The organism is Streptomyces sp. NPDC023573 (assembly GCF_055559735.1).
Map to the genome: position 1 here is coordinate 56,783 of NZ_JBVHKB010000004.1, position 56,581 is coordinate 113,363.

At 71.3% G+C, this 56,581-nt stretch carries 49 protein-coding genes, 4 tRNA genes and 1 pseudogene (1 of these 54 only partly in view); 30 read left to right on the forward strand and 24 right to left on the reverse strand.

Annotated elements, in window-relative coordinates:
• From ACZ32T_RS14180 to ACZ32T_RS14200, 5 genes are all read left to right on the forward strand, one after another.
• A protein-coding gene (locus tag ACZ32T_RS14180) for an MDR family MFS transporter (protein WP_467367584.1) crosses the window boundary here: on the forward strand, window positions 1-1,405 show its 3' portion. Its footprint begins 209 nt before the window's first position; only the last 1,405 of its 1,614 coding nucleotides appear in the window; its start codon lies off the left edge, out of view; the stop codon is at window positions 1,403-1,405.
• A gap of 384 nt (window positions 1,406-1,789) precedes the next feature.
• Window positions 1,790-1,954 carry a hypothetical protein gene (locus ACZ32T_RS14185; protein ID WP_014155101.1) on the forward strand — a complete coding sequence of 55 codons (165 nt, stop codon included), beginning with the start codon at window positions 1,790-1,792 and terminating at the stop codon, window positions 1,952-1,954.
• A 10-nt stretch (window positions 1,955-1,964) separates the two neighbouring features.
• Window positions 1,965-2,258 (forward strand): Dabb family protein, encoded by a 294-nt coding sequence (locus ACZ32T_RS14190; protein ID WP_467273118.1) that lies wholly within the window; start codon window positions 1,965-1,967, stop codon window positions 2,256-2,258.
• 186 nt (window positions 2,259-2,444) lie between these two features.
• Entirely contained in the window at window positions 2,445-3,302 is an 858-nt protein-coding gene (locus ACZ32T_RS14195; protein WP_467273119.1) for an RNA polymerase sigma factor SigF, read from the forward strand.
• A gap of 234 nt (window positions 3,303-3,536) precedes the next feature.
• Complete coding sequence (locus tag ACZ32T_RS14200; protein ID WP_356708875.1) at window positions 3,537-4,403, forward strand: RNA polymerase sigma factor SigF; 867 nt, start codon at window positions 3,537-3,539, stop codon at window positions 4,401-4,403.
• A gap of 253 nt (window positions 4,404-4,656) precedes the next feature.
• Here ACZ32T_RS14200 and ACZ32T_RS14205 read toward each other — a convergent pair whose 3' ends face one another.
• Window positions 4,657-4,872 (reverse strand): hypothetical protein, encoded by a 216-nt coding sequence (locus ACZ32T_RS14205; protein ID WP_467273120.1) that lies wholly within the window; start codon window positions 4,870-4,872, stop codon window positions 4,657-4,659.
• A gap of 327 nt (window positions 4,873-5,199) precedes the next feature.
• On the opposite strand from ACZ32T_RS14205, the gene ACZ32T_RS14210 reads away from it, so the two are divergent.
• The 5 genes from ACZ32T_RS14210 (at window position 5,200) to ACZ32T_RS14230 (ending at window position 10,707) form a co-directional block, all read left to right on the forward strand.
• Window positions 5,200-5,712, forward strand: a complete 513-nt coding sequence (locus ACZ32T_RS14210; protein WP_467273121.1) for a MarR family winged helix-turn-helix transcriptional regulator — start codon at window positions 5,200-5,202, stop codon at window positions 5,710-5,712.
• 101 nt (window positions 5,713-5,813) lie between these two features.
• On the forward strand, window positions 5,814-8,231 hold the full coding sequence (locus ACZ32T_RS14215; RefSeq protein ID WP_467273133.1) for an MFS transporter: 2,418 nt from the start codon (window positions 5,814-5,816) through the stop codon (window positions 8,229-8,231).
• 210 nt (window positions 8,232-8,441) lie between these two features.
• Window positions 8,442-9,257: a YceI family protein gene (locus tag ACZ32T_RS14220; protein WP_467273122.1), complete on the forward strand. Its 816-nt coding sequence runs from the start codon at window positions 8,442-8,444 to the stop codon at window positions 9,255-9,257.
• Between the two features lie 29 nt (window positions 9,258-9,286).
• Complete coding sequence (locus ACZ32T_RS14225; protein WP_467367068.1) at window positions 9,287-9,754, forward strand: PPOX class F420-dependent oxidoreductase; 468 nt, start codon at window positions 9,287-9,289, stop codon at window positions 9,752-9,754.
• Window positions 9,755-9,756: 2 nt separating this feature from the next.
• The gene (locus ACZ32T_RS14230) at window positions 9,757-10,707 is read left to right on the forward strand and encodes an NAD(P)-dependent oxidoreductase (protein ID WP_467367070.1); all 951 of its coding nucleotides are present in this window, start codon (window positions 9,757-9,759) and stop codon (window positions 10,705-10,707) included.
• 6 nt (window positions 10,708-10,713) lie between these two features.
• Here ACZ32T_RS14230 and ACZ32T_RS14235 read toward each other — a convergent pair whose 3' ends face one another.
• The 7 genes from ACZ32T_RS14235 to ACZ32T_RS14265 form a co-directional block, all read right to left on the reverse strand.
• Complete coding sequence (locus tag ACZ32T_RS14235; protein WP_467367072.1) at window positions 10,714-11,487, reverse strand: TetR/AcrR family transcriptional regulator; 774 nt, start codon at window positions 11,485-11,487, stop codon at window positions 10,714-10,716.
• Window positions 11,488-11,747: 260 nt separating this feature from the next.
• The gene (locus ACZ32T_RS14240; protein WP_467367074.1) at window positions 11,748-13,925 is read right to left on the reverse strand and encodes an ArnT family glycosyltransferase; all 2,178 of its coding nucleotides are present in this window, start codon (window positions 13,923-13,925) and stop codon (window positions 11,748-11,750) included.
• The gene (locus ACZ32T_RS14245) at window positions 13,922-15,217 is read right to left on the reverse strand and encodes a bifunctional glycosyltransferase family 2/GtrA family protein (RefSeq protein WP_467367076.1); all 1,296 of its coding nucleotides are present in this window, start codon (window positions 15,215-15,217) and stop codon (window positions 13,922-13,924) included. Before ACZ32T_RS14245 ends, ACZ32T_RS14240 begins: the two co-directional genes overlap by 4 nt.
• 26 nt (window positions 15,218-15,243) lie before the next feature.
• Window positions 15,244-16,899, reverse strand: a complete 1,656-nt coding sequence (locus ACZ32T_RS14250; protein WP_467271518.1) for a HAMP domain-containing sensor histidine kinase — start codon at window positions 16,897-16,899, stop codon at window positions 15,244-15,246.
• A 4-nt stretch (window positions 16,900-16,903) separates the two neighbouring features.
• Window positions 16,904-17,641 carry a response regulator transcription factor gene (locus ACZ32T_RS14255; protein ID WP_401523531.1) on the reverse strand — a complete coding sequence of 246 codons (738 nt, stop codon included), beginning with the start codon at window positions 17,639-17,641 and terminating at the stop codon, window positions 16,904-16,906.
• A gap of 85 nt (window positions 17,642-17,726) precedes the next feature.
• Window positions 17,727-18,608, reverse strand: a complete 882-nt coding sequence (locus tag ACZ32T_RS14260; RefSeq protein WP_467271520.1) for an amidohydrolase family protein — start codon at window positions 18,606-18,608, stop codon at window positions 17,727-17,729.
• 50 nt (window positions 18,609-18,658) lie between these two features.
• Window positions 18,659-19,546 (reverse strand): DUF2797 domain-containing protein, encoded by an 888-nt coding sequence (locus ACZ32T_RS14265; RefSeq protein ID WP_467367078.1) that lies wholly within the window; start codon window positions 19,544-19,546, stop codon window positions 18,659-18,661.
• Between the two features lie 189 nt (window positions 19,547-19,735).
• On the opposite strand from ACZ32T_RS14265, the gene ACZ32T_RS14270 reads away from it, so the two are divergent.
• The gene (locus ACZ32T_RS14270; RefSeq protein ID WP_467271524.1) at window positions 19,736-20,680 is read left to right on the forward strand and encodes an RNA polymerase sigma-70 factor; all 945 of its coding nucleotides are present in this window, start codon (window positions 19,736-19,738) and stop codon (window positions 20,678-20,680) included.
• Window positions 20,681-20,773: 93 nt separating this feature from the next.
• On the forward strand, window positions 20,774-21,970 hold the full coding sequence (locus tag ACZ32T_RS14275) for an NAD(P)/FAD-dependent oxidoreductase (protein WP_467271526.1): 1,197 nt from the start codon (window positions 20,774-20,776) through the stop codon (window positions 21,968-21,970).
• A 141-nt stretch (window positions 21,971-22,111) separates the two neighbouring features.
• Here the strand turns inward: ACZ32T_RS14275 and ACZ32T_RS14280 are convergent, their stop codons facing one another.
• Both ACZ32T_RS14280 and ACZ32T_RS14285 read right to left on the reverse strand, forming a co-directional pair.
• Window positions 22,112-23,341, reverse strand: coding sequence for a cell wall protein (locus tag ACZ32T_RS14280; protein WP_467367081.1), 1,230 nt, complete (start codon window positions 23,339-23,341; stop codon window positions 22,112-22,114).
• Window positions 23,342-23,565: 224 nt separating this feature from the next.
• Window positions 23,566-23,886 carry a hypothetical protein gene (locus ACZ32T_RS14285; RefSeq protein ID WP_467367082.1) on the reverse strand — a complete coding sequence of 107 codons (321 nt, stop codon included), beginning with the start codon at window positions 23,884-23,886 and terminating at the stop codon, window positions 23,566-23,568.
• Between the two features lie 194 nt (window positions 23,887-24,080).
• Here ACZ32T_RS14285 and ACZ32T_RS14290 point away from each other — a divergent pair, with 194 nt between their 5' ends.
• Complete coding sequence (locus ACZ32T_RS14290) at window positions 24,081-24,317, forward strand: hypothetical protein (protein ID WP_467367085.1); 237 nt, start codon at window positions 24,081-24,083, stop codon at window positions 24,315-24,317.
• A gap of 31 nt (window positions 24,318-24,348) precedes the next feature.
• On the opposite strand, the gene ACZ32T_RS14295 is transcribed toward ACZ32T_RS14290, so the two are convergent.
• The 3 genes from ACZ32T_RS14295 to ACZ32T_RS14305 form a co-directional block, all read right to left on the reverse strand.
• A complete protein-coding gene (locus ACZ32T_RS14295; protein WP_467271531.1) occupies window positions 24,349-24,795 on the reverse strand; it encodes a hypothetical protein in 447 nt (148 codons plus the stop codon).
• Window positions 24,796-24,896: 101 nt separating this feature from the next.
• A tRNA-Arg gene (locus ACZ32T_RS14300) sits at window positions 24,897-24,969 on the reverse strand.
• A 206-nt stretch (window positions 24,970-25,175) separates the two neighbouring features.
• Window positions 25,176-25,266, reverse strand: a tRNA-Ser gene (locus ACZ32T_RS14305).
• 368 nt (window positions 25,267-25,634) lie between these two features.
• On the opposite strand from ACZ32T_RS14305, the gene ACZ32T_RS14310 reads away from it, so the two are divergent.
• Window positions 25,635-26,105, forward strand: a complete 471-nt coding sequence (locus ACZ32T_RS14310) for an SSI family serine proteinase inhibitor (protein WP_467271533.1) — start codon at window positions 25,635-25,637, stop codon at window positions 26,103-26,105.
• A 344-nt stretch (window positions 26,106-26,449) separates the two neighbouring features.
• Complete coding sequence (locus tag ACZ32T_RS14315) at window positions 26,450-30,544, forward strand: PAS domain-containing protein (protein WP_467367087.1); 4,095 nt, start codon at window positions 26,450-26,452, stop codon at window positions 30,542-30,544.
• Between the two features lie 108 nt (window positions 30,545-30,652).
• Here the strand turns inward: ACZ32T_RS14315 and ACZ32T_RS14320 are convergent, their stop codons facing one another.
• The 3 genes from ACZ32T_RS14320 to ACZ32T_RS14330 form a co-directional block, all read right to left on the reverse strand.
• A complete protein-coding gene (locus ACZ32T_RS14320; RefSeq protein ID WP_467271536.1) occupies window positions 30,653-32,299 on the reverse strand; it encodes a long-chain fatty acid--CoA ligase in 1,647 nt (548 codons plus the stop codon).
• Window positions 32,300-32,478: 179 nt separating this feature from the next.
• Complete coding sequence (locus ACZ32T_RS14325; protein WP_356708910.1) at window positions 32,479-33,033, reverse strand: SigE family RNA polymerase sigma factor; 555 nt, start codon at window positions 33,031-33,033, stop codon at window positions 32,479-32,481.
• Window positions 33,034-33,245: 212 nt separating this feature from the next.
• Window positions 33,246-33,563, reverse strand: coding sequence for a hypothetical protein (locus tag ACZ32T_RS14330; protein WP_467271538.1), 318 nt, complete (start codon window positions 33,561-33,563; stop codon window positions 33,246-33,248).
• A 254-nt stretch (window positions 33,564-33,817) separates the two neighbouring features.
• Between ACZ32T_RS14330 and ACZ32T_RS14335 the strand changes: the two genes are divergently transcribed.
• Window positions 33,818-34,705: a bifunctional DNA primase/polymerase gene (locus ACZ32T_RS14335; protein WP_467367089.1), complete on the forward strand. Its 888-nt coding sequence runs from the start codon at window positions 33,818-33,820 to the stop codon at window positions 34,703-34,705.
• Between the two features lie 210 nt (window positions 34,706-34,915).
• On the opposite strand, the gene ACZ32T_RS14340 is transcribed toward ACZ32T_RS14335, so the two are convergent.
• Together ACZ32T_RS14340 and ACZ32T_RS14345 are read right to left on the reverse strand one after the other, a co-directional pair.
• A tRNA-Trp gene (locus tag ACZ32T_RS14340) sits at window positions 34,916-34,990 on the reverse strand.
• Window positions 34,991-35,047: 57 nt separating this feature from the next.
• Window positions 35,048-35,371: a hypothetical protein gene (locus ACZ32T_RS14345; protein WP_467271542.1), complete on the reverse strand. Its 324-nt coding sequence runs from the start codon at window positions 35,369-35,371 to the stop codon at window positions 35,048-35,050.
• Window positions 35,372-35,536: 165 nt separating this feature from the next.
• On the opposite strand from ACZ32T_RS14345, the gene ACZ32T_RS14350 reads away from it, so the two are divergent.
• Window positions 35,537-35,842 (forward strand): DUF6578 domain-containing protein, encoded by a 306-nt coding sequence (locus ACZ32T_RS14350; protein WP_467367090.1) that lies wholly within the window; start codon window positions 35,537-35,539, stop codon window positions 35,840-35,842.
• Between the two features lie 563 nt (window positions 35,843-36,405).
• On the opposite strand, the gene ACZ32T_RS14355 is transcribed toward ACZ32T_RS14350, so the two are convergent.
• Window positions 36,406-36,873 (reverse strand): MarR family winged helix-turn-helix transcriptional regulator, encoded by a 468-nt coding sequence (locus ACZ32T_RS14355; RefSeq protein ID WP_467271544.1) that lies wholly within the window; start codon window positions 36,871-36,873, stop codon window positions 36,406-36,408.
• 102 nt (window positions 36,874-36,975) lie between these two features.
• Between ACZ32T_RS14355 and ACZ32T_RS14360 the strand changes: the two genes are divergently transcribed.
• Window positions 36,976-38,190, forward strand: coding sequence for an amidohydrolase family protein (locus tag ACZ32T_RS14360; protein WP_467271546.1), 1,215 nt, complete (start codon window positions 36,976-36,978; stop codon window positions 38,188-38,190).
• 36 nt (window positions 38,191-38,226) lie between these two features.
• Here the strand turns inward: ACZ32T_RS14360 and ACZ32T_RS14365 are convergent.
• The 3 genes and pseudogenes from ACZ32T_RS14365 to ACZ32T_RS14375 form a co-directional block, all read right to left on the reverse strand.
• Window positions 38,227-38,550 (reverse strand): annotated as a pseudogene (locus ACZ32T_RS14365) (tyrosine-type recombinase/integrase); the annotation flags it as partial.
• A 163-nt stretch (window positions 38,551-38,713) separates the two neighbouring features.
• Window positions 38,714-38,800, reverse strand: a tRNA-Ser gene (locus ACZ32T_RS14370).
• A gap of 61 nt (window positions 38,801-38,861) precedes the next feature.
• Window positions 38,862-40,355 carry a S1C family serine protease gene (locus ACZ32T_RS14375; RefSeq protein WP_467367092.1) on the reverse strand — a complete coding sequence of 498 codons (1,494 nt, stop codon included), beginning with the start codon at window positions 40,353-40,355 and terminating at the stop codon, window positions 38,862-38,864.
• A 197-nt stretch (window positions 40,356-40,552) separates the two neighbouring features.
• Here ACZ32T_RS14375 and ACZ32T_RS14380 point away from each other — a divergent pair, with 197 nt between their 5' ends.
• The 3 genes from ACZ32T_RS14380 to ACZ32T_RS14390 all read left to right on the forward strand — a co-directional run bounded on the left by ACZ32T_RS14380 (window position 40,553) and on the right by ACZ32T_RS14390 (window position 43,245).
• Window positions 40,553-41,380, forward strand: coding sequence for a glycerophosphodiester phosphodiesterase (locus ACZ32T_RS14380; protein ID WP_104787511.1), 828 nt, complete (start codon window positions 40,553-40,555; stop codon window positions 41,378-41,380).
• 140 nt (window positions 41,381-41,520) lie between these two features.
• Window positions 41,521-42,126 (forward strand): ATP-binding protein, encoded by a 606-nt coding sequence (locus tag ACZ32T_RS14385; protein ID WP_467367094.1) that lies wholly within the window; start codon window positions 41,521-41,523, stop codon window positions 42,124-42,126.
• A gap of 153 nt (window positions 42,127-42,279) precedes the next feature.
• A complete protein-coding gene (locus ACZ32T_RS14390) occupies window positions 42,280-43,245 on the forward strand; it encodes a DUF5926 family protein (RefSeq protein ID WP_467271567.1) in 966 nt (321 codons plus the stop codon).
• Between the two features lie 638 nt (window positions 43,246-43,883).
• On the opposite strand, the gene ACZ32T_RS14395 is transcribed toward ACZ32T_RS14390, so the two are convergent.
• Window positions 43,884-44,567: a bifunctional DNA primase/polymerase gene (locus tag ACZ32T_RS14395; protein ID WP_467271569.1), complete on the reverse strand. Its 684-nt coding sequence runs from the start codon at window positions 44,565-44,567 to the stop codon at window positions 43,884-43,886.
• Between the two features lie 601 nt (window positions 44,568-45,168).
• Between ACZ32T_RS14395 and ACZ32T_RS14400 the strand changes: the two genes are divergently transcribed.
• A complete protein-coding gene (locus ACZ32T_RS14400) occupies window positions 45,169-46,593 on the forward strand; it encodes a SpoIIE family protein phosphatase (RefSeq protein ID WP_467367096.1) in 1,425 nt (474 codons plus the stop codon).
• A gap of 131 nt (window positions 46,594-46,724) precedes the next feature.
• Window positions 46,725-48,188, forward strand: a complete 1,464-nt coding sequence (locus ACZ32T_RS14405; RefSeq protein WP_467367098.1) for an aminopeptidase P family protein — start codon at window positions 46,725-46,727, stop codon at window positions 48,186-48,188.
• Between the two features lie 48 nt (window positions 48,189-48,236).
• On the opposite strand, the gene ACZ32T_RS14410 is transcribed toward ACZ32T_RS14405, so the two are convergent.
• A complete protein-coding gene (locus ACZ32T_RS14410) occupies window positions 48,237-48,794 on the reverse strand; it encodes an ATP-binding protein (protein ID WP_467367100.1) in 558 nt (185 codons plus the stop codon).
• A 271-nt stretch (window positions 48,795-49,065) separates the two neighbouring features.
• Between ACZ32T_RS14410 and ACZ32T_RS14415 the strand changes: the two genes are divergently transcribed.
• From ACZ32T_RS14415 to pheA, 7 genes are all read left to right on the forward strand, one after another.
• Window positions 49,066-49,887 (forward strand): hypothetical protein, encoded by an 822-nt coding sequence (locus ACZ32T_RS14415; protein WP_467271573.1) that lies wholly within the window; start codon window positions 49,066-49,068, stop codon window positions 49,885-49,887.
• 104 nt (window positions 49,888-49,991) lie between these two features.
• A complete protein-coding gene (locus ACZ32T_RS14420; protein WP_467367102.1) occupies window positions 49,992-50,726 on the forward strand; it encodes a YcnI family copper-binding membrane protein in 735 nt (244 codons plus the stop codon).
• Between the two features lie 47 nt (window positions 50,727-50,773).
• On the forward strand, window positions 50,774-51,430 hold the full coding sequence (locus tag ACZ32T_RS14425) for an SCO family protein (RefSeq protein WP_467271576.1): 657 nt from the start codon (window positions 50,774-50,776) through the stop codon (window positions 51,428-51,430).
• Window positions 51,427-51,873 carry a copper chaperone PCu(A)C gene (locus ACZ32T_RS14430; RefSeq protein ID WP_467271578.1) on the forward strand — a complete coding sequence of 149 codons (447 nt, stop codon included), beginning with the start codon at window positions 51,427-51,429 and terminating at the stop codon, window positions 51,871-51,873. The genes ACZ32T_RS14425 and ACZ32T_RS14430 overlap by 4 nt, the downstream gene beginning before the upstream one ends.
• A 14-nt stretch (window positions 51,874-51,887) precedes the next feature.
• On the forward strand, window positions 51,888-53,885 hold the full coding sequence (locus tag ACZ32T_RS14435; RefSeq protein WP_467271580.1) for a copper resistance CopC/CopD family protein: 1,998 nt from the start codon (window positions 51,888-51,890) through the stop codon (window positions 53,883-53,885).
• A gap of 5 nt (window positions 53,886-53,890) precedes the next feature.
• Window positions 53,891-55,174 carry an iron uptake transporter deferrochelatase/peroxidase subunit gene (gene efeB, locus ACZ32T_RS14440; protein ID WP_467367105.1) on the forward strand — a complete coding sequence of 428 codons (1,284 nt, stop codon included), beginning with the start codon at window positions 53,891-53,893 and terminating at the stop codon, window positions 55,172-55,174.
• 103 nt (window positions 55,175-55,277) lie between these two features.
• Complete coding sequence (pheA, locus tag ACZ32T_RS14445; RefSeq protein WP_467271584.1) at window positions 55,278-56,213, forward strand: prephenate dehydratase; 936 nt, start codon at window positions 55,278-55,280, stop codon at window positions 56,211-56,213.
• Window positions 56,214-56,581: the final 368 nt, after the last annotated feature.

The window sequence follows — 56,581 nt, forward strand, 5'->3', positions numbered from 1 at the left end:
CAACCAGAAGCTGCTGCTCCAGCTCTCGCTGGGCCTCTTCGTGGTCGGTTCCCTCGTGGCCGGCTTCTCCCAGGACGTCGTCACTCTGATCGTCAGCCGTGTCATCCAGGGCATCGGCGCCGGTGGTCTGACGGCGCTGGCCCAGATCGTCATGGCCGCCGTCATCCCGCCGCGCCGGCTCGGCAAGTACGCGGGCATCTTCGGCGCGGTCTTCGCCGTGGGCACCGTCGCCGGTCCGCTGATCGGTGGCGTCCTGGTGGACACCTCCTGGCTCGGCTGGCGCTGGTGCTTCTTCATCGGTGTGCCGTTCGCACTGGCCGGGATCGTGCTGCTCCAGCGCACCCTCAAGCTGCCGACCGTACGACGCAAGGTCAGGATCGACTGGCTGGGCGCCTTCCTGATCGTGGCCGGTGTCTGCGCGCTGCTCATCTGGACCTCGCTCGCGGGCAACAGCTTCGACTGGGCGTCCTGGCAGACGGCCGCACTGGTGACCACCGGCGTGGTGCTCCTGGTGGCGGCGGTCTTCGTCGAGCGCAGGGCCGCCGAGCCCGTCATCCCGCTGGACATCTTCCGCAACCGCACGGTGTCGCTCACGACCCTGGCGAGCTTCTTCGTCGGTGTCGCGATGTTCGCCGGGACCGTCTTCCTGTCCCAGTACTTCCAGATCTCGCTGGGCAAGTCCCCGACCGTGGCGGGGCTCATGAGCCTCCCGATGATCGGTGGTCTGCTGGTGTCCTCGACCGTCGCCGGGCAGATCATCTCCGCGACCGGCAAGTGGAAGGTCTACCTCGTCTCGGGCGCCGTCGTCATGATGGCCGGCCTCGGACTGCTCTCGACCATCGACGCCGACACGCACTTCGGCCTGCTCAGCCTCTACATGGCGCTCATGGGCATCGGCGTCGGCATGCTGATGCAGAACCTGGTGCTCGCCGCGCAGAACGACGTGCCCGCGCACGAGCTGGGCGCCGCGACCTCCGTGCTGTCCTTCTTCCGCAGCCTCGGCGGCACCATCGGCACCAGTGTGCTCGGCGCGATCCTCGCCAACCGGGTGGCCAGCGAGATGACCAAGGGCCTCGCGGACAGCGGGCTCCCGACCGCCGGTGGCGGACACAGCAGCGCCGTGCCCGACATGACCACGCTGCCCGAGCCGCTCAAGCAGATCGTCGAGCACGCGTACGGCGTCGCGACCGGCGACCTCTTCCTCATCGCCACCCCGTTCGCCTTCCTCGCCCTGCTCTCGGTGATCTTCATCAAGGAGAAGCCCCTCAAGACGACGAGCGGCATGGAACGCCTCGCCGAGGAGGCCGCTGTGGTCACCGCGGCCTCCGTCCCGGCTCCCCGGGACGGTGCGGACTCCGGCGTCCAGGACGCCGCCTCCGGCCCGGTCGGTCTGAAGAAGGACTGACCCGTACGGACGACGACGCGAAGGGCCCGGCGCGGTGCGCCGGGCCCTTCGGGCGTCAGGTCGGGGGAAGCGGCATCGGGGGGACAAGCCGCTTCCCCCGGTGAGAACGGGGACCGTAGGCCCTCGCCGCGGTCGGGGGGAAGTCACGCGGTGGGGACCTCGTGGAGGTCCCGTTCCTCGGCCCGCGCATTCCTGCGGGGTGCTGCGGGCCCACCCCCCATCCTCCTCCCTGCCGTAAGCCGCGCCCGCCGACAAAGGGCCCGAATCGACGGGTCCTTCGACCCTAAAAGCCTCATCAGTGATCGGAAACGGCCAGCGGATTCGGCCGGACGTGCGGCTAGAATCACGCGACTGCACAGGTGATCGAAGGGGAGGGGCGGGGCTGTGGTGCAAGCGAGGAAGATCGCGCTCTACATGATTGTGGTCTTCGTGCTGTACACGATCATCACCTCTCCCGAGCGGAGCGCCGACCTCGTTCAAATAGGGTTCGAGGGTGTTTCGAGCGCCGCGCAGGGCGTCGGAGACTTCATGTCCGAGCTCGTGAAGTAGGAGATCCACCATGATCCGCCACCTGGTCCTGTTCAAGCTGAACGACGGCGTCGAGCGGGACGACCCGCGGGTCGTCGCGGGGGCGGAGGCCTTCCGGGAGCTGGGCGGAAAGATCCCCGAGCTGCAGTTCTGGGAGTGCGCCTGGAACATCACCGACCGGCCGATCGCGTACGACTTCGCCATCAATTCGGCGGTCGCCGACGAGGACGCGCTCCTGCGGTACGTCGAGCACCCCGAGCACCAGGCCGCGGCCGGCCAGTGGCGCGCTTTCGCCACTTGGGTGATCGCCGACTACCCCTTCTGACCCCTTCGGATCCGCGGTCCCGCCGGCCCCTCCCCTACAGGAGAGGGGCTTTTCGGCATGTTTAAACCAAAACACCCTCAACACGACTCTATGCGGTGCTTGCACACAGTGGACATGTCTTGTGATGCTATGACCGCTTTTGACGGATGAGTTGACCGTAGTTGACCGCAAAGGGGTGGCGACACCGTGCCGGCCAGTACAGCGCCTCAAGTCCCGCCCCAGAACGTCCAGACGGACGACATCCAGACCGAGACCCCGGACCCCACCGCGCCGGCGAGAAGCCGGGGCGCGGACACCAGGGCGCTGACCCAGGTGCTGTTCGGGCGCCTCAAGGACCTCGAACCCGGCACCCCGGAGCACCACAGGGTGCGCACCGCGCTGATCGAGGCGAACCTGCCTCTCGTGCGCTACGCGGCGGCCCGCTTCCGCAGCCGGAACGAGCCGATGGAGGACGTCGTCCAGGTCGGCACCATCGGCCTGATCAACGCCATCGACCGTTTCGACCCGGAACGCGGCGTCCAGTTCCCCACGTTCGCCATGCCCACCGTGGTCGGCGAGATCAAGCGCTACTTCAGGGACAACGTGCGGACCGTGCACGTGCCCCGGCGGCTGCACGAGCTCTGGGTCCAGGTCACCGGTGCGACGGAGGACCTGACGACCGCTCACGGCCGCTCACCGACCACCGCGGAGATCGCCGAGCGCCTGAAGATCTCCGAGGACGAGGTCCTCGCCTGCATCGAGGCGGGACGCTCCTACCACGCGACCTCGCTGGAGGCCGCCCAGGAAGGTGACGGGCTGCCCGGGCTCCTGGACCGCCTCGGCTACGAGGACCCGGCGCTGGCCGGGGTCGAACACCGGGACCTGGTCCGGCATCTGCTCGTCCAGCTGCCCGAGCGCGAACAGCGGATCCTGCTGCTGCGCTACTACAACAACCTGACGCAGTCACAGATCAGTGCCGAACTGGGCGTCTCCCAGATGCATGTGTCAAGGCTTCTGGCCAGAAGTTTCGCCCGACTGAGATCCGCAAACAGGATCGAAGCGTAACCGGAACGGGTAGACCCCTGAAGGGCCGTATCCGGGGGCGTAAAAGCCGCACACCCCCTGTTTCCTGCGCAGTTTCGGCGCTGACTTGTCGACAAGTCACTACAGCGCGTTGCCGACATGTGACATTCTGCTTGAACCGCGTTTGCCGCAGCCCTACCTCCGGTATTCAGGTGGAGGCTGCGTTCCTCCGATGGTCGTGGCCACCGCGACCGTCCGCGACCTCAAGGGGGTGGCATGTCCGCAGAACAGGGCAGCTCGAAGGTGCTCACGCTCACGAAGAGCGTGCCGGCACCAGCCGTGCTCACCAGCTCGCCGGAAGCCATCGACACCCGCACGCTGTCCCGCTCCCTGTTCCTGCGGCTCGCCGCGCTGGGGCCCCCTTCGGGCCCCGACGGAACGGACAGCCCCGAGCGGGCCTATGTGCGGGACACACTCATCGAGCTCAACCTCCCGCTCGTGCGGTACGCGGCGGCACGGTTCCGGAGCCGTAACGAACCCATGGAGGACATCGTCCAGGTCGGGACGATCGGCCTGATCAAGGCGATCGACCGGTTCGACTGCGAACGGGGCGTGGAGTTCCCCACGTTCGCGATGCCCACCGTCGTGGGGGAGATCAAGCGCTTCTTCCGCGACACCTCCTGGTCGGTGCGGGTGCCGCGCCGGCTCCAGGAGCTGCGGCTCGCCCTCACCAAGACCAGCGACGAGCTCGCCCAGAAGCTCGACCGCTCGCCGACGGTGCCGGAGCTGGCCAAGGCGCTCGGGGTCTCCGAGGAGGACGTGGTCGACGGCCTGGCCGTGGGCAACGCCTACACGGCCTCGTCCCTGGACTCACCGTCCCCCGAGGACGACGGCGGCGAGGGATCGCTGGCGGACCGCCTCGGCTACGAGGACGCGGCACTGGAGGGCGTCGAGTACCGCGAGTCCCTGAAGCCGCTGCTGGCCAAGCTCGCCCCTCGCGAGCGGCAGATCATCATGCTGCGCTTCTTCGCCAACATGACCCAGTCGCAGATCGGCGAGGAGGTCGGCATCTCGCAGATGCACGTCTCCCGGCTGCTGACCCGGACGCTCACCCAGCTCAGGGAAGGGCTCATCGCCGACTGACCCGTGACGGGTCCGTACGGAGCGGCTCACCGGCCGCCGGGGCACACGAGCACGCCGCCCCGGCGGCCTCGCCGTGTCCGGGCCTGCCGCGCGGCACAGAACCGCGTCCCGCCTCGAACGCCGGCCGCTCCCGCGCCGATGTGCGGTGCGGGAGCGGATGACAAGGCCGGCGTACACGCTCACGTGCGCGCCTGGCCGGTCTCCGGGCCCCCGGAGGGGGCGACGGGCCGGCCGTGAAGGGGACGGGCGGTGGTCAGCCGAGCGCGAGCCAGGCGACCGCGCCGAGGACGACGATGACCGCGACGACGGCCACGATCACCCCGGTCTTCGAGCCGGACGAGGCCGCGGCGGGCTGCTGCCTGCCCTGCGGCTCGCCGTCGTCGACGAAGGCGCGGAACATCTGCGTGCTGCCCGCCGGGTCGTGAGTGCCCTCGGGGCCCGGCTGCGGGGCGTGGGGGTTGTGTGCCATGGGCCAGGACACTAGCGAACACGAGCCCTCCGCCCAACCCCCGGGTCCACAGGGGCCGATGCCCTTCCTCCGCGTACACGGCTTCTTCACCCGCCCGCCGGAGCGCACCGCACCCTCTCCACGCGCCCCCTCGCACCGCCCTGACCTGTGGCGAGGAACACATCCGGCGGCGGCGCACCCCTGTGGTCTGCACGCTTGACCCGGCGCCTACGCAGGCTTTTGGGTTCCTTTACTTCTGCAAGCCTCATTTCGTTTGCCTGCGGCAACCAACCGCTTCTATCGTTGCCCTAAGCAACAAGATGACCTCGCGAGATGTCTGGAGGGTCAGTGGCAGCACGGAGCCAGTACGAAGAACTGGCCCGGCAGCTCAGCGCCGTCGGAGCCGTCAAGCGGGGACTCGCCCGCATCCTGCCCGCTGAGTGTCCCGGTGGCTCGGCCACCGTGCTGACGCTGCTGGCCAAGTACGGGGAGATGCGGATCTCCCGCCTCGCCGAGCTTTTGGCCGTGAACATGTCGGTGACCAGCCGTCATGTGACTCACGCGGTCGAGAGCGGCTGGATCGAACGGTCCCCGGACCCGGCGGACAAGCGGTCCCGCATCCTGCGGCTGACCCCCGCGGGTGACGAACTGATCGACGAGCTGAGCCGGCGGACGACGGAGATGTTCGCCGACCACCTCACCGACTGGTCCGACGAGGAAGTCGGTCAGCTCAACACGTTGTTGTCCCGGCTGCGCGACAGCTTCAACTGCCGCGGCTCCGGGGGGTGCGCCCCCGGAAGGCACAGCGGCGACTGCCGCACCGGGCACTCCGACGACTTTCACACCCGTACACCCGTGTAACAGAAGCAAAGAGAAGGAATTAAATGGCTACGACCACACCACCCGGTGTGCGGGGCGGCCACGCCAAGCACGGGGCTGCCGAAGCCCCCGCAGGCACGCCGATGACACACCGGCAGATCATGGAAGCGCTGACCGGGCTGCTGCTCGGCATGTTCGTCGCGATTCTGTCGTCGACGGTCGTCTCCAACGCCCTGCCCGAGATCATTTCCGACCTCGGCGGCGGCCAGAGCGCCTACACCTGGGTCGTGACGGCCTCGCTGCTGGCCATGACGGCCACCACCCCGCTGTGGGGCAAGCTCGCGGACCTGTTCAGCAAGAAGCTGCTGGTCCAGATCGCCCTGCTCATCTACGTGGGCGGCTCCATAGTCGCCGGTCTCTCGACCAGCAGCGGCATGCTCATCATCTGCCGCGTGGTGCAGGGCATCGGCGTCGGCGGTCTCTCCGCCCTCGCCCAGATCGTGATGGCCGCGATGATCTCCCCGCGCGAGCGCGGGCGCTACAGCGGCTACCTCGGCGCTGTCTTCGCCGTCGCCACCGTGGGCGGCCCGCTCCTCGGCGGTGTCATCACCGACACCAGCTGGATGGGCTGGCGCTGGTGCTTCTACGTGGGTGTGCCGTTCGCGGTCATCGCCCTGATCGTGCTCCAGAAGACCCTGAAGCTCCCCGTGATCAAGCGCGAGGGCGTCAAGATCGACTGGTCCGGCGCGTTCTTCATCAGCGCAGCGGTCTCCCTGCTGCTGCTCTGGGTGACCTTCGCGGGCGACAAGTACGACTGGATCTCCTGGCAGACCTGGACGATGCTGGGCGGCACCGTCGTCCTCGGCGCGCTGTTCCTGTTCATCGAGTCCAAGGCCCGCGAGCCGATCATCCCGCTGCGCCTCTTCCGTAACCGCACCATCACGCTGGCCTCCGCGGCCTCGCTGTTCGTCGGTATCGGGATGTTCGCGGGCACCGTCTTCTTCAGCCAGTACTTCCAGCTGGCGCGGGACAAGTCGCCGACGATGTCCGGCGTCATGACGATCCCGATGATCGCCGGGCTCTTCCTCTCCTCGACCCTGTCGGGCCAGATCATCACCAAGACCGGCCGCTGGAAGGCCTGGCTGGTCACCGGTGGCTTCCTGCTCACCGCGGGTCTCGGGATGCTCGGCACCATCCGCTACGACACCGACTACTGGCAGATCGCGATCTTCATGTTCGTGATGGGCCTCGGTATCGGCATGATGATGCAGAACCTGGTGCTCGCCACGCAGAACCAGGTGGCTCCCGCCGACCTGGGCGCGGCCAGCTCCGTGGTGACGTTCTTCCGTTCCCTCGGTGGTGCGATCGGCGTCTCGGCGCTGGGTGCCGTCCTGGGCAACCGCGTCACCAGCTACGTCAAGGACGGCCTCGCCGACCTCGGCCCCGAGGGCGCCGCGCTGGGCCACGGCGGTACGGGCGGCGGAGGCATCCCCGACCTGGACGCGCTCCCCGGCCCGCTGCGTACGGTCATGGAGGTCGCCTACGGCCACGGTGTCGCCGACGTCTTCCTGTTCGCCGCGCCGGCCGCGCTGCTCGCCTTCCTGCTGACGATCTTCATCAAGGAGGTCGCCCTGAAGACCCGTGCGGGCAACGACACCCCCGCCGAGGCGGCCGCCGCGACGGAGACCGCCGGGCCGGCCACCACCGACACCGCGCTGCTCGCCGAGGGAACGGCCGGGGCCACCTCGGTCGACGTCCTGGAGGAGACGGCTGCCACGAAGGAGCTGACCATTCAGGGAACACCCGTACGCGGTGTGGTGCGGGGCGCCGAGGGCGCACCCGTGGCCCGCGCCGCCGTCACACTGATCTCGCTGGGCGGCCGGCAGCTGGGGCGTTCCGTCGCCCAGGCCGACGGCGGTTACGTCCTGGACGCTCCGGGCTCCGGCAGTTACGTCCTGATCGCGTCCGCCGACGGCTTCCAGCCGCAGGCGTCCACCGTGGTCGTCGGCGACGAGCCGCTGGCCTTCGACATCCTGCTCGCCGGTACGAGCGGCCTCTCCGGGACCGTACGGACCGCCGAGGGCGGCAACCCGGTCGACGGAGCGATGGTCGTCGTGACCGACGTGCGCGGCGACGTGCTGGCCACGGGCGTCTCGGGCGACGCGGGTGACTTCACCTTCGGTGAGCTGATCCCCGGCTCGGTGACCGTCGCCGTCACAGCCGCGGGCTACCGTCCGCTGGCCCTGCCGGTGGAGGTCGGCGGCCAGGGTGTCACCCGGGTCGACGTGGCCCTTCGCTCCGGCGCGCTGGTGCGGGGTGTCGTCAAGGCCGGCTCCCGCCGGGCTCCTCTGAACGACGCCCGGGTCACGCTGGTCGACGCCGCCGGCAACGTGGTCGCCACCTCGACGACCGGGGAGGACGGCGTGTACGCCTTCACCGACCTGGACGCCGGTGAGTACTCCGTGATCGCGACCGGCTACCCGCCGGTGGCGGGCTCGCTGACCGTGAGCGGCAGCGGAGTCGACGGTCACGACATCGAGCTGGCCCACCCGGGCGAGTAAGAAGAAGGATCCACAAAGACCCCTGGCGGGACAGCACTTCGAGCGGAGAGGCTGTAGCCGCCGGTGGAAATGGGCCCCGTGGCGGGATCGGCAGGCAGGGGACGGCCTGCCGAACCCGCCCCGGGGCCCGACTCATGGAGACCGCACCCCATGTGCCGGTCGGTCCGAGTCGCCGCTTCACGAGTGATTTGAGCAAGGAGAGAACACGGGATGGGACTTCGCGCACAGGTACGCACGCGGGACGGCTGGGCTGTCCAGCACGCGGTCGTGACGGTGACCGACATGACGGGCACCCAGGTGCTCCGGGCCGCCGCCGACGAGAACGGGGCCGTCCGCACCGAGGACCTCCTGCCGGCCGGCGCGTACACGGTGATCGTCACGGCGGTGGGTTACGCCCCCGCCGCGTCCACCGCGCTCGTCACGGCCAGCGGCCGGGTGGAGGCCGGGACCGTGGTGCTGGCCCGGCAGGGCGGCGTGGAACTGCCCCCTCCGGGCATCTGGTCGCTGGACCCGGTGCACTCCTCGGTGGCCGCGGTCGCCCAGCACCTGGGTATCTCCAGCGTGCACGGCCGGTTCACCGAGTTCGGCGGCCGTATCGAGATCACCGAGGACGTCCAGAACAGCCGGGTGGAGGCCTCCATCGCCTCCAGCAGCATCGACACGGGCAACGCCATGCGGGACAAGCACCTGCGCTCGGCGGACTTCCTGGACGTGGAGGCGTTCCCGGAGCTCACCTACCGCTCCCGCGCACTGACCCCGGCCGGGCCGGACCGCTGGACGGTGCACGGCCTGCTCACGATGCACGGCATCGCACGGGACGTGGACCTCGACCTCAGCTACCTCGGCACCGGCCCCGACCCGTGGGGCGGGGTGCGGGCGGCCTTCCACGCCACGGCGGAGCTGCGCCGCGACGACTTCGCCATGAACTACAACCAGGTGCTGCAGGCGGGCATCTCCGCGATCGGCACGACTCTGCGCGTCGAGCTCGACATCCAGGCGGTCCAGGGCGACTCCGTCCCGGGATGAGCTGGGCCGAAGGGCCTAGGGTTGGCCGTATGGCACCCAACATCGCGACCAACACCGCCGTGGAGCTCGGGGAACTGCTGGACTTCGTGCGGCCCCGGCACCGGGCGATCCTGCTGACCACCCGGTCCGACGGCCGCCCCCAGGGGTCCCCGCTCACCTGCGGCGTGGACGACGCGGGGCGGATCGTCGTGTCGACCTACCCCGAACGGGCCAAGACCCGTAACGCCAAGCGGGACGAGCGGGTCAGCGTGATCGTCCTGTCGGACGAGTGGAACGGGCCCTGGGTCCAGGTCGACGGCTCGGCCGAGGTGATCGACTCACCGGACTCGGTCGAGCCCCTCGTCGAGTACTTCCGCACCATCTCCGGCGAGCACCCCGACTGGGACGAGTACCGGGCGGCGATGATCAAGCAGGGGAAGTCCATCATCCGGATCACTCCGGAGCGCTGGAGCCCGGTCGCCACCGGCGGCTTCCCCGCCCACCTGGCCGGCGGCTGATCATGGTGTCCCCGCCCCACCCCGACCCGCTCGCGCGGGCCCGCCTGCTGACCTCCCCGTCCGTCGGGCCGGCCGTGGTCGGCGAGCTGGAACGGATCACCGGCCGGCCCGCCGTGCCGGTGTACGCCACCGCGCCCGACGTCCCCTTCGTGTTCGTGGGGGACGTGCTGCCCGAAGCGCTGCGGGTCCCCGGCCTGTTGTGGTTCCACAGCGTCTACGCCGGGACGGACGCGCTGCTCGCCGCCGGGGCCTGGCCCGAAGGGGCCCTGCTGACGCGGACCGTGGGACGGATGGGCGAGCGGATCGCCCAGTACACGCTGGCCTGGGTCCTCGCCGAGTGCCAGTCCGTCCCGGAGCACACCGCGCAGCACTCCAGGTCCGAGTGGCGCCGCCTCCCGTCCGAGCTCGCCGCCGGACAGACCGCCGTGGTCCACGGCACCGGTCGCATCGGCTCCGCCGTCGCCGGCCTGCTGCGTGCCTGTTCCGTGCGCACGGTGGGCGTGAGCCGCACTCCCCGCGCCACATCCCCGGGCTTCGACCGGGTGGTCCTGGCCGGCTCGGAGGAGGAGACGGCGGCGCTGGCGGAGGCCAGATGGGTCGTCTCGGCCCTGCCCCTGACCGGTGCCACGGAGCGCTTCTTCGACGCCGCCAGATTCGCGGCGATGCGGGGCGCCACCTTCCTCAACGTGGGCCGGGGCGCGACCGTGGACATGGCGGCGCTGGAGGCCGCGCTGCACGGCGGGACGGTCCGCCGCGCCGTGCTCGACGTGCTGCCCGACGAGCCCGCCGCTCCCGGCGACCGCGTCTGGCGGCTGCCCCGCACGGTGATCACGTCGCACTCGGCCGGCATCACGGCCGACGAGGACGTCGTCGCCGACTTCGAGTCCTGCTGGCAGGCGGTCGCCGAGGGCCGCACACCGGCCCTGGCCGTGGACCTCCGCCGCGGTTACTGAGAGGCCCTAGGGGTGGCGCGCCGCCCGCTCGCACGTCGCCTCGATGCCCGCGATCAGCAGGTCCAGCGCGAACGTGAAGTCCCGCTCGCGCGTCTCCTCCACCGTCCCCCGGCCGCGCGCGTCCATGAGGTTCTCCGAGGACCGCATGGCCCGGTGGATCTCCGGGTCCGCGCGGATCGTTCCCATCGCCCGCTCGACATACTCGTCCTGGGTGAGCCCGGCTTCCGCCGTGCGCTGCACGAAGTGCCCCTCGGTGGTGCCGAATCCGTAGACGAACTGGAAGACGGCCGCCATCGCGCCCGTCTGCCGCTCCAGGGGCAGCCCGGTGGCGCGGACGACGTCCTGGACGGCGTACGAGAACAGCATGGAGCGCGGGCCGATGTTCAGGAATCTGCCGATGAGGGCCGAGACCCAGGGGTGCCGGACGAACATCTTCCGGTAGCTGGTGGCCAGTTCACGCATGCGGTCGCGCCAGTCGGCGTCCTCCGCCGTGGCCGGGATCTCGCCGAACACGGTGTCCAGGGCGAGTTCCAGCAGGTCGTCCTTGGTGTCGACGTACCAGTAGAGGGACATCGCCGTGACGTCGAGCTCGGCGGCGAGGCGCCGCATGGAGAACTTCGCGAGGCCGTCGGCGTCCAGCAGCCGGACGCTCGCCGCCGTGATCCTGTCCCGGTCGAGGCCGGCCGGCTGATCCGCCCTGCGGGTGCGCGCCGGTGTCCGCCGGTCCAGCCACACACTGACCCTGGAAGGGCTCTTCGCACGGTCTGCCGCGGACCCCATGGCGCACACTCCTCGTCTCGCGGTGGCTCTCCTGCGTACCGGCGCCCCCGTCCGATGCTATGCCCGTCACCTGGGGCTCCCAGTCGCCTCCGCACGCTCCGCCCGCAGCGGCGGGACCGCGGCCGGCGGACCACCGGCCAGGACCGCCGCCGCTGCGACCGGTTGACCGGTCTCCAGGCCCGGGGCGAAGGCGTCCGTGACGCGACAGGGCGGTGGCCCCGGAGCCTGTGCTCCGGGGCCACCGCCCTGTCACCGGGGTCTCAGCTCTTCGGCTGGGTGAGGTCGTAGAAGGTCGCGCTTCCCGCGGTGACCTCCTTGAAGTTCTCCTCCACCCACGTCGTGATCTGCGAGGAGGTGCCTTCGCCGCCGCCCGTGCCACCGCCGCCCGAGCCGCTGGAGATCAAGTAGTGGATCCTGCCGTCCTCCACGTACTTCTTGAACTGCGCGAGCGTCGGCGACGGGTCGCTCCCGTTGAAGCCGCCGATCGCCATCACCGGTTCGCCGGTGGCGAGTTGGTAGCTCGCGGCGTTCTGCGAGCCGACGGCCGCGGCGGTCCAGGTGTAGGCGTCGGCGTTCTGCTTCAGGAGCGTCTTGGCCTCGGAGTCGACGGAGGCGCCGTTGAGCAGACCGCCCATGCCTCCTCCGCCGCCCGCGCCGCCTTCGCCCATGCCGCCGCCGGGCATCCCGCCCTGCTGACCACCGGGAGCCTGACCCTGGCCCTGGCTCCGACCGGGGGTGCCGCCGCCGGGCATGCCGCCCGCCGGCGCGTTGCCGGGAGCCTGGCCGTCCTGCGCGTTGCCCTGTGCCCGGCCGCCCGGCTGGGTGCCCTGCCGGGGCGGCTGCATCCCGCCGCCCTCGCCGCCACCGGGACCGCCGCCCCGGCCGCCACCGGGGCCGCCCATGCTCGCGCCCGAGGGACCCGCCGTGACGATCGAGCCCTGGTGCCCCGTGTCGAGCGTGCTGATCGTGTACGCCGTCGGCCCGGCCAGCGACGCCGCCAGACCCAGACCCGCCACGCCCAGCACGAGCGTCCGGCCCAGCCGTGCGGCGCACAGCAGCCCCACGGCGGCCACGAGGCCACCGGTCAGGACGGCCCAGCGCAGCCACGGGAGGTAGTCCGGGGTCCGCCCCAGCAGGACGTACGCCCAGACGGCCGTCGCCGCGACGGTCACGCCGAGCGCTGCGCCCGCCCACCACTTGCTCCGCTCCTCCCAGAGGACCGTGGCGCCCATGCCGACGAGCGCCGCGATGTAGGGGGCCAGGGCGACCGTGTAGTACTGGTGGAAGATGCCGGCCATGAAGCTGAAGACGAGGGCCGTCATCAGCAGCGAGCCGCCCCAGGCGAGGAACGCCGCGCGGGCCGTGTCGGTCCGCTTCGCCCGCCAGGTCAGCCAGACACCGGCGGCCAGCAGGAGCAGCGCGGCGGGCAGCAGCCAGGAGATCTGGCCGCCGATCTCGGAGTTGAACATGCGGCCGATGCCGGTTTCGCCCCAGCCACCGCCCTGCCCGCCACCGCCGCCACCACCGACGCTGCCGGTCTCCTCGCCGTTGATGCGGCCGAGTCCGTTGTAGCCGAAGGTGAGTTCGAGGAAGGAGTTGTTCTGCGAGCCACCGATGTACGGGCGTGAGGAGGCCGGCCACAGCTCGACGATCGCCACCCACCAGCCGCCGGACACGATCGTCGCCAGCGCCGCCAGACCGAGCTGCCCGAACCGCTTCCGGACGGACACCGGCGCGAACACCGCGTACAGCACGGCGAGCGGCGGCAGGATCAGGAAGGCCTGCAGCGTCTTCGACAGGAACGCCACACCCACAGCGACGCCCGCCCAGACCAGCCACGTCGTCCGGCCGCCCTCCATCGCGCGCAGCACGCAGTAGACGGTGACGGTCATCAGGAGCGCGAGCAGCGCGTCCGGGTTGTTGAAGCGGAACATCAGCGCGGCGACCGGCGTCAGCGCGAAGACCACCATGGTGATCAGCCCGGCGGCGGCGCTGAAGCGGCGGCGCACGGCCCCGTGGAGGACACCGGCGGTGGCGACGGCCATCAGCACCTGGGGCGCGAGGACCGCCCAGGAGCTCAGCCCGAAGATCCGGACCGAGAGGGCCATCGGCCAGAGCGTGGCCGGGGGCTTGTCGACGGTGATCGCGTTAGCCGAGTCCAGCGAGCCGAAGAAGAAGGCCTTCCAGCTCTGGCTGCCGGCCTGCACGGCCGCGGAGTAGAAGGAGTTGGCGTAACCGGACGCGCTCAGGTTCCACAGGTACGCGAGCCCGACGGCCAGCAGCAGTCCGAGGAAGGCGGGCCTCGCCCAGCGCGGGTCCTCGGGCCTGCCCCGGAGGACGCGCCGCGACAGCGGATCCCGCCCGCCCGCGGCGTGCGCGGGCGCCCCTGGGGTGCCGGGCGGGGCCTGGAGGCGGTCGGAGTGGGTGGCGGCGGTCATCGGACGTTCCTCGGTTCGTGTGCGGCACCCTGGCGGGCGTCCTGGTGGTCGGTGCGCCGGTCGGGGAAGACCCAGGCGCGGAAGAGCAGAAACCGCAGCACCGTCGCCGCGAGGTTGGCCGCGATCAGCACCGCGAGCTCCGTGCCGTGCGAAGCCGATCCGGAGGCCGTGCCCAGGGCGGCGAGCGAACCGCTGGTGAGGGCGAGCCCGATCGCGAAGACGACGAGCCCCTGCGCCTGGTGGCGCACGGCGCCGCCCCGGCCGCGCACACCGAAGGTGAGCCTCCGGTTCGCCGCCGTGTTCGCGACGGCGGACACCAGGAGGGCCGCCGCGTTGGCGAACTGCGGGCCGACGCCCAGCCGGAAGAGGGAGTACAGGGCGAGGTAGACGAGGGTGGAGAGCGCGCCCACGACGCAGAACCCGACCAGCTGCCTGGCGAGTCCGCGCGGCACCCCCGGCACGGCCCGGTCGCGCGGGTCGTCCCCGAAGGGCCGCGCCAGACGGTCCAGCGGGAGCGCCCCGGTGGCCAGGGCCCGGCCCACCCGCCAGACCCCCTTGAGGTCGTCGGTCGCCGTCCTCACGATGTGCACGGTGGAGTCGGGGTCGTCGACCCAGTCGACCGGCACCTCGTGGATGCGCAGCCCGGCCCGCTCGGCGAGGACCAGCATCTCGGTGTCGAAGAACCATCCGGTGTCCTCGACCATCGGCAGCAGCCGCTGCGCGACCTCGCGCCGTATGGCCTTGAAGCCGCACTGGGCGTCGCTGAACCTGGCGGCCAGCGAGGAGCGCAGGATGAGGTTGTAGGCCCGCGAGATGAACTCACGCTTCGAGCCGCGCACCACCCGCGAGCTGCGGGCGAGGCGCGAGCCGATGGCCAGGTCCGAGTGGCCGGAGATCAGCGGGGCGACCAGCGGCAGCAGGGCGTTGAGGTCGGTCGAGAGGTCGACGTCCATGTAGGCGAGGACCGGGGAGTCCGAGTGGGACCAGACGGTCCGCAGCGCCCGGCCCCGCCCCTTCTCCTCCAGCCGGTACGACCGCACCTCGGGGATGAGGGCCGCGAGCCGGGCCGCCACCTCGGGCGTACGGTCGGTGCTCGCGTTGTCCGCCACGGTGATCCGGAATCCGTACGGGAACGTCCGCGCCAGATGGTCGTGGAGGCGCAGCACGCACGTTTCCAGGTCCTTCTCCTCGTTGTACACGGGGATCACTACGTCGAGTACGGGAGCGCCGACCGCTGCGGCCAGGAGATGTTCCCGGGCCGGCAGGGTGCTCCAAGGAGTGTCGGTTCGCATGAGACAGACACTCGCCAACCGCGCTGTCACATCCGTGTGCTGAGCCTGTGGTCCGTCTGTGAGTGCGCCACGGGAACACCGGCCGTGCTGTTGTCCCAGGCCGGAGCGGTGCCGCCGAAACCGTCCAGCCGGGCTGCGGAGGCGTGGACGGGGCTGTCCGTGCCGTCCCCGTACACCGCGTCGGCCGGCAGACGGACCGCGAACACCGTGTCGCCCGGCACCGACCGCACCTCTGCCAGCCCGCCGTGCGCGGTGACGACGGCCTGCACGATGGCGAGGCCGAGACCCGTCGACCCGGCGTGCCGGGAGCGCGAGGCGTCGCCGCGCGCGAACCGTTCGAAGACACGCGGCCGCAGCTCGGCGGGGATGCCCGGCCCGTTGTCCTGGACCTCCAGGGTCACCCAGGGCAGCTCCCTGCGCGCCGGCCGCAGACGGACCGTGACCGTGGTCCCGGGCGGGGTGTGCGTGCGCGCGTTCGCGAGCAGGTTGACCAGCACCTGCTGGATCCTGGTCGGGTCGGCCGACACCGTCGCCGGCACCTCGGGCAGGTCGAGCCGCCAGTGGTGGGTCGCGCCGGAGGAGCCGTCAGGTGCCCGGTCGGCGACGCGGGCGTCGCTCACCGCGTCGATGACGAGCGGCGAGAGATCGGTGCTCTCGTACGAGAGCGGCCGTCCGGCGTCGAGACGGGCCAGGAGCAGCAGGTCCTCGACCATGCCCGTCATCCGTTCCGCCTCGGACTCGATCCGTCCCAGGGCGTGCCGGGTGTCGGGTCCGGTGTTCTCCCGTCCCCGGCGCGTCAGTTCGGCGTACCCGCGGATCGAGGCGAGCGGTGTGCGCAGCTCGTGGCTGGCGTCCGCGACGAACTGGCGCACCCGCGTCTCGCTCTTCTGCCGGGCCTCCAGGGCCGAACCGACGTGCCCCAGCATCCTGTTGAGGGCGGCGCCGACCTGACCCACCTCGGTGCGCGGATCGGCCTCCGCGCCCGGCACCCGTTCGAGGAGGGCGACCTCCCCGCTGTGCAGCGGGAGTTCGGAGACCCGGGTCGCCGTGGCGGCCACCCTGCGCAGCGGGCGCAGGGCGACACCCACCATCGCGGCGCCGGCGATACCGGCGGCGATGAGCCCGGCACCGGTGACACAGACCTCGACGACGATCAGGGTGTTGACGGCCTTGTCCACCTCGGCCGTGGGGATGCCGACCAGGACGGAGGAACCGCCGCCCGACGGGACGACCTGCACGCGGTAGCCGCCGAGCCCGGGGAGCTCGACGTCATGGGCCTCGCCGTCCGGAGCCACCCCCGAGGCTTCGAGGGCGTTCTGCTGCGCCTCGTCCAGCTCCCCCGTGCTCTGCGTGGCGTCCGGCCCGTTCATCACCTTGGAGAGGGTGACGGAACCGTCGGTGACCACGGCGCCTATCGTGTCGGGGCCGCCCCTGCCGACGAACTCCAGCGGATCCTCACCCTCCGGACCGCCCGGCATGAGCTTGCCGCCGTCCAGCGGACGCGTCGCGGCCAGCCGGGTGATGTCGTGGAGCTGGTCGTCCAGCTTCCCGTACATGTAGCTCCGGAATGCGATGGCGGTGACCGAACCGATCACGGTGGCGACCACCGCGATGAGCGTCACCGCGTACACGACGAGCCGGGTGCGGAGCGTCCAGGGCCGGCGCGTGCTCTGCCCGCTCACAGGGTCAGTCACCCGGCTTGATGAGGTATCCAGCCCCACGCCGGGTGTGGATCATCGGGGTGCGCCCCGCGTCGATCTTCTTGCGCAAGTAGGAGATGTACAGCTCGACGACGTTGGCCTGGCCGCCGAAGTCGTAGTTCCAGACCCGGTCCAGGATCTGCGCCTTGCTCAGCACCCGGCGCGGATTGCGCATCAGGAAACGCAGCAGCTCGAACTCGGTCGCCGTGAGATGGATCGAGTCGTCGCCCCGGCTCACCTCGTGACTGTCCTCGTCCAGCACCAGGTCACCCACGACGAGCGTCGAGTCGCTGCGGACCGAGGCCGTACCGGAGCGGCGGATCAGGCCGCGCAGCCGTGCCACGACCTCCTCCAGGCTGAACGGCTTGGTGACGTAGTCGTCGCCTCCCGCCGTGAGCCCCGCGATCCGGTCCTCCACCGAGTCCCGTGCGGTCAGGAACAGCACGGGCACGTCGGAGAGCTCGCGCCGCAGCCGGCCGAGCACCGCCAGCCCGTCCATGTCGGGAAGCATCACGTCGAGGATCACCGCGTCGGGGCGGAAGTCGCGCGCCGTACGGACGGCGCCCGCACCGTCACCGGCGCTGCGCACCTCCCAGCCCTCGTAACGCAGGGCCATGGAGAGCAGCTCGGCGAGCGGGGCCTCGTCGTCCACGACCAGTACGCGGATGGGATTGCGGTCGGGCCTGAGCAGTTCTGTACGCCCCTGGGGCGAGGTCGTCGTCATGGCTCAAGCCTGTGAGACGGCCGTGAGAGAGACCTTTCGCCTACCTGTGAATTTCCTGAGAAACGCCGCGCCGGGCCGCCCCGCGCTACCCGAACAGCTCGCTCGCGTTCCCGTGGCAGACCGCCCGCAGCCAGGCGTCGCCCAGCCCCAGCCGCTCCAGGGCGTGCAGCTGGTGGGCGTACGGGTACGGGATGTTCGGGAAGTCCGTGCCGAGCAGGATCCGGTCCCCCAGATCCGCGAGGCGGCCGCGCTCCGAGGGCGGGAACGGCGTGAAGTCCTCGGTGAAGTCCGTGAACGCCATGGTCGTGTCGAGCCGCACCCCTGGGTAGGCCGCCGCCAGCGCCAGGAACTCCGCGTACTCCGGCATCCCCATGTGCGCCACCACCAGCTTCAGCCGGGGGTGGCGGGACAGCAGCCGGCCGATCGGCCCGGGGCCCGTGTACGCGCCGGGCGCCGGCCCGGAGCCGCAGTGCGTCACCACCGGGATCCCGGCCTCGGCCAGCAGCCCCCACACGGGCTCCAGCAGCGGATCGTTCGGATCGTAGGCCCCGACCTGGAGGTGCGACTTGAAGACGCGCGCCCCCGCCTCGACCGCCTCGCGCACATAGGCTCCCGCGTCGTCCTCCGGGAAGAACGTGGCAGTGTGCAGACAGTCCGGCACCCGCGCGGCGAAGTCCGCCGCCCAGCCGTTCAGCCAGGACGCCATGCCGGCCTTGTGCGGGTAGAGCATCGAGGTGAACCGGAGCACCCCGAACGAGCGCAGCAGCGCGAGGCGTTCGTCCTCGTCCCGCCGATAGGTGATCGGCCACTCGAGACCGGTCAGCGGACCCGCCGAGTCGAAGTAGGCCCACACCTTGCTGAGCACCCGCTCCGGCATGAAGTGCGTGTGGACGTCGATGATCCCGGGCAGCCCGAGCCGCTGCCGGAACCGCACGACGTCCTCACGGTCGCGGTCGTCGCCGCTCATCCGCCCCACCTGCCTCGACACATCGCCGGGAAAGATCTCCGGCGACGATCTCAGAACAGCCCGTCCTGCACACCACCGCCCCCCAGGGCCACGGTCGGCACACCGGTCCCCGCCCGCACGTCGGCGCCCACCAGGTCCCAGCCGGTGACGAGCCGCGTGTCCAGCACGACGATCCCCTCGTCCACCGTCTCCAGGTGCAGATCGGGCCCGGCCGCGGCCACCAGCCGGCCGGCCACCACCGCGCCGTCCACCAGCCCGGTCACCACCCGCGTCGCCGCCGCCGCACCGTCGAGCCCGAACACCCGGGCGTGGTCGACGGCCACGCACGGCAGCCGCTCCAGCGCCTCCGGCCAGCCGGCGCCGTCCAGGGCGGCGGCCCGCCCGTACAGCTCCTCGATCTCGGCGGCCCGTTCCGCCGCCCCCGGCAGCCCGCCCCGCACCGCACGCTTGCGCGCGTACGGGATCCGGTCGGGCACCCCGAGCGCCGAACGCAGCAACTCCTCCGTCCGCCGCGCGGCCATCAGCGGCCCGCGTCCCAGCCAGCTGAACACCACGGCCCCCTGCTCGCGCAGCCGCGCGGCGTCCCGCGACTCCCCCGTGATCCCCACCTTGACCATGCCGGGCCCGAACCAGGCCAGATAGACGCGGTACGTGCGCGGGTCGTCGGCGATCGTGTCCGCCGCCACCGAGTGCGCCCGGTCCAGCCGTGCGCACTCCGCGCACCGCGCCCCCGTGCTCCGTACGGGCACCACGGCGCCGACCGGGCACGGGTTGCCGCGCGCCCCCACGCAGTGCCGCTCCCCCTCGGCACGGAAGGCGAGCTCCTTCCCGTACGCCAGGACGCTCTCCCGCCCCCGCCCGGACCCGTCGCTCCGCGCCCAGCCGAGCACGGGCCCGCCGTGGGGCCAGCGCAGACCCGTGCACCGCCAGCCGCTCATGGGCCCCTCCCGGACAGGTGGTGAAAGCCTCCCGGGGCGGGGCTCTCGTCGAGGTGTGTACCGCCAGAGTAATTTCACGCGCACGGCCCACCGGCCACACGCGCGCACTCACGCACGCACGCCCGGACCGTTGCCGCGCTTCGCCTGTGTACGGGCTGTACGGCCCGTCACGGGGCTAGGATCCGAGCCATGGATCTGACCGTGGAGGACGTGGACCGGTTCAGGGCCTTCATGCCCCGGCTCGAAGCCATCGCCTACCGCCTCCTCGGCTCCGCGAGCGACGCCGAGGACGCCGTGCAGGACACGTTCCTGCGCTGGCAGGCCGCCGACACGGACCGCATCGAGGTCCCCGAGGCCTGGCTGACGAAGGTCCTCACCAACCTGTGCCTCAACCAACTCACCTCTGCGCGCGCCCGGCGCGAGACCTATGTGGGCCAGTGGCTGCCGGAGCCGCTGCTCCCGGGGGACCCGATGCTCGGCCCCGCCGAGACCGCCGAGCAGCGCGAGTCCGTCTCGTACGCCGTCCTCGCCCTCATGGAGCGTCTCTCGCCCAACGAACGGGTGGTGTACGTGCTGCGGGAGGCCTTCGGCTATCCGCACCGGAAGATCGCGGAGCTCCTCGACATCACCGAGTCCGCGGCCCAGCAGATCCTCCACCGCGCCAGGAAGCACATCGCGGAGGGCAGGACCCGCGCCGAGGTCGACGAGGCCGCCGCCCGGCGGATCGTCGAGGAGTTCATCGAGGCCGCCACCAGTGGCCGGACCGAGCCGCTCGTACGGCTGCTCACCGCGGACGCCGTCTCGGTCGGCGACGGCGGCGGGAAGGTCCCGGCCCGCACCAGGCCGTTCGAGGGCGCCGTCGCGGTCGCGAAGTTCCTGCGGGGCCTGTTCACGCCCGGCAAGGCCAAGCGCGACCTGGCCGGCGGCTCACCCGGGGTCTACGTCACGACCGCCAACAACGGCCCGGCCCTGGTCGCGGTCGTCGACGGCCGGGTCATCGGCGTCATGTGCCTGGAGGTCACTCCCGAGGGCATCGCCGCGATCCGCGCCCAGGCCAACCCCGACAAGCTCGAACGCGCGACCCGGCGATGGGCGGCCTCCGACCACGGAGAACCCCTGCTCCACCTCTACTGATCGGGCTGTGACCTGCTTCACACCGCACTCCTGTCAGGAAACGGCGGGCTGCCCGGTTCAAGGGGCAGACCCGCGCGAGACAGGAGCAGGGAAATGAAGCACCGCATCATCGTTCTCGGAGCCGGATACACCGGTGCCGTCGCCGCCGGCCGCCTCGCCAGGCGACTGCGCCGCGAGGACGTCGCCATCACCCTCGTCACCACCGAGCCCGACTTCGTCGAGCGCGTCCGGATGCACCAGCTGGCGGTCGGCCAGGAGCTCAGGCCCCGGCCCTTCAGCCGGATGTTCGCGGGCACCGGCGTCGAGCTGAAGCTCGCGAAGGTCACCGGCCTCGACGTCGACCGGAGGACGGTGGCCGTCGTCGACGCGAACGGCGCCGGGGAGCTGGAGTACGACAGCCTCGTGTACGCCCTCGGCAGCGGCTGGAACACCCAGGGCGTCCCCGGCACCGCCGAACACGCCCACGACATCGCGGGCCGCCCCGGAGCGCTCCGGCTGCGTGAGCGCCTGGCCGGCCTGGCCGCCGGGCAGCCCGTGGTCGTCATCGGAGGCGGGCTCACCGGCCTGGAGGCCGCGACCGAGATCGCCGAGGCCCGCCCGGACCTCGATGTCGCGCTCGCCGCCCGGGGCGGACTCGGCGACACCCTCTCCGCCAAGGGCAGGCAGCACCTGCGGAAGGTCTTCGACAAGCTCGGCATCACGGTGCACGAACACACCGCCGTCACCGGCGTGGAGGCCGATCACGTCACCACCGCCGACGGCACGTCCGTCCCGGCCGCGGTCACCGTGTGGACCGCCGGCTTCGCGGTCCACCCGATCGCGCAGGCCACCGCTCTGGAGGTCTCCGACTCCGGTCAGATCGTGGTCGACGGGGCCATGCGCTCGGTCTCCCACCCTGACGTGTACGCCATCGGGGACGCGGCCCTGGTGAAGGGCCCCGGCGACGCCCCGCTGCGGATGTCGTGCGCCTCGGGCGTCCCCACGGCGTGGCAGGCCGCCGACACGATCGCCGCACGCCTCACCGGCGGGAAGCTCCCGACCACGGCGCCCCGCTACTTCAACCAGTGCATCTCCCTGGGCCGCAGGGAAGGCCTGATCCAGTACGTCACCGCTGACGACCGGGCGGTCCGGGCAGCCCTGACCGGCCGGCTCGCCGCGTTCTACAAGGAACTGGTCTGCAAGGGCGCGGCCTGGGGCGTCGCCAACCCGACCCTCGGACTGCCGACCCGTCGCCGCCCGGTGGTACGCAACGGGGCCCGGTCAGCGGCACCCGTCACGGAATCGGCCTGACCGGCCGCCCCCTCCCGAGCCCGGCCGCCGTCGAGCGCAGCTGACCGGGCCGGGCCGGAGGGGGCGTTCGGCGGTGCGGGCCCGCACTGGGCGTACAGGCGCGTCGGCAGGACAGTCAGGCCTGCTGAGGGCTCTGGAGACTCACCGATCGATACGCCCACGGCGGGCCCCGGTGAACTCGTACAACAGCACCTCGTCCACGAGCCGGTTCGTGTAGAGACGGCGAGTGTCCCTCTCGCCGAGGTTCTCCAGGGCGGCGAGCACCAGACCCGGGTCCGTCGCGGCGGCCGAACGTAACCGAACGACCTCTCCACGCGTCAGCCCGCCGATGCCGTCAACCGGCACCACGCCGTCGGCAGACTCGGCGAACGACTCCCGCACCTCGGTCACAGCGCGCCGAAACACCTCCGGCGGCTCGGTGCCCCCGTGCCTCACGGGCACCTCACGGTCCCGCACCAGGACTGCGGTGATCCAGGCCGCCGGCCGGCTCGGCCGCCACCCGGCGGCCGAGCCGCAGAGCTCCGCCGCGATGTCGCGGGCGTCGAGGCCCCGGTCGATGAGCGGGCGCAACGCGTACGCGAGGCGGCGCAGCCCCTCGTGCTGGGTCCAGCCGACGAGCGGTCGCACCTGCCGGGCGACGGCGATGTCACGGGCGACCTGGAGCGGGGACCGCCGCCGCCCGTGATCCGCTGTCGCGCGTCTGCGCGAGGTGTAGTTCAACCTCCCACTCACATCAGCTGTGCGCAGGTCGTGGTGGGGCCCGGAAGAATGGGGCGCACACTCGCCTGAACTGCGCTTTCCTCCCGCCGAGTTATCCACAGAACCAGCCCTCGTCCGCGCGGCTCCCACCGCACGGTCCCGGCCCGCATCCGTCACCCCGCACACCCGCGCCCCGTATCCGGCGCCTTCCAGACGGTGGCCCATCGCCACGTCGTACACGGCCGGGATCGTCGCGGCGTAGATCGTCGCCATGCCCGCGTACCGGCGCCCGGGCAGGTGCAGGTTCCGCTTGGTCCCGTGCCGCCGCCACACCAGGGCACCCAGCTCCCGCAACACCCGTACGTGCCGCTTCAGCGTCGCCGCCGACACCCCGCACCGGGCAGCCGTGCCCTCCAGGTCGTACAACACGAAGCCCAGCCGGTAGTCCATCCGCCCGGCCAGATCACGCGCGACGGCCAGCGTCGTCGCCCCGGCCCTTCGGTGCGGGCCCGCCTCGACGAGCCACACCACCGCCCGCAGCCACGCGCCCGGCTGGGCGTGCCGGGAGGCCGTCGCGTCGAGCTCTTGCAGGGGACGGGGGACGGGGTTCCATGCCGAATCCGGGCATGCCGAAGAAGCGCAGCGCGAAGCCGCGCCGGTGGGGTGGCGCATCACAGTCCGTGGGGTGTGGGGCGGCCGGTTCTGGGCCGCGAGGCTTGCGGAAGCGGGGCCGTTATGGACGGCTCGCGGGCACGGGAGCGGTCACCATGCGGGTACTGCCCGTCCTACGATCGAACGCGAATCCTTCTCTTCCTATGGGTGGATTCCGGATCGGCGGGGTGATGACCCGCTGGTCACTCCGGCCGGGCGGTGGTCTCCACACCGCCCGGCCGTCTTCATCCGGCGGCAGGCCCTTGTGCTTCCCGGTCGGCCCTGCGCCGTTGCGCTCCGCTCTGGCCCTTGCCGATCTGCTGGGCGCGAGCGGCGGAGATGCCTCCGAGGAGCTGCCCGATCTCCTTCCATGTCCTGCCTTGTTCTTTCAGAGCATTGACGCGCTGCTGCCGCAGTTGTCGGAGTTTCGTCTGGTAGCTGGGCCAGTCCTCCAACACCCGCGACACAGCCACGGCGCAAGCCTCGTCGTCCTCGATGTCCCTGAATGCCGCGATGGCTTCCACGAGGCGTTTCACCTCCTGGGTGTGCTCAGGGTCATTCGTCATTCCCGCGCTCCCTCCAGCGGCGCGGCCAACACGACTGTAAACCCCGGGCTTGACGCGATTCAAGCCCGGGGTTTAACTTCGTTCTCGCGAGGCCGACCAACGGTCCCGTAGCAACAGAACGGCCCCGGGCTCGGAGTTCGCACCTCCACATGGCCGGGGCCAGTCAGAACCCTGAGATCACCAGGAGACCGACCATGCGCCATCCTTCCACCCCGGACTCCCCGCCCGACAGGCGGCTCGTCGCGCTGCCGCCGATCGCGGAGCTGTCCGCACAGCAGCAGCGGGGCGTGCACTGCGTCTTCTGCGGTACGACCCTGCACACCGGGGCGGTCCGCGACCTCGGCCCGCAACTGACCGAGGCACACGGATCGGAGGTCCGCTGGTTTCCCCGTAGCTGTCTGGCCTGCCCGAAGGGCCAGACGTGCCGCTGACCCTCGTCACCCGACTCCGAATCTGATCGAGTCACGAGAAAGCGCGCCAGCGGTCCCAGACCAGCCACTTCGTGTGGCGGGGCAGGTGATGGAGCCAGAGCCAGAGAGGCAGACGCCGGCGCCGGACGAACGTCCAGAGATCGTCGTCCGCTTCGTTGCCCCTGGGGCGCGCCCGCAAGAGGGACAGGCACTCGGTATCGACCGTGTGGTGAAGGCGTGCGACGTGCGCCAGGGCGACCGTGCCCTGGCGACGCAGTTCCTCCGAGTCCGATCGAAGAGCACGGGCGATCCGAGGAAGGATGACCACGGGATCGGGATGGCTGAGCGCAAGACCGATCACAGCCACACCGACGTGCGGCTCTCCGCGCTCGAAAGCCCCGTCGACTTCTTCCGGCTGGTCCATCCCGAGCAGACCCGTACCGTCTGCCCAGTTGTGGGCCCCGTCAGGAGCACCCATGTCCGCATCCGCGTAGGTCACGCGCTGACCTTACGACTGCCCGGACGGCTTGCGAGATCCGTTCTCGCTGTACGGGCAACGCGAGAGGCCCCAGGATTTCTCCTGGGGCCTCTGGCCTGCTGTGCACTCGGCAGGATTCGAACCTGCAACCTTCTGATCCGTAGTCAGATGCTCTATCCGTTAAGCTACGAGTGCGTTTCCTCGGCCTGAGCCTCGGTCCCGCCTCCCGGGCTTTTCTGCCCCGTCGGCGTTGCGAGAACAACATTACATGACCTGCGCCGGGACGCGAAATCCATTAGCCGTACCGCCCCTGACCTGCAGAAACGATCTCCTGGGGCAGGTTTCCCAGGCCCCGGAACGACCGAAGCCCCACGCCTGGGGCGTGGGGCTTCGGGTTCCTGCGGAGGCGGAGGGATTTGAACCCTCGATGGGCTTTAAGACCCAAACCGCATTAGCAGTGCGGCGCCATAGACCGGACTAGGCGACGCCTCCAGCACACCCCGCGCGAGCGCGGGTGGTGCGTGCAGATGATGACACAGTCGAGCGCGCTGTCACCAATCGCCGCCCACGGTACTAGGCAGGTGGGCGGCGAGGCAAAGCGCCCTGCGGCGGGTGCGCCGGTCCGGCGTTCCCGCCGTATGCCCGGCCCGCACGGCCGGTCGGGTGTTCGAGTGCGCGCGGCTGTTCCGGTCGGCCCCCCATGAGTTGCGCAACGTACGGGCGTAAGGAGCGTTAGAGAGGACGAGGGCTCCGCCCTCCGTCCGTCACCCCCGTGTGCCCTGGCGCGCGCCTCGATCATCCGGCGTGCACCGGAGCAGGCCGGCGCGCTCCTGGGCGCGCCAGAACAACAGGAGCCCCGCATGCTGCGCCGTCTCACCCTCACCGCCGTCGCGTCCCTCGCCGTACTGTCCGCCGCCGCACCCGCCGCCACGGCGGTGTCCCCCCTCGTACCGCTCCCTCCCCTCCCCGTGCTCCAGGGCGACTGGCCGACGGCGCAGGACACGGACACCCGGCTCACCGTGACCGTCTCCGAGTCCGGCAACCCGGCTGCCGACGGGGTCTTCGAGCTGGAGTGCGGCCCGGCGGGCGGCAGTCACCCCGAGGCACAGCGCGCTTGCGACCTGCTGGAGGAGGCCGCCGAGTCGGGGGACAACCCCTTCGTCGCCACGGACCGCAACGCCATGTGCACCCAGCAGGCCGGTGGGCCGGCCGCCGCACGCGTCCAGGGCACCTGGCAGGGCGAGGACGTCGACGCGCGCTTCACCCGGGCCAACGGCTGCGAGATCTCCCGTTGGAACAACCTCGTGCCGGTGCTCCCCTCCGCGAGGTAGCTGGTTCGGCGGGGCGTGCGCCGGGGACTTCAGCCGGCCGGACGGCGCACACCGGGGCGCGCACAGGCCGCCCCGGACGCCGTGAAGGCCGGGTTCCGGGGGCGTTCCAGGGGGCCTCCGGGCGCACACCGGAACCCATAGGCGCACGTCAGAGGGGGCGCTCGCCGTCACGCCCCGGGCCACCGGCGTACACCGCGTGCACAGAACCTTGGTGAGAGCTCCCCCTCATCCGCCGCCCGCCATGCGCTCCCTGCCTTTAGACTCCTCAAGTGACAGCCTGAGGCCCGAGGGGCAGGATGGGGCCCGCTGTCGGCAAGGTGCGGTATTCAGGGAGGAAGCGTCTCGTGAGCAGCAGGCCATCCCGAGGCGCTGCTCGCCTCGCAGCCATACTCGACGCCCTCCCGGACGGGCTCCTGCTCGTCAACTGCAACGGCACGGTCGTCAACGCCAACACCATCGCCCTCGAAATGTTCGAGACCCCGGGCACCGCGCTCGTGGGCCGCGGACTGCTCGATCTGCTTCCGGAGTTCGACTCCAGGCTGATCCCGGGGTCGATGCGCAGGCCGGACGCTGCGGACGAGCAGGGCAGGACGAAGCCGACGCGGATGACCGCGCGCCGGACCGACGGCACCGAGTACCCGGTCGAGGTCACCAGCGCCTCCCTGGACAGCGGCCAGGCCGGATACAACGACATCCACTCCAACTTCACCGGCGACGAGCTGCTCATGCTCGTCGTGCGGGACCTCTCCGGCACCGTCGACACCGAGGCCGAGCTGGCCCGTTCGCAGCGCCAGACCGAGATGATCCTGCGGGCCGCCTCCGAGGGCGTCGTCGGCACGGACACGGACGGCCGGGTCGTCCTCGTCAACCCCGCCGCCGCCCAGATCCTCGGCTTCAGGGCCAGCGACCTCGGCGGCCAGGAGCTCCACCCGCTGATCCTGCACTCACGGGCGGAGGGCGGCCCGTTCCCGTACGAGGAGTCGCCGCTCGCCGACACCCTGCGGTCCGGTCGCAAGCACCGCGTACGCGGGCAGGTGCTCTGGTCCAAGAGCGGTGACCAGGTCCCGGTGGACCTGACGACCGCCCCGGTCCGCGACGGGGACCAGCTCGTCGGCGCCGTGATGACGTTCACCGACCGCAGGCCCTACGAGGAACTGTCGCAGCAGCACACCGACGAGGTCTCCGGGCTGACCGCCCGGCACGCGGCCGAGATCGCCCGGCTGACCGAGAGCCACCGGGCCGAGATCGCCGAACTCACCGAACGGCACGCGGCGGAGTCCGCCGACCGGACCGAGCGGTACGCCTCCGAGCTGGAGGAGCAGGCGGAGCGTCTCACCGGACTCGAAGCGCGGCACACCCAGCTGACCGCCGTGCTGGGCGAGTCCCTGCGGGGCCCGCTGGAGGAGCTGCGCGGCGAGCTCTCGGCCCTCGCCGCCGATCCGGCCGGCCAGCTATGGCCCGAGGCCAACCAGATCCTGCACCACCTCGCGGCGGGCTACGCGCGCATGACGACGCTCGTCGACAACGTGCTGAGCTATCAGCGCCTGGACACCGGCTCCGAGGAGCTCGTCAAGCAGACGGTGCTGCTCGACGCCGTGGTGACCGCGGGCATCGACGGCGCCGTCGAGCTGATCGGTCCCGGGCGCGCCCAGTTCGCCGTGCACGCCCCGCCGATCGAGGCCGAGGTCGACGCCGGCCGGCTGATCACGGCGCTCGCCCATCTCGTCGCCGACGTGGCCGGTGTCGACTCGACCGGCAAGGCCCGGCCGGTGCCGGGCGGCGGCTACGTCGACTCGACGGTGGTCGTGGCCGCGGCGCAGCGCGGTGAGGTCGTACGGATCGAGGTGCGCGGGCCGTTCGCCGGCGGAGACCCGGTGCACGTGCCGATCGTGCGCGGGATCGTGCGTGCGCACGGCGGTGTGCTCCAGACGCACGAGATGGCCGGGATGAGCGGCAGCGCGTACGTCCTGGAGGTTCCGCTCGGCACGGGCGCCGGGACCGTCGTGCCCGAGCCGCTCCCGGTGCCCGAGGCGGCCGCCGTGCCGGAACAGGGCCCGGAGCCCGCCCCGCAGGGCGGTCGGCGCCGGGCGCGCAGGGGGTCGACGGACGCGTTCCTGGACAGCCCCGTGGACGCGGGTCCGGCCGGTGCGGAGTCCGGTGACACCGCGGCGGCGGAGCCTACCGGCCGACGCAGGGCCCGCCGCGACTCCCCGGCCGCGCAGGAGCCGCAGCGGGAACAGGACATGACCCTGCCTCAGCGGAACGAGGGCTCCGGGCGCAGGCGCGGCCGCCCCAGCCCCGCGGAGACGGGTGGCGAGCCCCGGCAGGCGCTGGCCCTCCCCGCGGCGGCCTCCGCCCCCTCGGAGGGGTCCGTGGTCACGGCCGCCGAGGGCGCGCAGGGCGGTGGCGGCCGCCCGCAGCGGGGGCAGACGGTGCCGCCCCAGGGAGTGCCGCAGAACGCCTCCGGACGCCAGGGCGGCGGCCGGGCGGCGCTGCCCGCCATCGCCTCGCCCGAGGCCCCTGCACAGCAGGACCGGTCGCGGCAGGAACAGCCGGCCCAGCAGCCCGGAGGGCGACGGGCCCGCCGGGCTCTCGCCGCGGCACAGGAACGCGCCGCCGCGGCCGAACCCTCGGGTCCGCGCACCGCGTTCGCCCTGCCGCCCGCCGATGCGGACCGCGTCCCGCCCGTGGCTCCTGGCTCACCGGTCGTGGCACCGCCGGCTCCCGCCCCGGTCTCGCCCGCCCCGCAAGCAGCCCCGGTCTCGCCCACCCCGCAACCAGCCCCGGTCTCGCCCACCCCGCAACCAGCCCCGGCCCCGCCCGCCCCTGCCCCTGTCCCCGCCCCTGCTCAGCCGGTCCCCGCCGGGGACGGCCCGCTGCCCGAGCGTCACGACGCCGTACGGCACGCCCCCGACGCGGACCACACCCCTCCGCAGCCCCACCCCGTCCCGTCCGGCCGCCGGAGGGCACGGCCCGCCGAGGCGCCGGAGCCACAGGCACGGCCGGGCCATCCCGTTCCGGGGCAGCCGCTGCCCGCCGTTCCTCCGCAGCCCGACTGGGCGCAGAGCGGTGCCACGGTGCAGGGTCCGGTCACGTCGGCGCACGAGGACGACGTGAACCCGGACGGGGAGGAGGCCTGGACGGGCCCCGGCAGCACCACCCACACCACGGGTACCGCCGCCGCCCCGGCCGCCCCCGCTGCGGAACCCGCGCCCGAGACCGGGCCGCACCCGGCGGACAGCGACGCGCCGGCCCCCGTACCGGACGCGCGGCGCCAGCCGCTGCCCGCCGAGGCGCCCATGCCGGCGTCCTCGGACTCGACCCAGGGCCGTGCCTTCAGCGTGCGGACGCTGGGGCAGGGCGTGCCCTTCGCGCAGCACCTCGCGCACCAGCAGAACCAGACGCTGGGCGGGGCCGGGCGACGCCGCAAGCTCGCCGCCCCGCCGGAGGCGGAGCGCCCCGCCCCGCCCGCCGTGGCTCCCGTACCGCCGCAGCCCGCCCCGGCCCCCGTACCGCCGCAGCCCGGCGGCGCGCAGGGCAGCACCGTGCAGGGCTCCGGCTCCGGCCGGCTGCTGTCCACACCGGCGTCCGAGGGGCGCGCGTACGCGATAGGGGCCCCCGACGCGGGAGCCGAGGGGCCGGAGCCGCTGGACGGCCCCGGCGGTGCCGTCGAGGTGGCGAACCGCCCGCAGCCGCAGCCCGTCGACGACGAACTGCCCCCGGAGCCGCTGGACAACCCGCGGCGCCTGCTCGTCTGGCCCGCCCCGGACGTCTCCACCCAGCAGGCCCTCAGCGACCGTGGCTACCGGCCGGTGATCGTGCACTCCCGCGAGGAGGTGGACGCCCAGATCGCGGCGTTCCCCGCCGCACTGTTCGTCGACCCGCTGACCGGCCCGATCACCCGCACGGCCCTGCAGTCGCTGCGTCAGGCGGCCGTCGCGGCGGAGGTCCCGGTGCTGGTGACGGCCGGCCTGGGGCAGGCGACCAGGGAAGCGGCGTACGGCGCCGACCCGGCCGTCCTCCTCAAGGCGCTCGCCCCGCGCGACAGCGACCAGCATCCGCCGAGGGTCCTGGTGATCGAGGAGCACGAGGAGATCGCGCTGGCGCTGACGGAGACGCTGGAGCGGCGCGGCATGCAGGTCGCCCGGGCCTCGGGCGACAGCGAGGCGGTCGACATCGCCACCCGGATGCGGCCGAACCTGGTGGTGATGGACCTGATGCAGGTGCGCCGCCGACGCGCCGGGATCATCGACTGGCTCCGCGCGAACGGCTCGCTGAACCACACCCCGCTGGTCGTCTACACCTCGGCCGGTATGGAGGAGGCGGACCTGCCGCGGCTCGCCTCAGGTGAGACGGTGCTCTTCCTCGCCGAGCGCTCCACGAGCGACGAGGTGCAGTCCAGGATCGTGGATCTGCTGGCGAAGATAGGGACGAACTGACGCCCGGAGGTCACCGGGTGCGTACGAAGAGGGCGGTTACGACGAGGGCGGTACGGGAAGACCCGTACCGCCCTCGTCGTACGCCGTGCTCCGGGCGGCCGGCCCGGATCAGAGCTGCGTGATGTCCAGCTCGCCGTCCGCGTACTGCCTGCGGATCACCTTCTTGTCGAACTTGCCCACGCTCGTCTTCGGCACCGCCGGGACGATCGTCCAGCGCTCGGGCAGCTGCCACTTGGCGACGGACTGGGCGAGGAAGGTCCTGAGCTCCGCGTAGTCGACGGTGGCGCCCTCCTTGAGAACGACGGTCGCGAGGGGACGCTCGCCCCACTTCTCGTCGGGCACGGCGACGACCGCCGCCTCAGCCACATCCGGGTGCGCCATGATCGCGTTCTCCAGGTCGACGCTGGAGATCCACTCCCCGCCGGACTTGATGACGTCCTTGGCCCGGTCGGTCAGCGTGAGGTAGCCCTCGTCGCTGATCACGCCGACGTCTCCGGTCTTCAGCCAGCCGTCCTCGCTGAACTTGTCCTCGGGGCGCAGCGCCCCGCCGTCCGTGCCGCCGTAGTACGCGGCCGCGATCCAGGGGCCGCGCACCTCCAGCTCACCCGCGGACTCCCCGTCCCACGGCAGGTGTTCGCCTCCGGGGCCGGTCAGCCGCGCCTCGACCCCGGCCGGGAACCGGCCCTGGGTGATGCGGTACGGCCACTCCTGCGCCTCGGTCAGACCGGCGGGCGGGTTGGACATGGTTCCGAGCGGCGAGGTCTCCGTCATGCCCCAGGCGTGGCAGAGGCGGACACCGAGCTTGTCGTACGCCTCCATCAGGGAAGGCGGACACGCGGCGCCGCCGATGGTGACGCGGGCCATGGAGGAGAGGTCGCGCGGCTTGGCGGTGACCTCGGCCAGCAGCCCCTGCCAGATGGTGGGGACGGCCGCCGCGTGCGACGGACGCTCCTGCTCGATCATCTCGGCGAGCGGAGCCGGCTGGAGGAAGCGGTCGGGCATGAGCATGTTGACGCCGGTCATGAACGTCGCGTGCGGGAGCCCCCAGGCGTTCACGTGGAACTGCGGCACCACGACGAGCGTCGTGTCCTTGTCGGTCAGCCCCATCGACTCGGCCATGTTGATCTGCATGGAGTGCAGGTAGATGGAGCGGTGGGAGTAGACGACGCCCTTGGGGTCCCCCGTGGTGCCGGAGGTGTAGCACATGGCGGCGGCCTGGCGTTCGTCGAGCTCTGGCCAGTCGTAGGAGACCGGGCGGCCGGCGATCAGCTCCTCGTACTCGTGCACCCGGGCCGTGGCACCGTCGAGCACGGAGCGGTCGCCGGGCCCCGACACCACGACGTGTTCGACGGAGGGCAGGTGGGGGAGCAGCGGTGCGAGCAGCGGCAGCAGCGAACCGTTGACGAGGACCACCTTGTCGTCGGCGTGGCCGACGACCCAGATCAGCTGCTCGGCCGGGAGCCGCAGGTTGAGCGTGTGGAGCACGGCGCCCATCGAGGGGATCGCCAGATATGCCTCGACATGCTCGGAGTTGTTCCACATCAGGGTCGCGACGCGCTGGTCGCCGTCGACCCCCAGCTCGTCACGCAGGGCGTGCGCCAGTTGCGCGGCCCGCCTGCCGATCTCGGCGAAACTCCGCCGGTGCGGCTCCGGGTCGCCGGTCCAGGTCGTCACCTGCGACTTCCCGTGGATGGTCATCCCGTGGGTCAGGATGCGGGTCACAGTCAGCGGTACGTCCTGCATGGTGCTCAGCACGGCGTCCTCCCGGTGGGCGCTACGCGGCGGTAAGAGTGCGCTGATTCTGCTCACATACCACGCGGTATGTCACTACTTCCGGGAGTACGAATCGGTGTCGGCCCGCAGAAGAGGGCTGCGCGAGGGCCTGCGCGAGTGCCTGCGCGAGGGGCGCGGACCGCCGGTGCGGGGTTGCCGGGTCAGCGGACCGGGGTGAGCTCCGGATCCTCACGGAGCTTTCCGAGGGCCCGCGACACGGCGCTCTTGACCGTGCCGACGGACACGCCGAGCACCTCCGCCGTCTGGACCTCGCTGAGGTCCTCGTAATACCTGAGGACGACCATGGCACGCTGGCGGTCCGGCAGCTTGAGCACGGCTCGCCACATCGCGTCGTGCAGCGACTGCTGCTCCGCGGGGTCCGGCGCGGGCGCGGTCTCCTTCTCGGGCAGTTCCTCGCAGGCGAACTCGTCGACCTTGCGCTTGCGCCACTGCGAGGTCCGGGTGTTCACCAGGGCCCGACGGACGTATCCGTCGAGGGCCCGGTGGTCCTCGATCCGCTCCCAGGCGACGTACGTCTTGGTGAGCGCGGTCTGCAGCAGGTCCTCGGCATCGCTCGGGTTGGCGGTGAGGGAACGTGCGGTGCGCAGCAGCACGGGGCCTCTGGCCCGTACGTACGAGGAGAACGACGGATATCGGCGGTGTCCGGCGGAGGCGGCGACCGCCCTGGAGGCCCCGGTGCAGACTGGCGTGGTCATGACTCCACGCTAGGAGCGGGCACGGTCGAGGGGATCGGCCCCAGGTCCCGAAGCCACGTCCGCCTCAGGTTGTAGGGGCTGGACGGGCTCCACCTCCTGAAGGTGGAGGGTGGGGCCGCCCGTGTCAGGGTCCCCACCACCGGGCACGCCCCCCGCCATCGGCCGAAAGTCCCGTGCGGCAGCGGCGGCGACGCCGCCGCACGGGCACTCGGTCAGTCCGTCCAGAGCGGCGGGAAGATCACGTAGAAGTTGTACGTGGACTGGTCGATGTACGTGAAGGGCGATTGGCTGACCTGCACCGTATTGCTGTGGTTGGAGGCACCGGCGCCGACGGCCTGCTGCTGCGACGTGGACGAGTTGCCGGAGTTGTCCCCGCCGACGCCTCCGTTCCCGACGGTCGCCACCCCCGCGTTCGATCCGTCACTCGCGAACGCACCGTTGTCGGCCGTCGCCACCCCGCCGAACAGGGCGGCGGCGAGAGGCAGGGCGGCGACCGCGGCAAGGGCGCGAGCGGTACGGATACGTGCCATGTCAATTCCTCCAGGAACCGGGAACGCTGCTTGAAAGCGGCTGTCTCCGAAGCAGTTGGCCGACCGCCTCGGTGTTGGTCACGACGTCGCGGGAGCAGAACTGCCCACCACGTCCCCGGCGAACCGCCCATGACGCGCGATTCCCCCGCACGTATGACGAACACCCGATAAACCTCCCGCACGGGGAAAGTCGTTCCGCCCCGGGCGGACCTGCCCCTCTTCCCTTCTTCGAACGCTTGTACGAAAATAGTTCCATGGCCACCACCGACCGGCAGACCGCCACCCTGGCCCTGTCCCACGCGCTCTCCGCCGCCGAGCGCGGGCTACCCGTCTTCCCGCTGTCCGCCACCAAGCTCCCCGCACTGCGCTCACCGCACCGCGACGAAGACCCTCCCGTGCACTGCCGGGGCGCCTGCGGGCTGCCCGGACACGGGGTGCACGACGCCACCACCGACCCGGCCGCCGTCCGCGCCCTCTTCGCTGCGGCGCCCAGAGCCACCGGGTACGGCATCGCCTGCGGTCGGATGCCGCACCGCCTCATCGGTATCGACCTCGACATCGACGCCACCCACGGCAACGACTCGGTCGCCGCGCTCCAGCACCTGGCCCTCCAGCACCTGTTCACCATCCCGGCCACCGTCACGGTGCTCACGCCCAGCGGTGGCCGGCACCTCTGGCTCACGGGCCCGTCCGGCGTCTGCGTACCCAACTCCGCGGGCCGCCTCGCTCCCGGCATCGACGTACGCGGAGCGGGCGGCTACCTGGTCGGCCCGGGCTCGGTCACGACCCACGGCAGATACCGGCTCGCCCCCGGCACCGCCCACCTCGCGCCCGCTCCCTGCCCCCGCGCCCTCCTCCGCCTGCTCACGCCCCCACCACGCCCCCACCGCACCACCGGCCGGACCTCACCCGGCCGACAGGGGGAAGGCCTGGTCCAGTTCGTACGCGCCGCCCACGAGGGCCAGCGCAACACCCGGCTGTTCTGGGCGGCCTGCCGCGCGTACGAACACGGCTTCGGCGACGCCCTCGCGGACGCCCTCACCGACGCGGCGACCAGCACCGGCCTCACCGAACACGAGGCCCGCGCCGCAATCGCCTCGGCCGCACGCCTGACGTCTCCACGGCGGAAACTGTGGCCATGAGCCAGGCGAATCCCGTGACAGCACGCCCGGCGGCGGATACGTCGCCGGCGGGGTGGACGGGGCAGTCCTCGGGGGCCGGGCACGTCGGTCGGCCTGCCCGGACCGGTCGGGGACGCGGTCGGGTCCGGCCCTGTTTCGTCACCGCCACCACCGATGTCGGTGGACTCCGGCCGGAAGACTGAGAGCACCGGACGGCCGCGGGCGGGAAAGCAGAACCGGCCGGCTTCGAACCGGCGTCCTCACGGTTTTGGAGACCGCGCGCGACAACCTCTGCGCTACGACTCTGCCCGCCGTCATCCTACGAACTGACCCTGCGTCTTGAGCGATGTGAGCGAGAAGCGCTCAGCACAGGGCCAGTCCGTCGAACTGCGGCGCCAGACCGCGCTTGGTCTTGAACTTCTGGCCGGGCTTGAGGGTGTTGCAGTCGGAATCGGGGGCGAAGGACCACACGACCTTGACCCGCTTCGTCGTGGAGCACTTGTTCGTCACGTAGGCCGTCTTCGAGATGGTTCCCGTGTCGACGTTGACCTTGACGCACGTGGGGGCGGCAGCACTCGTCTGGACGCCGCCGGCGGACGCGGCGTGGGCCGTACCGCTCATGGCCAGCAGGGCGGCACCGGTGACTCCGACCGCTATGAACCGCTTCGCACGCGAGGCATTTCGCACTCGACATCTCCTGTTCGTTACTGGTGGGACTGTTGTGCACAGTAGGGCAGCTACGAGGCGGTCCTCCATCGCTGTTGCAAGGCTCTGACATCCATGCAGCGAGTCCGTAATCCGACTGCCTAGCGGCGGACTTGGGACGTCCCTTCACTCGCGCCCGAGATGTCAATGACTGACGAGGACCGCATGACACTGACGATTCAGGCCGACGAATGGCAGTTCCAGTGCTGCGGGCAGAGCTTCGCGCCAGAGGGCGTCGTCTCATGGGGGCTGCTGCAGGTCGGTCCGGAGAATCACGCCGCCGTCGCCGGCCGCGACCAGGAGGACATACCCGCACCTGCCTCGGTGCAGGTGGTGTCGATCGCCGAGGTGCGCTGTCGTTACGCGGTACCCCCGGGCGCTACGGACAGAATTCACCACCCCGTGCCCGGCACGCCCGTGCTGGTTCCGGCCGCCGGGCAGTGCACTGCCTGATCGTTCAGGAGAACAAGAAGCCCACCAGTATCGTGCCGTAGTGCACGCATTGGTGCCGCCGCTTGCAGTAACGCTTCGCCCGCCACAACGAACGCCGCGTGAATTGCTTCTCGCACCAAACACACTTGCGAGTCTTCCCGTCCCCCATGGCCACGACCCTATCGGCCGACGTCGTTGCCCTGGACAGGAACCAGCCCGACCGTGTTCGCGAGGCTGCTACGGGCACGGACAGGCGTTGGCCGACGTGCTTGGGTCGCTCCACCATCTCCGCGTCCCCGGTCGCCTTCCAGCCGTCGATCTCTACGGAGACACGGTGATGAACGAGCCGGACGCCAGAGCAGCGCTCGTCGAAGTGCCCCGCCGTATCCCGGCCGCCCGCGATCCCCTTCCGTGGGGACCCCCTCGCAGGTCAAACGGGTGGAAGCCGCCCCGCTGGAACCATTGCCGTCGCCATCGTGCCCGCTGCGTGCCGCTCAGCTTGTGAGCGCGCCAAGACTGGTCAGGGCGTCAGCGCATCGGCACCTGAGTTCCTGGCCGTGGCTCGATCTCGGGGCGCTGCCCGTTCAATCGCGGTTTGGGGTCTGTTTCCTGGACCAGGCGGTGGCGTCGACTCCGTATCGAGTCAGGAGCCGTGCGAACTGGGTTCGCTCCTCCGGTGACCAGGCGGCAGTGATCTCCAGGAACGCTTCCCGCTGTTCGACGGCGAAGCGGTTGCGTTCGGCCTCGCCGTGCTCGGTGAGTTCGAGCACGGTGCGGCGCCCGTCGGACTGGGACGCCGCCCGCCGCAGCAGCCCGTCCGCTATGCAGGCGGCGACGGTCCGGCTGGCGACCGGCTGCGCGACGCCCATCTCGGCGGCAAGCCCGCCGACGGTCGTCTCGCCCGGCGCGTCGGCGATGACGTTGAGCACGAGGTTGCGGGAGAGGTCCTTGCTCGTTGCGGGTGCGCGTCGCCGCAGACGGGACAGCGCCGGACCGATCTGATCCAGCGTCCGGTCGTCGGAGGGCTGCTCGGAGGAGGAGGTGCTGCTCATGTGCCGAGTCTAGGCCCGGTCGGCACATTTGCATACCATTCGATAAGTCCATAGCATCAGGTATGTAAATCTTGAACGAGCCAGGAAAAGAGGCGGACCGCCATGGCGCTCACCGCGATCACCAACGCGCAGATCTTCGACGGGGAGAAGGCGGTCGGCGTGCGGACCGTGGTCATCGACGGCGGGAGGATCGCCCGCGTCGGTGGCGACGCTCCCGAGGGCAGCGAGATCATCGACGGCAGCGGTGCCACCCTGCTGCCGGGACTCATCGACGCCCACGTCCACTCCGCCCCGGGCTCCCTCGCGCTCGCCCTGCGGTTCGGGGTGACGACCGAACTGGAGATGCAGGGGATGAACACCCGGGAGAACCGAGGGGACATCACCGACGACGACACACAGGCTGACGTGCGCTCCTCCGGCTTCGCCATCACACCGCCCGGTGGTCACCCGAGCGAGCTGATGCCCGAAGGGTTTCGACCCAAGTGGGACCTTCCCCCGGTAATGCCCCTGATGCCGTTCTCCACCACACCCGAGGAGGCCGCCGCCTTCGTGCCGCAGCTCCTCGCCCGGGGGTCCGACTTCATCAAGTTCATGATCGACGACGGCAGCGTGGAGGGACACCCCGGGCTGCCCATGCTCGACCGGGCCACCGTGCACGCCGGTGTCGCCGAAGCCAAGAAGTACGGCGCCCTGACCGTGGCCCACGCGCTGACCGTGGAGGCCACCAGGACGGCCGCCGAAGCCGGCATCGACGGCGTGACCCACGTGTTCATGGACCAGCCGCACACCGCCGAGATCATCAGCCTGATCAAGGACGCGGGCATGTTCGTCATCCCCTGCGTCACTCTCAACGCCTCGATGATGGGGATCACCGGTAGCGAACTCGCCGACGACCCCCGGGTCGCCGCACGCCTCGACGCCGACTGGGACCGGACCCTGCGCTCCAGCTATGACCGCTACCCGCAGGGCAAGCTCCACGACGTTTACGACACCGTGCGCGCACTGGACGCTGCCGGTGTCGACGTGCTCGCCGGAACCGACGTCTCCATGCCCGAGACGTTCTTCGGGGGCCTGGCACACGGAGCGAGCCTGCACCACGAACTGCAGTACCTGGTGACAGCTGGCCTCACACCCGCCCGGGCGCTGCGCGCGGCCACGGCGACCACGGCCCGCCGCTTCCGCCTGAGCGACCGGGGCCGCATCGCCGAGGGCCTCCGCGCCGACCTCCTACTGGTCGACGGCGACCCGACCAGCAACATCAGCGACACCCTCAACACCCGTGCCGTCTGGCGCCGCGGAACTCGGGTGGCGGCATAACCACAGGCTCTGGGACGCGATCCTTTCGGCGACAACTCAGGCAACGGGATCAGTCTCGTCATCGCCGCTGAGCCAAATATCCGCAGCCGTCGCCACCTGATCACCCCGACCGGCAATCGGCCGGGCGTAGTGCAGTGAGTCCGGCAGCCGCCACGGCGGGGTCGAAGTATGCCTTGCGTCACCGGGTGTAGCGCAGAGGCCTTCCGCCGGGCGTGACGAAGGGAAGAGCATCCTCCCCTCCCCGCCGGGCAGCGTCTCCAGGTGCCGACCGATCCGCCCCGCGAGTGACGGCCCGATCCGCAGGACCCGCTTCTGAGGGGACTTGGGAGTTCCGAAGGCCAGGGTGCCGTGGCACGACGCCTGTGCAGCTACCCCGGGCAGCTACGGTTTGCGGACGACTGAGGTGCCAGGTGCTGGCTGGTGTCTGTCTCCGTACCCCCTGCGCGCCCCCTTCCGTGCCCGGCGGGGAACAGGCATGGCAGAGGCCCCCGACCATACGTACTGGTCAGGGGCCTCTTACCTGCGGTGGGTGTGGGATTTGAACCCACGGTGACATCGCTGCCACGACGGTTTTCAAGACCGTTCCCTTAGGCCGCTCGGGCAACCCACCCCGCGTCGTCGCCGGTCCCGGTGGTCAGGGGCCGGCTCGATGCGTGGAACAGCCTAGCCGGTCAGCTGTCGCCCTTGCGCTCGCCCAGGGTGACTTCGGCCGTGGACGTCTTGCCGTCGCGCTCGTAGGTGAGCGTGACCTTGTCGCCCGGCTTGTGCGTCCAGATCTCGCCGATCAGCGTCGGGCCGCTCTCGACCGTCGTGCCGTTGAACTTGGTGATCACGTCGCCGGCCTTCAGACCCGCCTGGGCCGCCGGTCCGTTCGGAGTGACGGCGGGGGTGCCGCCCGCGCCCTCGTCCGAGATGACGGCGCCGCCGGTCTTCTCCTCCATCGTCACCGTCGCGCCGATCACCGGGTAGACCGGCTGGCCCGTCTTGATCAGCTGTTCGGCGACGTTCTTGGCCTGGTTGACCGGGATGGCGAAGCCGAGGCCGATGGAGCCCGCCTGGGACTGGCCGACGCCGCCGCCGCTGGTGGACTGGATGGCCGAGTTGATGCCGATGACCGCGCCACCCGCGTCCAGGAGCGGCCCGCCCGAGTTGCCGGGGTTGATCGAGGCGTCCGTCTGAAGGGCGCTCATGTACGAGTTCTTGTTGCTGGAACCGTCACCGGAGGCGACCGGGCGGTTCTTCGCGCTGATGATGCCCGTGGTGACCGTGTTGGAGAGGCCGAAGGGCGCGCCGATCGCGATGGTGGAATCGCCCACCGCGACCTTGTCGGAGTCTCCCAGGGCGAGCGGGGTCAGTCCGTCCGGGGCGTTCTTCAGCTTGAGCACGGCCACGTCGTAGCCCTGGGCCCGGCCGACGACCTCGGCGTCGTACTTCTTGCCGTTGGAGAACGTGGCGGTCAGCTGGCCGCTGTCCGCCGCGGAGGCCACCACGTGGTTGTTCGTGAGGATGTGGCCCTCCTTGTCGTACACGAAGCCGGTACCCGTGCCGCCCTCGCCGTCGCCGGACTGCGCGTCGATGGTGACGACGCTGGGCAGCGCGCCCGCGGCGACGCCCGCGATCGTCCCCGGGTCGCGCTTGAAGTCCTTCGGGCTGTTGGAGGCGGCGACCGTGGTCGAGCCGGAGGAGGAGCCGGAGTCGTTGCTGTCCGCGGCCCAGTAGCCGAGGGCTCCGCCGACGCCGCCGGCGACCAGCGCGGCCACCGCCACGGCGGCGACCAGGCCGCTCGCACGGCGCTTACGCGGGCGCTCGGGCTCCGAGGGCTCCGGCGCTCCCCAGACCGGGGGGCTGCCGCCGTCGGCGTACGAGGGGATGGCGGGAGGGGGCGGCGGCCAGGCGGCCGAGCCGGCCGGAGGCTGCTGCGGTGACGGCGGCGCGTACGGGTACTGCTCGTGCCCGGCTGCGGGCGGCTCGGCGCCTGCCTGGTGCGTCGCGGCCGGAACAGGGCCCGTCGGCGCGTCCGAAGGAGCGGCAGGCGGGGCCTCCGGGGCGGGGGGAGTGCCCTGCGGGGTGCCCTCAGGAGCGGCAGCCGGCACGGGAGGTGCGGACGGAACAGACGGTACGGACGGAACCCCGTTGCCCTCGTTGCCCTCGTTCTCGGTGCTCACAGCTCTTTACTCCTCGGTTCCACTCGGCATTCGGCAAGAGATCCGCTGTGCACGTGTCTGCAGTCAGCTTTTCCCACAGCACGTCAGGCCACTGTAAGCAGGACCTGTGCATCCGCACACCAATCTTTACATCAGGCAAAACGGTCCTACGCAACAAGGTGTCAGCACCTGACGCGTCTCGGTGACACCATGACGCGGTGACCCACGCACGCCTACCCTCACGACAGCCTCCCATCCAGGTCATCGCTCACCGCGGGGCCTCGGACGACGCCCCTGAGCACACCCTGGCCGCGTACCGGAAGGCCGTCGAGGACGGGGCGGACGCGCTGGAGTGCGATGTCCGTCTCACCGCGGACGGACAGCTCGTCTGTGTGCACGACCGCAGGGTGAACCGCACGTCGAACGGCAGGGGTGCCGTCTCCGCCCTGGAACTGGCCGATCTCGCCGCTCTCGACTTCGGCTCCTGGAAGGACCACGAGGAGTCCCCGGACTGGGACCCGGTGCCGGGCGAGCTCACCTCCGTGCTCACCCTGGAACGGCTCCTCGAGCTGGCCCACGACGTCCGGGCGGGCGGCCGTCCGCTCCAGCTGGCCATCGAGACCAAGCACCCCACGCGCTGGGCAGGACAGGTCGAGGAGCGGCTGCTCCATCTGCTCAAGCGGTTCGGCCTGGACGCCCCGCCGGCCGACGGGCCGTCCCCGGTACGCGTCATGAGCTTCTCCGCACGGTCCCTGTACCGCGTCCGGGCCGCGGCCCCCACCCTGCCCACCGTCTTCCTGATGCAGTTCGTCTCACCGAGGCTGCGTGACGGGCGGCTCCCCGCAGGAGCCCGGATCGCCGGCCCGGGGATGCGGATCGTACGCAATCACCCCGGGTACATCGAACGGCTGCACAGGGCGGGACACCGGGTGCACGTGTGGACCGTGAACGAGCCGGAGGACGTCGAGCTCTGCGTGCGCCTGGGGGTGGAGGCAATCATCACGAACCGCCCGAAGCAGGTTCTTTCGCAACTTGGCCGCTCTTAACATCAGTTACCCGGGGTGCACCGGCGCATTCGCTCCGCAATCGATCGTTACGAGTGCATCACTGACAGGGCTTTGGCCGGTTTCCGGCGCAGCCCAGGGGGGCATCCAATCCGTGGCGTGGGGCAAAGGAGGTCTCGGGGGTGGCGTTTGTGGTGGCACAGGAAGTGCCCGCGTCGTCGAGCATGGCCGTACCCCATGGCCCTGCGGGCGTGGGGCGGGCGAGGCACTGTATGCGCGAGCAGCTGCGCAGCAACGGGGTCTCGGACACCGTGGTCGACGACGCTGTACTGATCCTTTCCGAACTCCTCAGCAACGCCTGCCGGCACGGCAGGCCGCTGGGGCGACACTCAGAGGTGGGAGACGGCGACATCCGCGCCGCGTGGCGCGTGGAGAGGACGGGTGACCTGACCGTCGAGGTCACGGACGGCGGCGGGCCGACCAGGCCGGTCCCGGCCACACCGTCGGTCACCGCGCGCGGTGGGCGCGGGCTCAACATCATCAGCGCCCTCGCCCAGGAGTGGGGCGTACGGGACGACACGGCCGGCGAGGTCACCGTCTGGGCACTCGTCTCCGCGGGCCCCGGCACGGGCGGCTTCACGACGGCGTCCCCGGGCCCCGGGAAGTCCGCACGCCGCGGGCGGTCCGGTCTCGACGGACTGGGCGGACTGGGCTCGATGAGTGGATTCGGCTCGCTGGACGGGCTGGAACTCGCCGACGTCCTCGAAGCCTTCGACGACGCGGGCTGAGAGCGGATCGGCGCGCGGCCCGGTGGAGCAGTCCGCGAGGGGCCACGTCGGATGTGCCACGGCGGGTGCGCCCGGCGGGTGTGACCCGGTCCTCACCGGGACGGCTAGGCTCGCGCCCGAGACCGCACTGTCGCAATCGGGAGATCGCCCACCATGGCCAAGAAGCGCCCTCAGTCCAAGGCCGGGAAGCCGCAGCTCAAGGACGGTGAAATCCCGGTCGTAGGGGCTCGTGAGCCCTGCCCGTGCGGTTCGGGCCGCCGTTACAAGGCGTGTCACGGACGCGCCGCCGCCCACGCCGTGACCGAGCTGGTCCAGCGCCCCTTCGAGGGAATCTCCGGGGAGTGCGACTGGATCGCCCTGCGCGAGCTGGTCCCGGCCGCCACCGTCGAGCTGACGCTGAAGGGCGGGCTCCCCGAGGGCGTACCGTCCGTGTCGCTCGCGACCGTGCTGCCGATGGCCTGGCCGGCACTGCGCCGCGACGACGGCTCCGTCCTTCTCGCCCTGCAGAACGACACCTCGTCCGGTGACCTCAGCCGCGATCTCGCGGACACCCTGCAGCGCGCGCTGGAGGCCGAGCCCGGCTCCCCGGTCACCGCCCGCCGGGTTCCTGCCGACGGCCCGCGCCTGCAGGACGTCCTCGACCCCGACGCCGCGTTCGAGCCGGTCGTGCACTCCGGCTTCGAATTCTGGGTCCCGGACGCCGAGAACGCCACGGCGGAGGTGTCGGCTTCGCTGGAGCGTGCCAACGCGGCCGCCATCCCCACCACCCGGCTCTCCGGCGTGGACGCGGCCTACTGGTGCGAGACGCCGGACAAGAACCACCTGCGCTGGGTCATGCCGCACCCCGAGGAGCAGCTCCTCGACGCCCTCGCCCGGCTGCACGCGGCGGGCGCCTCCTCGCTCGGCGAGGAGACCCGTCTGGTGGGCTCCTTCCGTGCGCACGGGCTCATGGTCCCGGTCTGGGACCTGCCGAGCGCGATGGGGGCCGAGGACTGCGAGAAGCCCGCGGCCGAGTTCGCGGAGCGGCTCGCCGGAGCGCTCGCCTCGGACGCCCCGCTGACGGCCGATGAGCGCCGCGCACGCGGGGGGCTCACCAACCGCCAAGTGACGCTCAGCTGACAGTGACGAGAGCGGGGACGCGGCGGTGACTCCCGTCACAACTCCCCGTACCCGTCGGTAAATCGGTGTCCGAATAGGCGAGATCGAATTTGCTAACGGCAGATCTCTTGTTACGGTTCTGGAAGTCCGGTCGCTGGTGCATCCCCCGTCGCCAGCGGCCGGGCGTCCTCGTTTCCAGGCCCGTACGCCCGGGGCGCACGCCGGAGCACTCGGCTCACCGGCGGCCTGCGGCGACTGACCGGCCCCACCTGCCGCCCGCCTCGGCGGAGCACCTGGCCGACAGGCTCGTGCCCGTCAACTCCCCTGTACGGGGCGGGGCCCGGCGCAGCGCCGGAGCGGCGCGCACCCCAGGGCCCCCGGCACACCGGGCGTTCGCTTTCAGACAGAAAGCCACGATGCCGCGGGCACCGCGAAAGGGCCCGGCACGCGGGAAACATTCACACCGGCCTCACCGCGCGCACCGTTTCCGCAATCCGCGAAAAGGCCGCCAGAAAGCCTGCGGGCACCGGCTTTTGCGCGGATGCAATTGCATCTTCCTGGCGTGGGCCGGCCGTGGCGCACGGAAACCGGGCGGGCCCACACCCCTGAAGGGGTGAGCCGCCCGCTGTTCCCGCGTCGGTCGGTCTACCGCCGCCCGCTCAGTAGGCGAGCCGGCTCCCGCCGTCCGGAGCGCTGTTGCTCGCCTCGACGAGCGCGTCCAGGACGGACTCCACATCCGGGAGCCACGGCGCGGCGTTCCCCGCCTCCGGCGCGCGTTCCCAGCGCACCTGCCCCGTGCCCACCTCGGACGGGGGCAGGATGAGATAGCCGCCCTCCCCGTGGAACCGCAGAGAGCTGGGCACCCGGTCCTTGGCGTGCAGCAGCTCGCCGAGCCGTTCCAGGGTGTAGGGCTCGACCAGCAACGACCACCTGGTGGGTGTCGCCACCACAGGGCCGAGCCGCACCCCCATGCCGTCGAGCGCGGTCAGGGCCCGGGCGCCGGCGACTGCCGGCAGGCTCAGCGCGCAGGGCGCCTGGCCACCGGTGGCCAGGACGACGGGCGCGGTGGGCCGGTTGGTCCACCACCAGCGCACCATGCGCGCGTCGGTGGTCGCCGCGAGCAGGCCCGGATCGAAGGGATGTGCGCCCGGTACGGCGCACTCGGGATCAGGACAGGCACAGCCGCGGCCGCGTTCACCGCGTACGGCTCCCGTCGCAAGGCCTGCTCCGGGGAGCACGGGCCACTTCCGGACGGTGGCACAGGCCAGTGCCGCGTCGAGCTGGGCGGAACTTGCCTTGCGCCGGGGCCGGTGCCTGCGTCGCCTTCCGAGGATCTCGCGCATGAGCGCTCGTTCCTTTCCGTTGAACGCCGAGGTCCACATCGCACCACGTACTCGTTACACCACGTGGGCGTCTCTTCGCTGTGCGTGCTTGCTCATCGGGTCTGCGGTACGGACGTCAGTCGGTGCCGAGCGTGAGCCGAGCCGAGCAGAGTGGAACCGAACAGAATGGAGCTGAGCCGAGTCGAACCGAGTTGAACCGAGCCGAGTCCAGCCAAAACATCGCGCGGCCGGCGTGCGCATCGCGCGTGCCGTCCCTTGTGCAATCCCGCCACTCGGGGCGGTGGGCGGGCGGCCGTCACCTGTAAGGACGCCCGGGCTCGCTGTCGGGTTCCGGGGCGGTCACAACTGCCCTCGGCCATCCACGATTACGTACCCCGCATGACCGGGATGACGCTCCCTCCGGCATTTCACCCCGAGGGCTCTCCCTGTCGAGCACGCCCAGTCGATCGCAAAAAACCGCCCGGGGGTGCATTTTTCGGCCAAGTTGACTGCCTCATGGACACCATAAATACCGTAAGGACAATGCTGGACATCACCTCAGTTGTGCGTGTAGATGTGGGTGCGTGTACATGTGGTTGCACCGATAGCGGCGCAGAACGACATGGGGGTTTGCGATGCTATTCGACAAAACGCACCAGTCGGAAAGCCGATTGCCATGAGCGCCCCCCACCTTCCGAAAGTGGCTGGAATCGATCCCATGGTTCCCGTTTCAACGCACACTGCCGCACCCATGGAAGCCGTGCCCGCCGCGCCGGTCGCCTTCATCCAGGACCGGCTGGCCGGCTGGGTGTCCGACCTCACCACCCTGCACGAACTCACCGAGCGGCTGGCCGGGACCAGCACCCTGGACAGCGCTCTCGACGAGCTCCTGACCGCCGGGGCGGCACTCGTCGGCGCGGGCCGTGGGCTCCTCGTCCTCGAACCCGCCGACGGCCGCGGGCCGTCCCGCACGATCGGGCTCGGCCTCGCCCGAGCCGACCTCGGGCATATCGAGACTGTGCCGCGCGACGCCACCGCGTACGGCCGGTTCCTCGACGGCCTCCCTGATACCGACGGCCCCCTGGCCAGTCCCGACATCCTCGGCGACACCGGCCTCGATCCACGCTGCCGCGAGGTCGCCGCCCGGCTCGGCTACGCCGCCAGCTACGCGCAGCCCCTCGCCACCGAAACCGCCGGCCGGCTCGGCGCGGCCGTCTGGCTGTACGACGAACCGGCGGAACCCCTGGAACGCCAGTGCCATCTCGTAGGGTCGTACGCCCGCTACGCCTCGGAACACGTCGCCCGCCTCCTCGAACTCGAACGCGCCAGGGCGGACGCCGCGGTCGTCACCGAGGAGCTCCTCCCCAGCAGGCTGCCCCGGGTCCCCGGAGTACGGCTGGCCGCCCGCCGCCGTGCCGCTCCCGCGGGCGGCGGTGACTGGTACGACGCGCTGCCGCTCCCGGACAACGCCCTCGGCCTGGCCGTCGGCTCGGTCGGCGGCTCGGGGCCTGCCGCCCTGGCCGCGATGGGCCGGCTCCGCGCAGGGCTGCGGGCCTACGCCGTGATGGAGGGCGAGGACCCCGTCGCCGTACTCGCCGACCTCGAACTGCTGCTGCGGCTGACCGAACCGGCCTCCGCGGCGACCGCCCTCTACGCGTACTGCGAACCCGACCGGCGCACGATCGTGTTCGCCGGCGCGGGGCACACACCGCCGCTGGTGACCGGCGAGCGACGCACCGAATTCGTGGAGACGAGCCTCTCCGCACCGCTGGGCATGCTGTCCTGCTGGGAGGCGCCGAGCGTGGAATTCACGCCCCGGGCCGGCGAGACGGTGCTGTTCTACACCGACGCGCTGCTGCGCCGTACCGGTGAGACCAGGGACCGGGCGTTCGCACGGCTGCACTCGGCGGCGGCCGGGGTGCCGAAGGTCCTGCGCCAGGATCCCGGGGCCGTGGCGGACCACGTCCTGCGGACCCTCCTGCCCGACGGCGCGAACGCGAACGACGGCGCCGAGGACGTCGCCCTGCTGGCCGCGCGCTTCGACTGAGACCCCGGCCGCCGGACCCACGAGGACCGGCGGTCGCGGCTCCGGACGTGTAAGAGGTCTTCCGGCACTGGGCCCCCTTCCGTACGCCCGTACGATGGAGAAGGCCCAGTGTCGTACAAGGAGGACAAAACGTGTCTGAGGAGCTCGCCCCGGAGACCCCGGAAACAGCGGAAGCAGAGCCGATCAAGCAGCGGAAGAACGGCCTGTACCCGGGCATTTCCGATGAGCTCGCCGAGAACATGAAGTCCGGCTGGGCCGACACGGAGCTGCACGGCCTGGAGCGGATCGCCCAGGCCTCCTACACCGCCGCCCGCCGCGCCGCGCTCTCCGCGCGCTTCCCCGGCGAGCGGCTCGTCATCCCCGCGGGCAACCTGAAGACCCGCTCCAACGACACCGAGTACGCCTTCCGCGCCTCCACCGAGTACGCGTACCTCACCGGTGACCTGACCCAGGACGGCGTCCTGGTCCTCGAACCCTCCGAGGGCGGGCACGCGGCGACGGTCTACCTCCTGCCCCGCTCCGACCGTGAGAACGGCGAGTTCTGGCTCGACGGCCAGGGTGAGCTGTGGGTCGGCCGCCGCAACTCCCTCACCGAGGCCGAGCAGCTGCTCGGCATCCCGGCGAAGGACGTCCGCGAGCTCCCGGCCGCGCTGGCCGAGGCCACCGGCCCGGTGCGCAACGTCCGCGGGCACGACGCGGGTATCGACGCCGCCCTCACCGACAAGGTCACCGCTGAGCGCGACGAGGAGCTGCGCGTCTTCCTCTCCGAGGCCCGTCTGGTCAAGGACGCCTTCGAGATCGCCGAGCTGCAGAAGGCCTGCGACGCGACGGCGCGCGGCTTCGAGGACGTCGTCAAGGTCCTCGACAGGGCCGAGGCGACGAGCGAGCGCTACATCGAGGGCACCTTCTTCCTGCGCGCCCGCGTCGACGGCAACGACATCGGCTACGGATCGATCTGCGCGGCCGGCCCCCACGCCACCACGCTGCACTGGGTCCGCAACGACGGCGCGGTCCGCTCCGGCGAGCTCCTGCTGCTCGACGCGGGCGTGGAGACCGACGAGCTCTACACCGCCGACGTGACCCGCACACTGCCGATCAACGGCACGTTCTCGCCGCTGCAGCGGAAGATATACGACGCGGTGTACGAGGCCCAGGAGGCCGGCATCGCGGCCGTGAAGCCCGGCGCCGCCTTCCGCGACTTCCACGACGCCGCGCAGCGGGTCCTGGCACAGAAGCTGGTCGAGTGGGGCCTGCTGGGCGACCTGTCCGTGGACAAGGTCCTGGAGCTGGGCCTCCAGCGCCGCTGGACGCTGCACGGCACCGGCCACATGCTCGGCATGGACGTCCACGACTGCGCCGTCGCGCGCACGGAGTCGTACGTCGACGGCATCTTGGAGCCCGGGGTCTGCCTCACGGTCGAGCCTGGACTCTACTTCCAGGCCGACGACCTGACCGTGCCCGAGGAGTACCGGGGGATCGGCGTCCGGATCGAGGACGACATCCTCGTGACCGAGGACGGCAACCGCAACCTGTCCGCGGCGCTTCCCCGTCGGGCCGACGAGGTCGAGGCGTGGATGGCCCGGCTCAAGGGCTGACACGGCCGGCGCGGAAGGCCGCGTCCCGCGCCACGGAGGGCGCGCTGCTCAGGACACCATGAGCAGCGCGCCCTCCCGCCATTTCAGGACCTTGTCGAAGCTCACCACCGCGCCGTGACCCGGCCGGTTGCCGAAGTGGACGTGATCGGCGAGCTCCTCGATCAGGCAGAGCCCGCGCCCGCTCTCGGCCATGGCAGGAGGGTGCACCGCCGTACGCGAGTGCGCGGGGTCGCCCGCAGGTCGCGAGGCGGAGGGTTCCGCGGCGGTACGAAGCGGGCGCCGGGAGGGGAAGCCTGGCCCCGAGTCGGCGACTTCGATACGGCACTTCTCGCCGTCCAGATACGCGGTGACCCGGTACTGCCCGCAGGCGCGCCCGGGCTGCCCACCACCGACGGGGGCCGGGCCGGCGTCTCCGGCCTCACCCGCGTCCCGCAGGCCGCCGCCGTGCTCGACGGCGTTCGCACAGGCTTCGCTGAGCGCGACGGAGAGGTCGTAGGAGATGTCGGGATCCACCCCTGCGGTCTCCATGGTGCCGAGCAGAAAACGACGGGCGAGCGGAACGCTCGCAGCTTCGCGCCGCAAATGGAGTGACCACCACATGCTCATGCTCCAGCCTCCTGGCTGCGGCTCGACATACCGATACGTATTGCCGCGATCGGTGCTCCGTAAGCACGGACCGGCCACGACAGCCCTCATTCGGCGGATGCGGATATTCCGTCCACCGGTGTATGCCCGGTGCCGACCGGGGCCGCGGGGCGGCATCGATCCGCCCATGAACAGGTGCAACACACCCTGATCACTCCCTGATGGGGACGGATGCAAACCTTCCGGACCTGCCGTACGGAGACGGGGGGCTCAGTGGGATGATGACCCGGCCATGTCTATGCCTGTCGCACGCGCCGGAGCCGGTATGCGGCTTTTGAGGACCGCGGTGTTCACCGCGGTCTGCGTCGTGCTCGCCGCCGCCGGACACGGCTTCGCCGCAGGCGTGGGTGTGCCCGGCTGGAGTCTGCTGGCAGGGTTCGCCGGAGTCTTCGCCGTCGCGACGGCGCTCGCCGGACGTGAGCGGACCCTCCTCTCGATCACCGCCGCCCTCGCGGCCGGACAGCTCGCCCTGCACATCGTCTTCGGGCTCGGACGGCACGCGCCGGCCACCGCGGCGGGGTCCGGGGACGACTCGCTGATCCGCTTCGCCGCGGGGCTGGTGTGCGGTGCGGGACCGGCGCAGCTGAGCGCCGGGGAGGCCCACCGCATCGTGACCACCGCGGGCCTGGACCCCGCGACCGTGGCCCAGGGGCACACACACCTGGCGTCCGGAGCGGCAGCCGCCCCGGATGCCGCTCCGACGCTCCTGGACACCCTGATGTCCGGCCTGCCCAGCCTCCCCATGCTCCTGGGGCACCTCCTCGCCGCACTCGCCACGGGCTGGCTGCTGCGCCGCGGCGAGATCGCTCTCTTCCGGCTGGCCAGGCTCTCGGCGCACGGCGGCCGGCAGCTCGCGGCCGCGGCCCGGCTGCGCGCGCTGCGGGCGGCGATGGCGCTCGTACGCGCACTGCGTGCGGGGCTCCCGGGCCGGCCCACGACCGGGCCGCGCCCCCTCCGCAGCGCCGTCGACGCTCCCGCGCCGGCCACCGGAGACCCTCTGCAGCACATGGTGATCAGGCGCGGGCCGCCGCCCGCATACGTACGCGCAGCCTGACGCGACCCCTCGGCCGGGACTCCGGTGAAGAGGTGGTCGTGATGCCGTCGCGCCTCCGCGCGCCGGACCACCTTTTCCTCATGACCTGTGGAGTGATCCCTGCCATGAACGTTTCCCGCATCGCCCTCGCCGGCGGCGTCGCCGCGTCCACCGTCCTGCTGCTCGCCGGCACCGCCTCGGCTCACGTCAGCGTGCAGCCGCAGGGTGAGGCCGCCAAGGGCGGTTACGCCACCGTCAACTTCAAGGTGCCCAACGAGCGCGACAACGCCTCCACAGTCAAGCTCGAAATCAACTTCCCGACGGACCATCCGCTGGCGTCCGTCAGCCCGCAGCCGGTGGCCGGCTGGAAGATCGAGGTCACCAAGAGCAAGCTGGCCGAGCCGCTCGAGGTGCACGGCAAGAAGATCAACGAGGCGGTCTCCAAGGTCACCTGGACCGCGGACGACAGCGGTATCGAGCCCGGCTTCTTCCAGCAGTTCCCGCTCTCGGTCGGGCAGCTCCCCGAGGACGCCGACCAGCTCGTCTTCAAGGCCCTCCAGACGTACAGCAACAAGGAAGTCGTCCGCTGGATCGAGGAGCCCACCGAGGGCGGCGAAGAGCCCGAGAGCCCTGCTCCGGTGCTCGCGCTGACCGCCCCGGCGGCCGACGCCCACGGTGCCGCCGCCGCCGATGACAAGAGCGGCGGGACGGACGAGGCGAAGGAGACGACCGCGTCGTCGGAGGACGCGTCCTCGTCGGGCACCGACAGCACCGCCCGCGTCCTGGGCATCGTCGGCATCGTCGTCGGCGTCGCGGGGGTCGCCTTCGGCGTCCTCGCCGGCCGCCGCCGCAGCGCCTGATCCACCTGCCCCACCACACGTATTCACAGATCAGGAAACAGCTCTCCATGCACAGCAAGAAGACGGTGCTGGCCGCGGCGTTCGCCGCCGCGGCCGCACTGACCCTGTCGGCCTGCGGCAGCGAAGGGGACTCGGCGGACAACTCCGTCGCCGACGTCTCCTCCTCGGCCGCGTCCGGGCCCGCGACCGTGCTCGACCAGCCGTTCACCAAGCCCGACCTCGTACTCACCGACACGCACGGCAAGAAGTACGACCTGCGTGAGAAGACCAAGGGCAAGCCGACCCTCATCTACTTCGGCTACACCAACTGTCCCGACGTGTGCCCGCTGACCATGAGCAACATCGCCGTCGCCAAGCGGGCCCTGCCCGAGGCCGAACAGGACAAGCTCCAGGTCGTCTTCGTCACGACGGACCCCGAGCGGGACACCCCGGCGTCCCTGGGCAGCTGGCTCAAGGCCCAGGACCCCGACTTCACCGGTCTCACCGGCGACTTCGCGGCCATCCAGGCGGGAGCGCGGCAGATCGGCATCGGCATCGACCCGCCGAAGAAGGAGAAGGACGGCACGGTCGTCTCGATGCACGGCGCCCAGGTCATCGCGTTCTCCCCGAAGACCGACAAGGGGTACGTGCTCTACAGCGAGGACACCACGGCCGAGGACTACACCGAGGACCTCCCGGAACTGGTCAAGGGGGAGACCCCGTGAACCGCCGCACTGCCGTCGTCGGCGCACTGGCCCTCACCACCGGGCTCGCGCTGACGGCGTGTTCCTCCGACAGCGTGCCGCGGCTGGAGGTGACCGGGGCCTTCATGCCCCAGCCCGTCAGCGACATGGCGGCCGGCTTCCTCCTCGTGAAGAACAGCGGCGACGCCACCGACCGGCTCACCTCGGTGACGAGCTCCCTCTCGGACCACGTCTCCATCCACGAGACGAAGAACCGGACGATGCGGATGGTCACGTCCTTCGAGGTGCCCGCCGGCGGGGAGCTCGATCTCGAACGCGGCGGGAACCACCTCATGTTCACCGAGCTGAAGCAGCAGCCCAAGCGGGGAGAGACGGTCTCCGTGGAACTGCACTTCGAGAAGGCCGACCCCATCAAGGTCGACATCCCCGTGCGGGAGACCACCTACGACCCGAAGAAGCAGTGAGGTACTGACACCCCATGACGGCTACCGCCCCGCGCCTCGGTCCCTCCCCGATACGACGGCCGCTCGTCGCGGCCGCGCTCCTCGCCACGCTGATCAGTCTGCTGCTCGGACTGGTGCTGGCCGGCGCGAGCCCCGCGTCCGCGCACGCCGCTCTCACGGGAAGCGACCCGCAGGACGGGGCGGTGGTCGCCACCGCGCCCGATGAAGTGACGCTCACGTTCTCCGAGCAGATCGCCATGGACGACGACTCGATCCGGGTCCTCGACCCCAGCGGTGAGCGCGCCGACGAGGGCGCACCCCGCGATCTGACGAGCGGCGGCGCCGTGCGGTACGCCGTCCAGCTCCACAGCGGCCTGCCCGACGGCACGTACACCGTGGCCTGGCAGGCCGTCTCCGCGGACAGCCATCCGGTCTCGGGAGCCTTCACCTTCTCCGTCGGCGCCCCTTCGGAGACCACCGTGTCGCTGCCCTCGGGCGGAGCCGGCGGCGGGCTCGTGGGTGCGCTCTACGGCATCGCGCGCTACGCGGCGTACGCGGGATTCATCCTGCTCGCGGGCGGTTCGGCCTTCGTGCTCGCCTGCTGGCAGCGCGGGGCGGGCGCGCGTCCGCTGCAGCGGCTCGTCGTACGCGGCTGGGTCACGCTCACCGCATCCACCCTCGCCATGCTGCTCCTGCGCAATCCGTACACCGGATCGGGCAAGCTCGCGGACGCCTTCGACCTCGACGGCCTCCAGTCCGTCCTCGACACCAAGCCGGGGGCCGCGCTGGTCTCCCGGCTGCTGCTCCTGGGCGCCTCCGCACTCTTCATCGCCGTCCTCTTCGGGGCGTACGCCAAGCGCGAGGACGAGAAGGAGAGGCAGGACCTCACCTTCGGACTCGCGACGGGCGGCGCGGTCATCGCCATCGGGATCGCCGGTACGTGGGCCCTGGCCGAGCACGCGTCGACGGGGATCCAGCCCGGCATCGCCATGCCGGTCGACGTGCTGCACCTCCTCGCCGTCGCAGCCTGGCTGGGCGGACTCACCGCGCTGCTGGTCGCCCTGTACCGGACGCCGGACATCACGAGTGTCGCGGTAAGCCGGTTCTCGCGCGTGGCGTTCGGCAGTGTGATCGTCCTCGCCGCGACCGGCCTCTATCAGTCCTGGCGCCAGGTCGGATCGTGGTCGGCGCTGACCGGCACCCGCTACGGGCAGCTGTTGCTCATAAAGGTGGCACTCGTCGCCCTGCTCCTCGGGGTCGCGTGGATATCCCGGCGGTGGACGGGGCGGCTGAGCGAGCGCACCGGATCCGCGTCCGCCACCCCTGACACCGATGACGCCGATGACGCTGATGACACCCCTGGCACTCCTGACACCGATGCGGCCGCTGACACCGCTGGGACCGCTCCGCCGGAATCACCGGAACCTGGTCCCGCGTCCGACGGGGAGGCGGATCCGGAGCGCGCCGCCCAGCTCTCCCGGCAGCGGGCCGCCCTGACGGCGACGAAGGAGAAGCGCGCCCGCGACGCCGATCCGGACCGCTCCGGGCTGCGGCGCTCTGTGATGGTCGAGACGGGCATCGCCGTCGTGCTGCTCGTCGTCACGACGATCCTCACGTCCACCGAGCCCGGCCGCACCGAGGAGGAGGCCGCGCGCGGCACCACCACGACGGCTCCGGCGCCGGTCTCCGGCGGGCAGCTGAACCTGAGCATGCCCTTCGACACCGGTGGCGAGAACGGCAAGGGGACGGTGCGCCTGGACATCTCGCCCGGCGGGACCGGATCGAACAGCGTGCACCTCTGGGTCGACGCACCCGACGGCCGCCCGATGGACGTCCCCGAGGTGAAGCTCGCCTTCACCCTGGAGTCCAAGGACATCGGCCCGCTGCCGGTCGTCCCCGACCGCCTCACCGAGGGGCACTGGACCGCGAGCGGGGTGCAGATCCCGATGGCGGGCGACTGGGAGGTCGCCGTGACGGTGCGTACCTCGGACATCGACCAGACGACCATCGACAAGAACGTGAAGATCGGCTGAGCAGGGTGAGCAAGAAGAAGGACAACCCCACGGAGCGTTCCGGTGACGCGGGCGTCGTCTCCCGGCGTCGGCTGCTCGGCGGTGCGGGCGCGGCCGGCGCGGCGGGTCTCGTCCTGGGCGCGGCAGGCGGTGCGGGCGGCTATGCGGTGACGCGAGGGGACGGGCCGACGCCGCTGACCACGGTCGGCTCGACCGAGGCGATGTTTCACGGGAAACATCAAGCGGGGATCACCACTCCGCTTCAGGCCCGCGGACACCTGGTCGCCTTCGATCTGGCACCCGCCGCGGGGCGCAAGGAGGCGGCCGCCCTGATGCGCCGCTGGTCGGCCGTGGCGGAACGCCTGATGGCCGGTGAGCCGGCGGATCACGGCCGTGCCCACGACACCGGGGTGTCCCTGGATGCCGGTCCGTCCTCCCTGACCGTCACCTTCGGGTTCGGCCGGACCTTCTTCGACCGCACCGGTCTGACCGACCGCCGCCCCGCCGCCCTGGATCCGCTGCCCGCCTTCTCCTCCGACCGCCTCGACGCCAAGCGGTCGGAGGGCGACCTCTGGGTGCAGATCGGCGCCGACGACGGGCTCGTCGCCTTCCACGCGCTGCGCGCCCTCCAGAAGGAGGCCGGCTCGACGGCCCGGGTGCGCTGGCAGATGAACGGCTTCAACCGCACCCCGGGCGCCACGGACCGTCCGATGACCACGCGCAATCTGATGGGTCAGGTCGACGGCACCAACAACCCGAAACCGGCCGAGAGCGACTTCGAGAAGCGGATCTTCGTGCCCTCCGGCGGCTCGGCGGCGTACGCCTGGATGGCAGGCGGCTCGTACGCCGTCGTCCGCCGGATCAGGATGCTCCTGGACGACTGGGAGGAGCTCACGGTCAAGCGTCAGGAACGGGTCATCGGGCGGCGCAAGGCGGACGGCGCCCCGCTCAGCGGCGGCTCGGAGGACACCGAGATGGACCTGGACAAGGCGGGGGCGGACGGCAAGCTGCTGATCCCCGACAACGCGCACGCCCGGATCTCCTCCCCCGAGAAGAACGGGGGCGCCGCCATGCTGCGCCGCCCGTTCTCGTACCACGACGGCATCTCCGACGACGGCACCCCGGACGCCGGTCTGCTCTTCATCTGCTGGCAGGCCGATCCGTACAAGGGGTTCATCCCGGTCCAGCGCAAGCTCGACCGCGGGGACGCGCTCTCACCGTTCATCCGGCACGAGGCGAGCGGTCTCTTCGCCGTGCCGGGGGGCGCCGCGTCCGGGGAGTACGTGGGGCAGCGGCTGCTGGAGGCGTGAGGCCGCGCGCCTTTCGCCCGAGTCCCGAGGCGGGTTCCACGGCCCCGGGCGCCCGCAGGCGCGAGGCGCACGGCACCGTGCGGCGGCACATTAGGGTGACCGTATGTCAGCCACGCGCTACGCCTACCTCGGCCCCGAAGGCACCTTCACCGAGGTGGCCCTCCGTACGCTCCCCGAAGCCGCCACCCGCGAACTCGTCCCGATGGTCTCGGTGCCGGCGGCACTGGACGCGGTGCGGAAGGGGGAGGCAGCGGCGGCACTCGTCCCCATCGAGAACTCCGTGGAGGGCGGGATCACCACGACTCTCGACCAGCTGACCACGGGCGATCCGCTGATGATCTACCGCGAAGTGCTGCTCTCCATCACGTTCGCCCTGCTGGTGCGCCCCGGGACGAAGCTCTCGGACATCAAGACCGTCAGCGCCCACCCGGCCGCTCAGCCTCAGGTGCGGAACTGGATGGCGGCCCATCTTCCGAACGCGGTGTGGGAGTCGGCGGCCTCGAACGCCGACGGCGCGCGGCTGGTCCAGGAGGGGCGCTACGACGCCGCCTTCGCCGGTGAGTTCGCCGCGGCGACCTACGGTCTGGAAGCCCTGGTCACGGAGATCCACGACGCCGAGAACGCCCAGACCCGCTTCGTCCTGGTGGGGCGCCCCGCCCGGCCCTCCGCGCCCACGGGGGCCGACAAGACCTCCGTGGTCATCTGGCTCGGTGACGACCGGCCGGGCGCCCTCCTCGAACTGCTCCAGGAGTTCACCGTCCGGGGCGTCAACCTGATGCTGATCCAGTCCCGGCCCACCGGGGCGGGCATCGGGAACTACTGCTTCGCCGTGGACGCCGAGGGGCACATCGCGGACCGGCGCGTCGGCGAGGCCCTGATGGGACTGAAGCGGATCTGCCCGAAGGTGCGGTTCCTGGGTTCGTATCCGCGCGCGGGAGTGACGCCCGACGAGGTGAGCCCCTTGCGGATCGGGACGTCGGACACCGATTTCACCGAGGCCTCCGACTGGCTGGCCCGCAGCCAGGACGGCCGTGTCTGAAGCCTGTGGGAAGGGCCCGGCCCGAACCTCGCCGGTCCTACCTGCAGATTTTCGTTCCACGCACAAAGTTATCCACAGGCCACCTCTGCGACCTGGGGACAAGTCGACACCGCAACACGACATGGTCGACAAATCGCCCCAGCATTCCTGGATCCCCCATGGGGTCACAGCTCCCCCCGTGTCCCTCCAATTCCGTTGATCAACTCATTGGAACGAGGAATACCCACCCGAATGAGTGCGCGGGCGAGGTTTGAGTTGCGGTTTCCTGTCCCGTCATGCCGCTTTCGGAACGATCCCCTCCGGCATCCACAGATCTTCTTCACAGCCTGTGGATAACTAATGGGATCGACGGCACCCTGTGGACAACA

Coding starts and splice junctions, on each gene's coding strand:
- ACZ32T_RS14325 (WP_356708910.1), bottom strand. CDS start 33,033: ATGACCACGCCAGTCTGCACCGGGGCCTCCAGGGCGGTCGCCGCCTCC.
- ACZ32T_RS14230 (WP_467367070.1), top strand. CDS start 9,757: ATGGTGTCCCCGCCCCACCCCGACCCGCTCGCGCGGGCCCGCCTGCTG.
- ACZ32T_RS14360 (WP_467271546.1), top strand. CDS start 36,976: ATGGCGCTCACCGCGATCACCAACGCGCAGATCTTCGACGGGGAGAAG.
- ACZ32T_RS14435 (WP_467271580.1), top strand. CDS start 51,888: ATGACGGCTACCGCCCCGCGCCTCGGTCCCTCCCCGATACGACGGCCG.
- ACZ32T_RS14220 (WP_467273122.1), top strand. CDS start 8,442: ATGGGACTTCGCGCACAGGTACGCACGCGGGACGGCTGGGCTGTCCAG.
- ACZ32T_RS14310 (WP_467271533.1), top strand. CDS start 25,635: ATGCTGCGCCGTCTCACCCTCACCGCCGTCGCGTCCCTCGCCGTACTG.
- ACZ32T_RS14275 (WP_467271526.1), top strand. CDS start 20,774: ATGAAGCACCGCATCATCGTTCTCGGAGCCGGATACACCGGTGCCGTC.
- ACZ32T_RS14190 (WP_467273118.1), top strand. CDS start 1,965: ATGATCCGCCACCTGGTCCTGTTCAAGCTGAACGACGGCGTCGAGCGG.
- ACZ32T_RS14410 (WP_467367100.1), bottom strand. CDS start 48,794: ATGAGCATGTGGTGGTCACTCCATTTGCGGCGCGAAGCTGCGAGCGTT.
- ACZ32T_RS14265 (WP_467367078.1), bottom strand. CDS start 19,546: ATGAGCGGCTGGCGGTGCACGGGTCTGCGCTGGCCCCACGGCGGGCCC.
- ACZ32T_RS14245 (WP_467367076.1), bottom strand. CDS start 15,217: ATGCGAACCGACACTCCTTGGAGCACCCTGCCGGCCCGGGAACATCTC.
- ACZ32T_RS14420 (WP_467367102.1), top strand. CDS start 49,992: ATGAACGTTTCCCGCATCGCCCTCGCCGGCGGCGTCGCCGCGTCCACC.
- ACZ32T_RS14350 (WP_467367090.1), top strand. CDS start 35,537: ATGACTGACGAGGACCGCATGACACTGACGATTCAGGCCGACGAATGG.
- ACZ32T_RS14415 (WP_467271573.1), top strand. CDS start 49,066: ATGTCTATGCCTGTCGCACGCGCCGGAGCCGGTATGCGGCTTTTGAGG.
- ACZ32T_RS14205 (WP_467273120.1), bottom strand. CDS start 4,872: ATGGCACACAACCCCCACGCCCCGCAGCCGGGCCCCGAGGGCACTCAC.
- ACZ32T_RS14270 (WP_467271524.1), top strand. CDS start 19,736: ATGGATCTGACCGTGGAGGACGTGGACCGGTTCAGGGCCTTCATGCCC.
- ACZ32T_RS14280 (WP_467367081.1), bottom strand. CDS start 23,341: ATGCGCCACCCCACCGGCGCGGCTTCGCGCTGCGCTTCTTCGGCATGC.
- ACZ32T_RS14200 (WP_356708875.1), top strand. CDS start 3,537: ATGTCCGCAGAACAGGGCAGCTCGAAGGTGCTCACGCTCACGAAGAGC.
- ACZ32T_RS14240 (WP_467367074.1), bottom strand. CDS start 13,925: ATGACCGCCGCCACCCACTCCGACCGCCTCCAGGCCCCGCCCGGCACC.
- ACZ32T_RS14260 (WP_467271520.1), bottom strand. CDS start 18,608: ATGAGCGGCGACGACCGCGACCGTGAGGACGTCGTGCGGTTCCGGCAG.
- ACZ32T_RS14255 (WP_401523531.1), bottom strand. CDS start 17,641: ATGACGACGACCTCGCCCCAGGGGCGTACAGAACTGCTCAGGCCCGAC.
- ACZ32T_RS14400 (WP_467367096.1), top strand. CDS start 45,169: ATGGGGGTTTGCGATGCTATTCGACAAAACGCACCAGTCGGAAAGCCG.
- ACZ32T_RS14425 (WP_467271576.1), top strand. CDS start 50,774: ATGCACAGCAAGAAGACGGTGCTGGCCGCGGCGTTCGCCGCCGCGGCC.
- ACZ32T_RS14290 (WP_467367085.1), top strand. CDS start 24,081: ATGCGCCATCCTTCCACCCCGGACTCCCCGCCCGACAGGCGGCTCGTC.
- ACZ32T_RS14335 (WP_467367089.1), top strand. CDS start 33,818: ATGGCCACCACCGACCGGCAGACCGCCACCCTGGCCCTGTCCCACGCG.
- ACZ32T_RS14235 (WP_467367072.1), bottom strand. CDS start 11,487: ATGGGGTCCGCGGCAGACCGTGCGAAGAGCCCTTCCAGGGTCAGTGTG.
- ACZ32T_RS14215 (WP_467273133.1), top strand. CDS start 5,814: ATGACACACCGGCAGATCATGGAAGCGCTGACCGGGCTGCTGCTCGGC.
- ACZ32T_RS14330 (WP_467271538.1), bottom strand. CDS start 33,563: ATGGCACGTATCCGTACCGCTCGCGCCCTTGCCGCGGTCGCCGCCCTG.
- ACZ32T_RS14355 (WP_467271544.1), bottom strand. CDS start 36,873: ATGAGCAGCACCTCCTCCTCCGAGCAGCCCTCCGACGACCGGACGCTG.
- pheA (WP_467271584.1), top strand. CDS start 55,278: ATGTCAGCCACGCGCTACGCCTACCTCGGCCCCGAAGGCACCTTCACC.
- ACZ32T_RS14285 (WP_467367082.1), bottom strand. CDS start 23,886: ATGACGAATGACCCTGAGCACACCCAGGAGGTGAAACGCCTCGTGGAA.
- ACZ32T_RS14390 (WP_467271567.1), top strand. CDS start 42,280: ATGGCCAAGAAGCGCCCTCAGTCCAAGGCCGGGAAGCCGCAGCTCAAG.
- ACZ32T_RS14225 (WP_467367068.1), top strand. CDS start 9,287: ATGGCACCCAACATCGCGACCAACACCGCCGTGGAGCTCGGGGAACTG.
- ACZ32T_RS14395 (WP_467271569.1), bottom strand. CDS start 44,567: ATGCGCGAGATCCTCGGAAGGCGACGCAGGCACCGGCCCCGGCGCAAG.